The 55,330-nt window shown below is 65.5% G+C and carries 53 protein-coding genes (1 of these 53 cut by a window edge); 26 read left to right on the top strand and 27 right to left on the bottom strand.

Annotated elements, in window-relative coordinates; translation table 11 throughout:
• The 9 genes from purS to ABZ720_RS14430 form a co-directional block, all read left to right on the top strand.
• Window positions 1-106, top strand: the 3' end of a protein-coding gene (gene purS / locus ABZ720_RS14470; protein ID WP_275822580.1) for a phosphoribosylformylglycinamidine synthase subunit PurS. 137 nt of this gene lie to the left of the window's left edge; only the last 106 of its 243 coding nucleotides appear in the window; its start codon lies off the left edge, out of view; the stop codon is at window positions 104-106.
• Window positions 106-795 (top strand): phosphoribosylformylglycinamidine synthase subunit PurQ, encoded by a 690-nt coding sequence (purQ, locus tag ABZ720_RS14465; protein ID WP_366556239.1) that lies wholly within the window; start codon window positions 106-108, stop codon window positions 793-795. Before purS ends, purQ begins: the two co-directional genes overlap by 1 nt.
• A 31-nt stretch (window positions 796-826) precedes the next feature.
• On the top strand, window positions 827-3,007 hold the full coding sequence (purL, locus tag ABZ720_RS14460) for a phosphoribosylformylglycinamidine synthase subunit PurL (RefSeq protein WP_366556327.1): 2,181 nt from the start codon (window positions 827-829) through the stop codon (window positions 3,005-3,007).
• Between the two features lie 60 nt (window positions 3,008-3,067).
• Window positions 3,068-3,304, top strand: a complete 237-nt coding sequence (locus ABZ720_RS14455) for a BolA family protein (RefSeq protein ID WP_366556238.1) — start codon at window positions 3,068-3,070, stop codon at window positions 3,302-3,304.
• A 28-nt stretch (window positions 3,305-3,332) separates the two neighbouring features.
• On the top strand, window positions 3,333-3,674 hold the full coding sequence (gene grxD, locus ABZ720_RS14450; RefSeq protein ID WP_366556237.1) for a Grx4 family monothiol glutaredoxin: 342 nt from the start codon (window positions 3,333-3,335) through the stop codon (window positions 3,672-3,674).
• A gap of 178 nt (window positions 3,675-3,852) precedes the next feature.
• A complete protein-coding gene (locus ABZ720_RS14445) occupies window positions 3,853-5,211 on the top strand; it encodes a lytic murein transglycosylase (RefSeq protein WP_366556236.1) in 1,359 nt (452 codons plus the stop codon).
• Between the two features lie 36 nt (window positions 5,212-5,247).
• Complete coding sequence (locus tag ABZ720_RS14440; RefSeq protein WP_366556235.1) at window positions 5,248-6,162, top strand: septal ring lytic transglycosylase RlpA family protein; 915 nt, start codon at window positions 5,248-5,250, stop codon at window positions 6,160-6,162.
• Between the two features lie 108 nt (window positions 6,163-6,270).
• Window positions 6,271-7,404 carry a D-alanyl-D-alanine carboxypeptidase family protein gene (locus ABZ720_RS14435; protein WP_366556234.1) on the top strand — a complete coding sequence of 378 codons (1,134 nt, stop codon included), beginning with the start codon at window positions 6,271-6,273 and terminating at the stop codon, window positions 7,402-7,404.
• 272 nt (window positions 7,405-7,676) lie between these two features.
• Window positions 7,677-8,645: an L-threonylcarbamoyladenylate synthase gene (locus tag ABZ720_RS14430; RefSeq protein WP_366556233.1), complete on the top strand. Its 969-nt coding sequence runs from the start codon at window positions 7,677-7,679 to the stop codon at window positions 8,643-8,645.
• A gap of 30 nt (window positions 8,646-8,675) precedes the next feature.
• On the opposite strand, the gene ABZ720_RS14425 is transcribed toward ABZ720_RS14430, so the two are convergent.
• The 9 genes from ABZ720_RS14425 to fabD form a co-directional block, all read right to left on the bottom strand.
• The gene (locus ABZ720_RS14425; RefSeq protein ID WP_366556232.1) at window positions 8,676-12,350 is read right to left on the bottom strand and encodes a vitamin B12-dependent ribonucleotide reductase; all 3,675 of its coding nucleotides are present in this window, start codon (window positions 12,348-12,350) and stop codon (window positions 8,676-8,678) included.
• 194 nt (window positions 12,351-12,544) lie between these two features.
• Complete coding sequence (locus ABZ720_RS14420; RefSeq protein ID WP_366556231.1) at window positions 12,545-13,411, bottom strand: DMT family transporter; 867 nt, start codon at window positions 13,409-13,411, stop codon at window positions 12,545-12,547.
• Between the two features lie 116 nt (window positions 13,412-13,527).
• Window positions 13,528-14,520, bottom strand: a complete 993-nt coding sequence (locus ABZ720_RS14415; RefSeq protein WP_366556230.1) for a TAXI family TRAP transporter solute-binding subunit — start codon at window positions 14,518-14,520, stop codon at window positions 13,528-13,530.
• A 151-nt stretch (window positions 14,521-14,671) separates the two neighbouring features.
• Entirely contained in the window at window positions 14,672-15,475 is an 804-nt protein-coding gene (locus ABZ720_RS14410; protein WP_366556229.1) for an N-acetylmuramoyl-L-alanine amidase family protein, read from the bottom strand.
• A 96-nt stretch (window positions 15,476-15,571) separates the two neighbouring features.
• Window positions 15,572-16,555, bottom strand: a complete 984-nt coding sequence (gene mltG, locus ABZ720_RS14405) for an endolytic transglycosylase MltG (protein ID WP_366556228.1) — start codon at window positions 16,553-16,555, stop codon at window positions 15,572-15,574.
• A gap of 18 nt (window positions 16,556-16,573) precedes the next feature.
• A complete protein-coding gene (fabF, locus tag ABZ720_RS14400; protein ID WP_366556227.1) occupies window positions 16,574-17,839 on the bottom strand; it encodes a beta-ketoacyl-ACP synthase II in 1,266 nt (421 codons plus the stop codon).
• A gap of 76 nt (window positions 17,840-17,915) precedes the next feature.
• Window positions 17,916-18,149 carry an acyl carrier protein gene (locus ABZ720_RS14395; protein ID WP_275822781.1) on the bottom strand — a complete coding sequence of 78 codons (234 nt, stop codon included), beginning with the start codon at window positions 18,147-18,149 and terminating at the stop codon, window positions 17,916-17,918.
• 181 nt (window positions 18,150-18,330) lie between these two features.
• Window positions 18,331-19,068, bottom strand: coding sequence for a 3-oxoacyl-[acyl-carrier-protein] reductase (gene fabG / locus ABZ720_RS14390; RefSeq protein ID WP_366556226.1), 738 nt, complete (start codon window positions 19,066-19,068; stop codon window positions 18,331-18,333).
• Between the two features lie 36 nt (window positions 19,069-19,104).
• Window positions 19,105-20,061 (bottom strand): ACP S-malonyltransferase, encoded by a 957-nt coding sequence (fabD, locus tag ABZ720_RS14385; RefSeq protein WP_366556225.1) that lies wholly within the window; start codon window positions 20,059-20,061, stop codon window positions 19,105-19,107.
• 232 nt (window positions 20,062-20,293) lie between these two features.
• On the opposite strand from fabD, the gene ABZ720_RS14380 reads away from it, so the two are divergent.
• From ABZ720_RS14380 to ABZ720_RS14360, 5 genes are all read left to right on the top strand, one after another.
• Window positions 20,294-21,481 (top strand): TauD/TfdA family dioxygenase, encoded by a 1,188-nt coding sequence (locus ABZ720_RS14380; protein ID WP_366556224.1) that lies wholly within the window; start codon window positions 20,294-20,296, stop codon window positions 21,479-21,481.
• Between the two features lie 223 nt (window positions 21,482-21,704).
• On the top strand, window positions 21,705-22,106 hold the full coding sequence (gene rpsF / locus ABZ720_RS14375) for a 30S ribosomal protein S6 (RefSeq protein ID WP_366556223.1): 402 nt from the start codon (window positions 21,705-21,707) through the stop codon (window positions 22,104-22,106).
• 3 nt (window positions 22,107-22,109) lie between these two features.
• Window positions 22,110-22,367, top strand: coding sequence for a 30S ribosomal protein S18 (gene rpsR / locus ABZ720_RS14370; RefSeq protein ID WP_275822619.1), 258 nt, complete (start codon window positions 22,110-22,112; stop codon window positions 22,365-22,367).
• A gap of 20 nt (window positions 22,368-22,387) precedes the next feature.
• Window positions 22,388-22,996, top strand: coding sequence for a 50S ribosomal protein L9 (gene rplI, locus ABZ720_RS14365; protein ID WP_366556222.1), 609 nt, complete (start codon window positions 22,388-22,390; stop codon window positions 22,994-22,996).
• A gap of 373 nt (window positions 22,997-23,369) precedes the next feature.
• A complete protein-coding gene (locus ABZ720_RS14360) occupies window positions 23,370-24,605 on the top strand; it encodes a class I SAM-dependent methyltransferase (RefSeq protein ID WP_366556221.1) in 1,236 nt (411 codons plus the stop codon).
• 33 nt (window positions 24,606-24,638) lie between these two features.
• Here the strand turns inward: ABZ720_RS14360 and ABZ720_RS14355 are convergent, their stop codons facing one another.
• From ABZ720_RS14355 to ABZ720_RS14325, 7 genes are all read right to left on the bottom strand, one after another.
• Entirely contained in the window at window positions 24,639-25,049 is a 411-nt protein-coding gene (locus tag ABZ720_RS14355) for a RidA family protein (RefSeq protein ID WP_366556220.1), read from the bottom strand.
• On the bottom strand, window positions 25,039-25,470 hold the full coding sequence (locus ABZ720_RS14350) for an acyl-CoA thioesterase (protein ID WP_366556219.1): 432 nt from the start codon (window positions 25,468-25,470) through the stop codon (window positions 25,039-25,041). The genes ABZ720_RS14355 and ABZ720_RS14350 overlap by 11 nt, the downstream gene beginning before the upstream one ends.
• Window positions 25,467-27,119 (bottom strand): AMP-binding protein, encoded by a 1,653-nt coding sequence (locus ABZ720_RS14345; protein WP_366556218.1) that lies wholly within the window; start codon window positions 27,117-27,119, stop codon window positions 25,467-25,469. Before ABZ720_RS14345 ends, ABZ720_RS14350 begins: the two co-directional genes overlap by 4 nt.
• A 70-nt stretch (window positions 27,120-27,189) precedes the next feature.
• A complete protein-coding gene (locus tag ABZ720_RS14340; RefSeq protein WP_366556217.1) occupies window positions 27,190-28,368 on the bottom strand; it encodes an acyl-CoA dehydrogenase family protein in 1,179 nt (392 codons plus the stop codon).
• 2 nt (window positions 28,369-28,370) lie between these two features.
• Window positions 28,371-29,180 carry an enoyl-CoA hydratase family protein gene (locus tag ABZ720_RS14335; RefSeq protein ID WP_366556216.1) on the bottom strand — a complete coding sequence of 270 codons (810 nt, stop codon included), beginning with the start codon at window positions 29,178-29,180 and terminating at the stop codon, window positions 28,371-28,373.
• Entirely contained in the window at window positions 29,177-29,698 is a 522-nt protein-coding gene (locus ABZ720_RS14330; RefSeq protein WP_366556215.1) for a MarR family winged helix-turn-helix transcriptional regulator, read from the bottom strand. Before ABZ720_RS14330 ends, ABZ720_RS14335 begins: the two co-directional genes overlap by 4 nt.
• Window positions 29,695-30,462, bottom strand: coding sequence for an SDR family NAD(P)-dependent oxidoreductase (locus ABZ720_RS14325; protein ID WP_366556214.1), 768 nt, complete (start codon window positions 30,460-30,462; stop codon window positions 29,695-29,697). The genes ABZ720_RS14330 and ABZ720_RS14325 overlap by 4 nt, the downstream gene beginning before the upstream one ends.
• A gap of 165 nt (window positions 30,463-30,627) precedes the next feature.
• Here ABZ720_RS14325 and ABZ720_RS14320 point away from each other — a divergent pair, with 165 nt between their 5' ends.
• The 6 genes from ABZ720_RS14320 to ABZ720_RS14295 all read left to right on the top strand — a co-directional run bounded on the left by ABZ720_RS14320 (window position 30,628) and on the right by ABZ720_RS14295 (window position 35,044).
• Window positions 30,628-30,963 carry a hypothetical protein gene (locus tag ABZ720_RS14320; protein ID WP_366556213.1) on the top strand — a complete coding sequence of 112 codons (336 nt, stop codon included), beginning with the start codon at window positions 30,628-30,630 and terminating at the stop codon, window positions 30,961-30,963.
• A gap of 104 nt (window positions 30,964-31,067) precedes the next feature.
• On the top strand, window positions 31,068-31,592 hold the full coding sequence (locus tag ABZ720_RS14315; RefSeq protein WP_366556212.1) for a peptidoglycan-binding domain-containing protein: 525 nt from the start codon (window positions 31,068-31,070) through the stop codon (window positions 31,590-31,592).
• A 155-nt stretch (window positions 31,593-31,747) separates the two neighbouring features.
• A complete protein-coding gene (locus ABZ720_RS14310; RefSeq protein WP_366556326.1) occupies window positions 31,748-32,521 on the top strand; it encodes an ABC transporter ATP-binding protein in 774 nt (257 codons plus the stop codon).
• Window positions 32,518-33,222 (top strand): ABC transporter ATP-binding protein, encoded by a 705-nt coding sequence (locus ABZ720_RS14305; protein ID WP_366556211.1) that lies wholly within the window; start codon window positions 32,518-32,520, stop codon window positions 33,220-33,222. Before ABZ720_RS14310 ends, ABZ720_RS14305 begins: the two co-directional genes overlap by 4 nt.
• Before the next feature lie 14 nt (window positions 33,223-33,236).
• Window positions 33,237-34,100: a branched-chain amino acid ABC transporter permease gene (locus ABZ720_RS14300; protein ID WP_366556210.1), complete on the top strand. Its 864-nt coding sequence runs from the start codon at window positions 33,237-33,239 to the stop codon at window positions 34,098-34,100.
• Window positions 34,100-35,044, top strand: a complete 945-nt coding sequence (locus tag ABZ720_RS14295; protein ID WP_366556209.1) for a branched-chain amino acid ABC transporter permease — start codon at window positions 34,100-34,102, stop codon at window positions 35,042-35,044. Before ABZ720_RS14300 ends, ABZ720_RS14295 begins: the two co-directional genes overlap by 1 nt.
• A 30-nt stretch (window positions 35,045-35,074) precedes the next feature.
• Here the strand turns inward: ABZ720_RS14295 and hemN are convergent, their stop codons facing one another.
• The gene (gene hemN / locus ABZ720_RS14290; RefSeq protein WP_366556208.1) at window positions 35,075-36,412 is read right to left on the bottom strand and encodes an oxygen-independent coproporphyrinogen III oxidase; all 1,338 of its coding nucleotides are present in this window, start codon (window positions 36,410-36,412) and stop codon (window positions 35,075-35,077) included.
• A gap of 126 nt (window positions 36,413-36,538) precedes the next feature.
• Between hemN and ABZ720_RS14285 the strand changes: the two genes are divergently transcribed.
• Window positions 36,539-38,050, top strand: a complete 1,512-nt coding sequence (locus ABZ720_RS14285) for a bifunctional metallophosphatase/5'-nucleotidase (RefSeq protein WP_366556207.1) — start codon at window positions 36,539-36,541, stop codon at window positions 38,048-38,050.
• A 57-nt stretch (window positions 38,051-38,107) separates the two neighbouring features.
• On the opposite strand, the gene rpoD is transcribed toward ABZ720_RS14285, so the two are convergent.
• The 3 genes from rpoD to ABZ720_RS14270 all read right to left on the bottom strand — a co-directional run bounded on the left by rpoD (window position 38,108) and on the right by ABZ720_RS14270 (window position 42,549).
• Window positions 38,108-40,153: an RNA polymerase sigma factor RpoD gene (gene rpoD, locus ABZ720_RS14280; RefSeq protein ID WP_366556206.1), complete on the bottom strand. Its 2,046-nt coding sequence runs from the start codon at window positions 40,151-40,153 to the stop codon at window positions 38,108-38,110.
• A 178-nt stretch (window positions 40,154-40,331) separates the two neighbouring features.
• Window positions 40,332-42,071, bottom strand: a complete 1,740-nt coding sequence (dnaG, locus tag ABZ720_RS14275; protein WP_366556205.1) for a DNA primase — start codon at window positions 42,069-42,071, stop codon at window positions 40,332-40,334.
• Window positions 42,072-42,093: 22 nt separating this feature from the next.
• Complete coding sequence (locus ABZ720_RS14270; protein ID WP_366556204.1) at window positions 42,094-42,549, bottom strand: GatB/YqeY domain-containing protein; 456 nt, start codon at window positions 42,547-42,549, stop codon at window positions 42,094-42,096.
• A gap of 264 nt (window positions 42,550-42,813) precedes the next feature.
• Between ABZ720_RS14270 and carA the strand changes: the two genes are divergently transcribed.
• A complete protein-coding gene (carA, locus tag ABZ720_RS14265; protein WP_366556203.1) occupies window positions 42,814-44,022 on the top strand; it encodes a glutamine-hydrolyzing carbamoyl-phosphate synthase small subunit in 1,209 nt (402 codons plus the stop codon).
• 5 nt (window positions 44,023-44,027) lie between these two features.
• On the opposite strand, the gene ABZ720_RS14260 is transcribed toward carA, so the two are convergent.
• The 3 genes from ABZ720_RS14260 to fsa are packed head-to-tail and all read right to left on the bottom strand — an operon-like array spanning window position 44,028 to window position 46,383.
• Window positions 44,028-44,981, bottom strand: coding sequence for a tyrosine recombinase XerC (locus tag ABZ720_RS14260; protein WP_366556202.1), 954 nt, complete (start codon window positions 44,979-44,981; stop codon window positions 44,028-44,030).
• On the bottom strand, window positions 44,960-45,721 hold the full coding sequence (locus ABZ720_RS14255; protein WP_366556201.1) for a DUF484 family protein: 762 nt from the start codon (window positions 45,719-45,721) through the stop codon (window positions 44,960-44,962). The genes ABZ720_RS14260 and ABZ720_RS14255 overlap by 22 nt, the downstream gene beginning before the upstream one ends.
• Window positions 45,722-45,726: 5 nt before the next feature.
• Window positions 45,727-46,383 (bottom strand): fructose-6-phosphate aldolase, encoded by a 657-nt coding sequence (gene fsa, locus ABZ720_RS14250; RefSeq protein ID WP_366556200.1) that lies wholly within the window; start codon window positions 46,381-46,383, stop codon window positions 45,727-45,729.
• A 153-nt stretch (window positions 46,384-46,536) separates the two neighbouring features.
• Between fsa and ABZ720_RS14245 the strand changes: the two genes are divergently transcribed.
• Complete coding sequence (locus ABZ720_RS14245) at window positions 46,537-48,783, top strand: primosomal protein N' (protein ID WP_366556199.1); 2,247 nt, start codon at window positions 46,537-46,539, stop codon at window positions 48,781-48,783.
• 4 nt (window positions 48,784-48,787) lie between these two features.
• On the opposite strand, the gene ABZ720_RS14240 is transcribed toward ABZ720_RS14245, so the two are convergent.
• Together ABZ720_RS14240 and ABZ720_RS14235 are read right to left on the bottom strand one after the other, a co-directional pair.
• Window positions 48,788-49,687 carry a DMT family transporter gene (locus ABZ720_RS14240; protein ID WP_366556198.1) on the bottom strand — a complete coding sequence of 300 codons (900 nt, stop codon included), beginning with the start codon at window positions 49,685-49,687 and terminating at the stop codon, window positions 48,788-48,790.
• Window positions 49,688-49,755: 68 nt separating this feature from the next.
• Window positions 49,756-50,196, bottom strand: a complete 441-nt coding sequence (locus ABZ720_RS14235) for a low molecular weight protein-tyrosine-phosphatase (protein ID WP_366556197.1) — start codon at window positions 50,194-50,196, stop codon at window positions 49,756-49,758.
• A gap of 58 nt (window positions 50,197-50,254) precedes the next feature.
• Between ABZ720_RS14235 and ABZ720_RS14230 the strand changes: the two genes are divergently transcribed.
• Entirely contained in the window at window positions 50,255-50,998 is a 744-nt protein-coding gene (locus ABZ720_RS14230; protein WP_366556196.1) for an NAD-dependent deacylase, read from the top strand.
• Complete coding sequence (locus ABZ720_RS14225; protein WP_366556195.1) at window positions 50,995-51,573, top strand: uracil-DNA glycosylase family protein; 579 nt, start codon at window positions 50,995-50,997, stop codon at window positions 51,571-51,573. The genes ABZ720_RS14230 and ABZ720_RS14225 overlap by 4 nt, the downstream gene beginning before the upstream one ends.
• Window positions 51,574-51,586: 13 nt before the next feature.
• Here ABZ720_RS14225 and ABZ720_RS14220 read toward each other — a convergent pair whose 3' ends face one another.
• Entirely contained in the window at window positions 51,587-52,804 is a 1,218-nt protein-coding gene (locus ABZ720_RS14220) for a BaiN/RdsA family NAD(P)/FAD-dependent oxidoreductase (protein ID WP_366556194.1), read from the bottom strand.
• Between the two features lie 69 nt (window positions 52,805-52,873).
• Window positions 52,874-53,422, bottom strand: a complete 549-nt coding sequence (locus ABZ720_RS14215) for a CC0125/CC1285 family lipoprotein (RefSeq protein WP_275822674.1) — start codon at window positions 53,420-53,422, stop codon at window positions 52,874-52,876.
• Between the two features lie 90 nt (window positions 53,423-53,512).
• On the opposite strand from ABZ720_RS14215, the gene ABZ720_RS14210 reads away from it, so the two are divergent.
• On the top strand, window positions 53,513-55,108 hold the full coding sequence (locus ABZ720_RS14210) for an MBL fold metallo-hydrolase RNA specificity domain-containing protein (RefSeq protein WP_366556193.1): 1,596 nt from the start codon (window positions 53,513-53,515) through the stop codon (window positions 55,106-55,108).
• The last annotated feature ends 222 nt before the right edge of the window (window positions 55,109-55,330 follow it).

The following is a 55,330-nucleotide window of genomic DNA, read 5'->3' as shown; positions in this document are numbered from 1 at the left end:
TGCGGAAAGCGACCCCGACAAGGCGCGGGCGGCCGTGGAAGAGATGTGCCGCAAGCTGCTCGCGAATACGGTGATCGAGAACTATTCGGTCGAGGTCGAAGATTGATGCGCACGGCTGTCATCCGCTTTCCCGGTACGAACCGGGAGAAGGATGCGGTTGTTGCCCTTGAACGGGCCTGCGGCCGCAAACCGGAAATCATTTGGCACAAGGAAAGCGAGTTGCCGGCGGTCGACCTGATCCTGCTGCCGGGCGGCTTCGCTTTCGGCGATTACCTGCGCGCCGGCGCCATGGCGGCGCAGTCACCGATCATGCGGGCGGTGCGCCAGGCGGCCGAGCGGGGTGTTCCCGTGATCGGGATTTGCAACGGCTTCCAGGTGCTGACCGAGGCTGGCCTGCTGCCCGGTGCCTTGATGCGCAATGCGGGCCTGCGTTTCGTCTGCCGGGATGTGCATCTGCGGGTGGAGAGCAATCAATCGCCCTTCACCAAAGGCTACCGTCTCGGCCAAGTCCTGCGGGTGCCGGTCGCCCATCACGACGGCAACTACTTTGCCGACGAGGCAACGCTGGACCGACTGGAAGGCGAAGGGCGTGTTGCCTTCCGCTACGTGGCCGGTCCGGGTGAACCCGAGAGCCGCGCCAATCCCAACGGGTCGCGCCGCGACATCGCCGGCATTCTCAGTGAAAACCGCCGCATTCTTGGCATGATGCCGCATCCCGAGGACGCCACGGACCCGCTGCAGGGCGGCACCGACGGCTGCGGCCTTTTCGACAGTATGGCCCGGGCGCTGGCCTGAGCGCCCCGAGGGAGTAAGCAACGTGAGTGAGATGACCCCGGAGCTGGTCGCCGAACACGGCCTCACGCCCCAAGAGTACGAAAAGGTCCTGGAGATCCTGGGTCGCGAGCCGAACCTGGTGGAGCTGGGCATCTTCTCGGTGATGTGGTCGGAGCACTGCTCCTACAAATCCTCCAAGAAGTGGCTCAAGACCCTGCCCACGGAGGGTCCGCAGGTGATCCAGGGCCCGGGCGAGAACGCCGGCGTGATCGATCTCGGCGAGGGCCTAGCCGCGATCTTCAAGATCGAAAGCCACAACCACCCTAGCTTCATCGAGCCCTACCAGGGCGCGGCCACGGGCGTCGGCGGCATTCTGCGCGATGTCTTCACCATGGGCGCGCGGCCGGTGATGAACCTCAACGCCCTGCGCTTTGGCAGCCCCGACCACCCCAAGACGCGCCATCTGGTCTCCGGTGTGGTGGCCGGCATCGGCGGCTATGGCAATTGCGTCGGCATACCCACCGTTGGTGGCGAGGTGAACTTCCACCCGGCCTACAACGGCAATATTCTGGTCAATGCCATGACCGTGGGCCTGGCGCCGGCCGACCGCATCTTTTATTCGGCGGCTGCCGGCCCCGGGAACTCCGTGGTTTACGTCGGCTCCAAGACCGGGCGCGACGGCATTCACGGTGCGACCATGGCCTCGGCTGAGTTCGGCGCCGACAGCGAGGAAAAGCGCCCGACCGTTCAGGTCGGCGACCCCTTCACCGAGAAGCTGCTGATCGAGGCCTGCCTGGAGTTGATGGAGACCGACGCCATCGTCGCCATCCAGGACATGGGCGCGGCCGGCCTCACCTCCTCCTCCTTCGAGATGGCATCCAAGGGCGGCGTCGGCGTCGAACTGGACCTGGACCAGGTGCCGATGCGCGAAGAGGGCATGACGCCCTATGAGCTGATGCTCTCGGAAAGCCAGGAGCGCATGCTCATGGTGTTGAAGCCCGGACGCGAGGACCTGGCCCGCCGCATCTTCGAGAAGTGGGACCTGGACTTCGCCGTGATTGGGCGCCTGACCGAGAGCGGTCGGATGGTGCTACGCTGGCATGGCGACACGGTGGGCGAACTGCCGATCGACCCCCTTGCCCTCGCGTCCCCCGAGTATGACCGCCCCTGGGAGCCCACGCCGGCCGCAGAGGCTGTCGAGCCGACATCCCAGGGTGACCCGCTGGAGGCACTGCGGACGCTGATCGGCAGTCCCGACCTGGCCTCCCGTCGCTGGATCTGGGAGCAGTACGATCATCTGATCGGCGGCGACACCATCCGCCGGCCCGGCGCCGATGCCGCGGTGGTGCGTCTGGCGGACGGACGCCGCGCCCTGGCGGCGACCACCGACTGCACGCCGCGCTACTGCTACGCCGATCCGGTGGAAGGCGGTCGCCAGGCCGTGGCCGAATCCTGGCGCAACCTGACGGCTGTCGGCGCGACGCCGCTGGCGGTGACCAACAACCTCAACTTCGGCAATCCCGAGCGTCCGCGGGTGATGGGGCAGCTGGTGGGCTGCGTCCAGGGCATGGGCGAGGCTTGCCGCGCGTTCAGCTATCCGGTCGTCTCCGGCAATGTCTCGCTCTACAACGAGACGGAAGGCCAGGCCATTCTTCCAACCCCGGTGATCGGTGGTGTGGGCCTGATCGACGATATCACCCACCTTCCGGCCCCAGGCCTGGAACGGGAGGGGCTGGCACTCGTCCTCATTGGAGAGACCCAGGGCCACCTCGGTCAGTCGCTCTACCTCAGGGACATCGAAGGTCGCGAAGAGGGTCCCCCGCCGCCGGTCGATCTGGACGCAGAGAAGCGCAACGGCGATTTCCTGCGGGAGCAGATCAAGCAGGACGCCCTGGCCGCCTGCCACGATCTTTCCGACGGAGGCCTGCTCGTGGCCCTGGCGGAGATGGCACTGGCTGGTGGTCTCGGCGCGACGCTGCGCCTGCCCGAATCTGCCCGAGACAAGATGACGCAATGGTTGTTCGGGGAAGATCAGGCACGCTATCTTGTCGCCACGCAGGATGCCGAGGCGTTGCTTGCCCGCGCCCGGGCAGCCGGCGTGCCGGCAGCGCAAATCGGTGAGAGCGGCAGCGACGCCTTGACGCTGGAGACCATCGGTCGCATCTCACTGGAGGACTTGCGGGCAACGCATGAGGGTTGGTTGCCGGATTATATGAGCGCGGGCGTGGCCTGAGCGAAGTGCGGCTGTGCCCCAGGACAGACAGATGAATTAGCGGACAGGAGAGGCCGGTAGATGGCAATGGACCCGCGGGAGATCGAAAGCTTGATCAAGGAGGGCGTGCCCGACGCGCAGGTGACGATCGAGGACCTGCGCGGCGACGGCGACCACTACGCCGCCTATGTCGTGTCTCCCGCTTTCAAGGGGAAGACCCGGGTGCAGCAGCACCAGATGGTGTATGCTGCGCTGCAAGGTCGAATGGGCAACGAACTGCACGCCCTGGCGCTGCAGACATCGGCGCCGGCCGATTGAGCTGGCACTGCGTTAAAGGAAAGAAGCTATGAGTGAAAATCCGGTTTTCGACCGCATTCGCCAGGACATCACCGAAAACGACGTGGTGGTCTTTATGAAGGGCACTCCGGTGTTCCCGCAGTGCGGATTCTCTGCGGTGGTGGTGCAGGTGATGAGTCACCTCGGCGTCAAGTTCAAGGGCATCAACGTGCTGGAGGACCCGGGCCTGCGCCAGGGGATCAAGGACTTCTCCAACTGGCCCACCATTCCGCAGCTCTACGTAAAGGGCGAGTTCGTCGGCGGCTGCGATATCATCCGCGAGATGTATCAGTCGGGCGAGCTGACGGATCTGCTGACCACGCGCGGGATCGAGGTTCGGCCAGCCGCATAGCCGCTGCGCTGTGCAGGCACCGACACGCACGGGGCGGGCTCACTCCCGCCCCGTTTCCGCTCTCTATGCCTCCCCTGCCCTTTCGATCCTGAAATCCGGTTTCTGACGGTCTTTTGCCCGCCTTCGGGCACAAGCACGCCGTTGTGTTGACTCCGAAGCTCGTGGCATGAAGAGCGCCATGAGGGCCATTTCTTCGGGACAGGCGCCACAGGCGTCACACGCACCGCACCTTCGCCTTACGGGTCGACTGGCGGCTGCTGCCATTGCCACCTTTGTTCTTGCCGGCTGCGCGACTGGGCACGCCGAGGGGCGTTCCGCAAACGCCACCGAGGCAGAGCAGAATACGGCCGGACAATCCGCACCCGGCGATAACCAGATTGCACAGGCGTCGCAGGCTGATTTCGATGCATGGCTTCGGGACCTGCGCAGCGATGCGATGGCGCAAGGCGTCTCCTCGGCCACGCTCGAACGGGCCTTTTCAGGGATTCGCCCCATCCCCCGGGTGATCGAGTTGGACCGCCGCCAGCCCGAGTTCACGCTCACCTTCTGGCGCTACTTCGGCAACGCCATCTCCGAGGAGCGCGTGCAGCGCGGGCGGGCCCTGCTGCGCGAGCACCGTGAGCTCCTGGCTGATGTGGAGGCGCGCTATGGTGTGCAGCCGCGCTATCTCGTGGCTTTCTGGGGTCTCGAAACCAATTTCGGCGACACCTTCGGCAACTTCCCGGTGGTCGGCGCCCTGGCGACTTTGGCGCACGACACCCGACGCAGCGCCTTTTTCCGCGAAGAGCTGATCACCGCGCTGAAGATCATCGAGTCCGGCGATATTGCACCGGAACGCATGGAAGGCTCCTGGGCTGGCGCCATGGGGCACCTGCAGTTCATGCCCTCGACCTTCGCGGCCTACGCCGTGGACGCCACCGGTGACGGGCGCCGGGATATCTGGGGCAGCCTGCCGGACGTTTTCGCCTCGGCCGCTAACTTCCTCTCCCAGGTCGGTTGGCGCGGCGACGAGGATTGGGGTCGGGAGGTGAGTCTGCCAGCGGGCTTCGATCATAGCCTCGCCTCGATCGACACGCGGCCGGAGAACTGGCGACCGCTGCGCGAATGGGCCGCGCTCGGCGTGCGTGCAGCCAGCGGCTATGAGTTGCCGAACAGCGAACAGTCGGCCGCTCTCATTCTCCCGGCTGGCCACAACGGCCCCGCCTTCCTGATCCATCACAACTACGAGCGCATCTTGCGGTGGAACCGCTCCATCTTCTATGCGATTGCCGTCGGGCATCTGGCGGATCGGCTGACCGGGGGAGCGCCACTTTCGGCTCAGCCCCCACAAGGCGATCAGCGCCTGACCAACGAACAGGTCCGCGAGGTGCAGCGCCTGTTGATGAATCTGGGTTATGATGCCGGTGGCGTTGACGGCCGGCTCGGTCCGCGCACACGGACCGCCATTCGAAGTTTCCAACGCGGCCAGGGGTTGCCGCAGGATGCTTTTGCCGACCCAAACCTTCTCGCCCTGCTGCGAAGCGCTGCAGGGCAGTAAGGTGAGCCTGTTGGGAAGCGTAGGGGGAGAGTGATCATGGCAGGGGAGTGTTGGTGGAGGGGCACCGCATTGGCCGCTTTGGCAACCGTGGCCCTGGCGCTGGGTGGCTGCGGCTCGACACAGACCGCATCAACCTCACCGGGCGCCTCGAAAGGGGGAAGCCAGGCGCAGGTCGGCAGCTATAAGGTGGGCCGCCCCTACCGCATCAACGGCGTCTGGTATCATCCGGCCGAGGATCCAGCCTACGACCAGACCGGCGTTGCCTCATGGTACGGGCCGGGCTTTCACGGCCGGCGCACCGCCAATGGCGAGCGCTACAATCAAAATGAACTGACCGCCGCGCATCCGACCCTGCCGATGCCGAGCATGGTCCAGGTGACCAACCTCGACAACGGCCGCTCCATCAAGCTCCGGGTCAACGACCGCGGCCCCTTCTCCAACAGCCGCATCATCGATGTTTCCCACCGGGCCGCGCAGCTGCTGGGCTTCGAGAGACAGGGCACGGCCAAGGTCCGGGTGAGGGTGGTTCCGGAGGAAAGCCAGCAGTTGGCCGCATTGGCCCGCGGCGAAGCGGTGCCGCCGCTGCAGGAAAGCAAGCCGCCGCCGGCGGCCCCAGCCGAACCGGAACCAGTGCAGGTTGCCGAGCAGTCGCAGCCGGCTCCCTCGCCCTCCCCGAACGTGGAGATGCCCGACGGGCTGATCCATTTCGAGGAGACGGAGCCAAGCAACCTTTTCATTCAGGCCGGTGCATTTACCGACTACTCGAACGCCACCCAACTTGCGGCACGACTTGAGCCGCTTGGCTATGTTCAGATCGAGCCGACCGCCGTATCCGGCCAGAGCTTCTATCGCGTGCGCATCGGACCCGTGGAGAGTGTCGACGAAGCCGATGGTTTGCTGGCGCGGCTGATCTCTGACGGCTATACCGAGTCCCGTGTCATTGTGCAGTGACGCAGCCACAGCTTCGTCCCATTTGCACGATAAGTGGCTCGCACCGGCGGCAGCCTGACCGCTTTGAGCAGGCATCGACCCAGCGATGAATCGGGAGTTGTTCCGACCATGAATGTGATCCTCCGTCGGCTCGGCATGGCTTTGCTGATCCTGTTTTTTGCCGGCCCGGCCTACGCCCAGATCGACACAGCAGCCCGAGAGGCCTACCTCGTCGACGCGACAACGGGGACGGTCCTGCTGGACAAGGACGGCGACCGGGCCATGCCCCCGGCTTCGATGAGCAAGATCATGACGGTCTATGCCGTCCTTGACCGGATCCGCGAGGGCCGTCTGTCGCTGGAGGACACCCTGCCGGTCAGCGAGCGGGCCTGGCGCATGGGCGGCTCCAAGATGTTCGTTGAAATCGGTGACGATATCCCCGTCGAAGACTTGCTGCGCGGCGTCATCGTCCAATCGGGCAATGATGCCTGTGTGGTGCTGGCGGAGGGCTTGTCGGGCAGCGAAGAGGCTTTCGCAAACGAACTCAACGGCCTGGCCGACGACATCGGCCTGCGGGACAGCGCCTTCCGCAATGCGACCGGTTGGCCGGCGGAGGGCCATGTGATGTCGGCACGAGACCTGGCGCATCTCGCCCAGCGCCTGATCTCCGACTTTCCCGAGCACTATCACTACTATTCCGAACTCGAGTTCACCTGGAACGACATTCGCCAGTCCAACCGCAATCCCCTGCTCTATCGCAACATCGGTGCGGATGGCCTCAAGACCGGACACACACAGGAAGCCGGGTACGGCCTGACGGCCTCGGCAGTTCAGAACGATCGCCGGCTGATCCTGGTGGTGACCGGACTGGAGAGCCAGCGCCAGCGCGCCGAGGAAGCCGAGCGGCTGATGCGCTGGGGCTTTCGCGAGTTCGAGAACTTCCAGCTCTTCGAAGCGGGCGCGGTGATCGAGCAAGCCGATGTCTGGCTCGGCGCCTCCTCGACTGTGCCGCTGGTGGCGCAGAACGACGTGCAGGTCACCCTGCGCCACGCGGCTCGCGAGGAGATGACGGCCAAGGTCGTCTACGATGGCCCGATTGCGGCGCCGCTGCAGGCCGGGCAACAGATCGCCACCCTGCGCATCGAGGGGCCGGGCATCGCCGGACACGAGGTGCCGCTCGTCGCCGGCGTAGACGTGCCGCCCGCCGGCTATTTCCAGCGGATCTATCAGAAGGCTCGCTACCTGCTGTTGGAGCGTCAGTAGGGGACCGCGACCGGCTTGTTCGATCCGAATTGACCGGGGCGTTATGGCGAGTCATGATGCGCCTCACGTGGCCGGTCCTCCGGTGACGCTTTCGCCGCCGCAATGCCCGTGCGGCGACGCGCCCCGAGCTCTCATTCCCGGGATGGGATCAAGCGGGAGCATCGAGACGGCAATCGACGAAGCCCTCCTTTAAGCGGGAGGGCTTCGTTGCTATGTCTGCCCAACTCCCCTGCCCGCCCGCCTACCGCCGGATGCAAGCCACGCACTGATCCATGGCCAAAGAGATCGCAACTGAGTTCCTGCCTGCCGGTCAGGCAGCCATCGCGCGCGCCGCCGAACTGCTGCGCCAGGGCGGCCTCGTCGCCTTTCCCACCGAGACGGTCTACGGGCTGGGGGCCGATGCGACGGATGACAAGGCAGTGGCGCGCATCTTCGAGGCCAAGGGCCGGCCTCGCTTCAACCCCCTGATCTGCCACTACCCCGACGCCGAAAGCGCGAAGGAGCATGTGTATTTTGATGCGCGGGCGGAGCTGTTGGCCGCGCGCTTCTGGCCGGGCGCGCTCACCTTGGTCCTGCCGCGGCGCGACAGCTGTCCGGTATCGCTGCTCTGCTCCGCCGGCCTGGACAGCCTCGCTGTGCGGGTTCCGGCACCGCCGCTGGCGCGCGCAATCCTGGAAGCGGTGGGACGGCCGGTAGCCGCCCCGAGCGCCAATCGCTCCGGCCGCGTCAGCCCCACCTCTGCCGAGCACGTGGCGGAGGAACTGAACGGACGCATCGAGTTGATCGTCGACGGCGGCCCCTGCCCCGTCGGGGTGGAGTCTACCGTCGTGTCCCTGCTCGGAGACGCCCCCCTGCTGCTCCGCCCCGGTGGCATTGCTGCCGAGGCCATTGCCGAAACCCTGGGCGAGCCACTGCAGTTGCCGGAGGCTGAAGCCCCGCTGGCCTCCCCCGGCATGCTGGCAAGCCACTATGCGCCGGAGCGGCCCCTGCGCCTGTCGGCGCAGAGCGTCGAGGCGGACGAGGCCTTGCTGTCCTTTGGCCCCGAAACGCTCCCCGGCGCAGCCCTGGAGACCAACCTTAGCGAAAGCGGCGACCTCCAGGAGGCGGCAGCCCGCCTCTTCGCCAGCCTGCGCGCGCTCGACAGGGAAGGCGTGCGCGCTATCGCGGTCATGCCGATCCCCGACCACGGATTGGGCCAGGCGATCAATGACCGCCTGCGCCGCGCCGCCGCTCCCCGCTGAGCCTCAAAGGAGAGGGATTGCCCCCTCTCCTCAGCTGCAGCCGCTGGTGCCGCCGCAGGTATCGCACTTCATGCAGGTGCCATTGCGTACGAGCGTGAAGTTGCCGCACTCGCCGCAAGGGTCACCCTCGTAGCCCTTCATGCGGGCAAGGCGCGATTGCTGGACGCGGGTCTCGATGTCCCGGGTCACGCTCTGCGCCACGACGGTTTGGCTTTCGCCGCCGGCAAAGGCCGTCACTCGGCTCTCCGCCTGAGGCTCCTCGACCGCGGCCGTGGCTGCGCCGCCGGCGAGAACGGTCAGACGATTGCGCACGAAGCCGCGCGAGGTCACCCGCTCCACCGTCTTGCGCACCGCATCGGCGGCCTGACCGGCCATGGCAGTCTGGTCGACCTGGGACTGGCCCTCCCCCTTGCCCGTGGTGTCCGGTGCTAGATCGTCCGGCGACACATGGGCGAGATCGGTCCGGCCGAGGTAGGAAATCGCCAGTTCGCGGAACATGTAGTCGATGACCGAGGTGGCCATCTTGATGGTGTCGTTGCCTTCCACCATGCCCGATGGCTCGAAGCGGGTGAAGGTGAAGGCTTCGACATACTCTTCCAGCGGCACGCCGTACTGCAGGCCGATGGAAATGGCGATGGCAAAGTTGTTCATCAGGCTGCGGAAGGCGGCACCTTCCTTGTGCATATCGACGAAGATCTCGCCTATCCGGCCGTCCTCGTATTCGCCGGTGCGCAGGTAGACCTTGTGCCCGCCGACAACCGCCTTCTGGGTGTAGCCCTTGCGGCGCTGCGGGAGACGTTCGCGCTGGACCACCCGCTCGACGACACGTTCGACCACTCGTTCCGCCACCATGGCCGCCCGCGCGTTCTGGGGCGCCTCAGTAATCTGCTCGACCAGGCTCTCCGCCTCGTCGGACTCGACCTCATCCTCCAGCAGCGAGGCAGACAAGGGCTGCGAGAGCTTGGAGCCGTCGCGGTAGAGAGCGTTGGCCTTCAGTCCCAGTTTCCAGGACAGCAGGTAGGCATCCTTGCAGTCATCCACCGACGCGCTGTTCGGCATGTTGATGGTCTTGGAGATCGCCCCCGAGATGAAGGGCTGCGCGGCCGCCATCATGCGGATGTGGCTCTCCACCGACAGGAAGCGCTTGCCGATGCGTCCGCAGGGATTGGCGCAGTCGAAGACCGGCAGGTGCTCGTCCTTGAGATGCGGGGCGCCTTCCAGAGTCATTGCGCCGCAGACATAGGTGTTGGCCGCCTCGATCTCCGCCTTGTCGAAGCCCAGGGCCACGAGCATGTCGAAGCTGAGATCGTTCAACTGCGCATCGGTGAAGCCCAGGGTGTCGCGGCAGAAGGCGTCGCCCAGCGTCCACTTGTTGAAGACGAACTTGATATCGAAGGCGCTGCCCAGCGACTGTTCGAGAGTCTGCAGGACCTCGTCAGTGAAGCCCAGGGCGCGCAGTCGCTCGGCGTTGATGGCCGGGGCCCCGGCCAGGGTGCCGTGACCGACCGCATAGTGCACGATGTCCTGGACTTCGGCGTCGCTGTACCCCAGTTCCGACAGCGCGGCCGGCACGGTGTGGTTGATGATCTTGAAGTAGCCGCCGCCGGCCAGCTTCTTGAACTTCACCAGCGCGAAATCCGGCTCGATGCCCGTGGTATCGCAATCCATCACCAGGCCGATGGTCCCGGTCGGCGCGATCACCGAGACCTGCGCGTTGCGGAAACCATTGGCTTCACCGAGGTTCAGTGCCTCGTCCCAGCTTGCCTTGGCTGCTTCGGCCACATCAGCGTCCGGGCAGCGGGCCGGATCCAGCGCCACCGGCTGAACCGAGAGTCCTTCATAGCCGCGGTTCTCGCCCTGAGCGGCACGGCGATGGTTGCGGATGACCCGCAGCATGGCATCGCGGTTGACGTCGTAGCTCGGGAAAGGACCGAGTGCCGCGGCCATTTCGGCCGAGGTCGCGTAGGCCGTGCCGGTCATGAGAGCCGTCAATGCGCCACTGAGCGCGCGGGCCTCGACGCTGTCGTACGGCAGCCCCATGGACATGAGCAGGCCGCCGAGGTTGGCGTAGCCCAGGCCGAGGGTGCGGAAATCATAAGAGAGCTGCGCGATCTTCGGCGAGGGGTACTGCGCCATCATCACGGAAATCTCGAGGACGATGGTCCAGAGCCGCACGGCATGGCGGAAGGCCTCGACATCGAAGGTGCCGCCCTCCGGCCGGAAGGTCATCAGGTTGAGAGAGGCCAGATTGCAGGCGGTGTCGTCGAGGAACATATACTCGGAGCAGGGATTCGAGGCGTTGATGCGCCCCGAGGCCGGGCAGGTGTGCCACTCGTTGATCGTGGTGTCGTACTGCACGCCGGGGTCGGCCGATGACCAGGCAGCGTGGCCGATCTTCTCCCAGAGGTCCCGCGCCTTGAGGGTCCGCACCACCGTGCCGTCCGTGCGGGCGGTCAGATGCCAGTCGCCGTCGCGCAGCACCGCATCGATGAAGTCCCGGGAGATGCGCACCGAGTTGTTCGAGTTCTGCCCGCTGACAGTCAGGTAGGCCTCGGAATCCCAGTCGGTGTCGTAGATCTTGAACTCGATCCCCTTGTAGCCCTGTCCGGCGAGTTGGATCACCCGCTGCACGTAGTTCTCCGGGACCATCGCCTTGCGCGCCGCCTTGATGGTGGCCTTGAGCGCAGGGTTCTGCTTGGGATCCAGGCGCTCTTCCCCCTCGGCCGCATGACAGGCTTCCATGACGGCATTGAGGTGCAGGTTGCAGAGCTTCGAGCCGGAGACCAGCGCGGCCACCTTCTGCTCTTCGCGCACCTTCCAGTCGATGTAGTCCTCGATGTCGGGATGATCGAGGTCGACCGTCACCATCTTGGCGGCGCGGCGAGTCGTGCCCCCCGACTTGATGGCACCCGCCGCGCGGTCCCCGATCTTAAGGAAGGACATGAGGCCGGAGGACTTGCCGCCACCCGACAGCGGCTCCTTCTCGCCGCGAATGCGCGAGAAGTTGGTGCCAGTGCCCGAGCCGTACTTGAAGAGGCGCGCCTCACGGACCCAGAGGTCCATGATGCCGTTGTCGTTCACCAGGTCGTCATCGACGGACTGAATGAAGCAGGCGTGCGGCTGCGGGTGCTCGTAGGCCGACTCGGAGCGCTTCAGCTCACCCGTCTCGTGATCGACGTAATGGTGGCCCTGGCTGGGGCCATCGATGCCATAAGCCCAGTGCAGACCGGTGTTGAACCACTGTGGCGAGTTGGGGGCCGCCATCTGAGTTGCGAGCATGAATCGCACTTCGTCGAAGAAGACGCGCGCGTCCTGCTCGGAGTCGAAGTAGCCGCCCTTCCAGCCCCAATAGGCCCAGGTGCCGGCGAGGCGATCGAAAACCTGCTTGGCACTGGTCTCGCCCACATTGCGCCGCTCGGCGGGCAGGCTCGCCAGCGCCGTCTCATCCGGGCTGGAGCGCCACAGGAATGAGGGAACGCTGGACTCCTCGACGCGCTTGACCGCACCAGGAAGGCCCCGCTTGCGGAAGTACTTCTGCGCAAGGATGTCGCAGGCCACCTGGCTCCAGCCCGCCGGAACCTCGATGTGATCCGCCGCAAACACCGTCGAGCCGTCCGGGTTGCGGATCTCGCTGCTTGTGGTGCGGAAGGGAATGTCCTCGTAGACATCCCGTCCCTCTTCGGTCAACAGCCGCGAAATCCTCATAACCAAGCCCCCTGAAAGCAAGAAATCAGTCGCCACTCACGGGGCTCGGCAACAGCACCAGTGCGCGCTCCCGAGCATGTCCGCCTACATATTGTGACGAGGCTTTAGTGAACCACACAATGCGGTGGTGGTCACCCGAATATCCAGGCCACTGCCGAAATAAACGGTCTTGACGGCGGACAGGGCTAAGAGTCTCAGAGGGCGCGCTTCCTGCGGCCGGCGAGATAGATCGCCAGAACGACCAGGAAGACGCCGGTGGTCTGCAAGGCAGTCAGGCGCTCGCCCAGAAGAAGAATGGCCAGCAGGATGGCCATGACCGGTTCCAGGTTGAGGAACATCGCCGTTTCCGCCGGCCCGCCTGCCTTCACCGCGAGAAAGCTCAAGCCGATTCCGGCAAGATAGAGCAGCGCCGCCACGGTCAACATGCTGAGGCCGAAGGTCGTGTCGCTGACCACCGGTCCCTCGGTTGCCAGCAGCAGACTCATGAACAGGAGCCCCATGAGGTTGCCGTTGAACAGCACCGTCAGTGGATCGTGCCTGCGGGTCAGGTGCCGCACCAGGAAGAGCAGTGTCGCCATGGAGCAGGACGCCATCAGGGCCAGTGCCACGCCCCGCGGGTCCAGTGCGCCCAGGTCCGGCCCGAGCGCCCCGGCCAGGCCGATAAAGGCCAGCAGGAAGGCGAGCCACTGGGCCCCGGTGAGGCGCACCCCGTCGATGAACGGCGTCGCTGCCGCCACGAGCAGGGGAAAGGTGTAGAGAAGCAGGGCCGCAAGTCCGACAGGTATGTAGGCGATCGACAGCAGGTAGCCGACCGTGAGGCCGCTCAGGGCCAACCCGGCCGCAATGAAGCCCGGTACGTCGCTGCGGGTGGGCCAGAGGGGTCGCCCGAGCAGCCGCAGCGCCACACCGAAAACCAGGATGGCGACGATGAAGCGCACTGCCAGCAGCGTCTTGGGCGTGGTGCCGGCGTCATAGGCGAGTCGGGCGAATGGGGTGGTGCCGCCGAGCGCTGCGGCGGCCGCCAGGGCCAGCACACGACCCTTCATTGCTGTATCGCGCATGACACCCCCTCCCCAAAACAGCAGCATCCCGGCGCAAGCGCCGGGATGCCTATGGGCTCAATCTGCCCGACAGGGGTTCACGGCTTGCGCCGCCAGCGCCCCACCGGACCGATCACTCATTTCATCGAATCGGGAACGGCGATGCCTTCCTCTTCGTAATAGCGCAGGGCCCCCGGATGCAGCTGGACGGCCATCTGGTCGAGCAACTCCGGTCCGACGCCGGCCCACCAGGGATTTTCTTCCGCCAAGGCTTCCCGCTGCTCCCAGAAGGCCTTGACGATGGTGTAGGCCGTCTCTTCGTCCATCTCCGTGGTGCCATAAGCACCGACCGGAAGCCCGACAGTGTGAACGTCGTCTTCCTGTCCGGAGTATGTGCCGGCAGCGATCACCACCGGGCCCGTCGCCGGATCTTCCTCGGCGAGGGTGGCGCGCTGCTCATCGGTGAAGCTGAGGACGCGCACGGGAACCGTGGTTGCCAGTTCCACCAGGCCCGGCACGGGATGCGACGAACAGGTGGCATAACCGGCGACCCGCTTGTTGCGCATGGCATTGGGCGCGTTGTTCAGTTCCACGTCGACGATTTCGACCTCGTCGAGAATGCCCAGTGCCTCGAAGATCGCGCGTGTGCGCCCTTCGCAGAAGGTCCCCGTCCCACCAGCGATGAAGGATTCGCCCGCAAGATCCGTTGCATCCTGGATGTCGCTTTCCGCATCGACCACGAGATGCACCGTGACGAAGGGCATCACGAAGAGGGTGCGAATCGGGTCATACATGGCGCCGTCATCGCCTTCGAAGGGGCCTGCGGAATCACGAGCCGACGCGATCAGGCTGGGCGGCGTGGTGAAGAGGAAGGCGCCCGGCCGCCGGCCGGCTTCCTTGACGTTCTGCACCGAGCCCTGGCTTTCCTCGACCGTCGGCTGGATGGCGCCGTCGCTGACCTCGCGCAGCAATTCCGCCAGCTGCACCATCATCACGTAGTAGGAAGAGGTGGAGGCTGCGGACTTGAGCGTCAGCCTGGTCTGCGCCTCGGCTGTGTTGGCTGCACCCACCAGTGATGCCGCACCAACCCCAAGCGCCACCGCGACGCTGGCCAAAAGTGTCTTCTTCATGGGCTATCCCCTTCTTTGCCGGCCCGGGCGTTCGAGCCGTCGTTGCATTGCGGGACACTATAGCCCACCGCTGCCCGATGGAACCACTGGGGAGAGCGCCTGGGATGGAAAAGACCCTTGCAGGGGCCGTGCGCGGCCCAAGGGGCGCAGTTCAGCTCGGACCGCTGCGCTCGCGCCAGAAGGTGCGGGAGACGAACTCGATCTCCCGGGCCAGGGCCGCTGCGACTCGCCGCCTGGCGCTGGGGTCGGCCAGCAGCCGCTCGTCATCCGGGTTGGTCAGGAAACCCGTTTCCACCAGGACCGAGGGCACTTCGCCCGATCGCAGCACAGCAAAGTTCGCGGAGCGCCGGGGGTTGTCCAGCAGATGCCAGTCCCCTGCCACGCCTTCCACGATCTTTCTTTGCGCTCGGTGACTGTCTTCGCGTGCGATGCGCAGCGCCAGATCGAGCAGGATGGCCGCGGTACTTGCATCCGTGTCGCTGAAGTCCATGCCGTAGAGGTCGTCCACAGCATTCTCCTGCTCCGCCACCGCCTTGGCCAGGGAATCGGAGGCCTCTTCGGATAGGGTGTAGGCTGAGAGACCGCGGGCTCGCGTGTTGGGTGCAGCGTCGGCGTGAATGGAGACGAAGAGGTCGGCGTGATGGCGTTGGGCAATCTCGACACGCTCGGCCAGCGACATGGAGGTGTCACGCTCCCGGGTCAAGATCACGGCGTGGGGTGTCCCCGCCAGGTGGTCGCGGATGGCATGGCACACAGCCAGAGTGACATCCTTCTCGCGGGTGCCGCTGCGGCCGATCGCGCCGGGATCACGCCCACCATGGCCCGCATCGAGCACGATGATGCCCCCACCGGGCTTGCGCGGCACCAGGGGTGGCACAGCGGCTTGTGCCGGGCCCGGCAGGCTGCCGAGCAGCAGCCCCGAGACCATTCCTCCCAACAGGTCTCTACGGCGCACGAACGGCTCCTTACGACTCGATGTGATACAGGCCCATAAGCGATAACAAATCGCGACTCGGCGTCAAGCAGGCGACGCGTTACTCACCGGCGACCGTCAGTCGCCTTCCCCGTCACGGATGCGCCGCCAGTTGGCCACGTTGCGGTTATGTTCGTCGAGGGTGCGGGCAAAGGCATGGCCACCGCTACCGTCCGCAACGAAGTAGAAATAGTCGCTGTCCAGCGGATCGAGCACAGCGGCGATCGCCGCGCGGCCCGGGTTCGCGATGGGACCGGGCGGCAGGCCGTCGATCTGATAGGTGTTGTAGGGGTCCTCCACTTGCCAGTCGGCGCGGGTCAAGGCACGCCCCAGGGGCTCCTCACCCTTGGTCAGCGCATAGATGACCGTAGGGTCCGACTGCAGGCGCATGCCGCGGTTCAAGCGATTGACGAAGACGCTCGCAACGAGCGGGCGCTCGTCGGCAATGCCCGTCTCCTTCTCCACAATCGACGCCAGAGTGACGGCTTCTTCCGGGCGCGCCACCGGCAGCCCCTCCGCCCGCTCTTCCCAGAGCCGTTCCAGGGTTTCGCTCATTGCGCTCTGCATCCGGCGCAACAGCTGCGCCCGATCGTCGCCCCAGGAGTAGTGATAGGTTTCAGGCAGGTGCGCGCCTTCGGGAGGCACCTCCTCGATCTCCCCCGCCAAGCCTTCCGTCGCGTCCAGCAGTGCCACGATCTCGGTAGAGGTCAGGCCTTCCGGCACAGTGAAGCGGCGAATGACCGTCTTGCCGCTTTCCAGCAACTCGAGCACGCCCCGCAGGGAGATGCCCGGATCAAAGGCGTATTCGCCCGCACGTAGCCGCCGGTTCTTGCCGGTGGCCACGGCAGCAGCATGAAAGATGCGTGGATCGGAGATGACGCCAGCATCGGCCAGCCGCTCGGCAACAGCGCCGGTGCTGCTGCCGCGCGGAATGACGACCTGGCGCGGCTCATCCAGGGGACCGGCGCCCTCATAGAAGCTCTGAGCCACCAGCAAGGCGATGCCGGCGGCCAAGGCAAGGCCGACAAGGAGACTCAGGCCGACGCGAAGCACGCGTCTCATGGCGCCTCCGGTCCTGCCTCAGTCCATAGCCGAGAGGATGAGGCTGGCATTGGTCCCGCCGAAACCGAAGGAGTTGGAGAGGGCACAACGCACCTTCCGTTCCTTTGCCTCGTGCGGCACCAGGTCAACGCCCTCGGCGACCGGGTCCGGTTCGTTCAGGTTCAAGGTCGGCGGCACGACACCGTCGCGGATGGCCAACACGCAGAAGATGGCTTCCACGGCACCGGCCGCACCCAGCAGGTGCCCGATGGCCGATTTGGTCGAGGACATGGCAAGGTCCTTCACCTCGTCCCCGAACAGGCGTTTCACCGCGCCCAGTTCAATGGCATCGCCCAGCGGCGTCGATGTGCCATGGGCATTGATGTAGTCGATGTCCCCGGGCTGGAGTCCGGCGCGCTTCAAGGCCGCCTGCATGGCCCGATAGCCACCGTTGCCGTCTTCCGGCGGCGCGGTCACATGGTGGGCATCCCCCGACATGCCGTAGCCCGTGACCTCGGCGTAGATCGGAGCGCCGCGCTGCAGCGCGTGCTCATACTCCTCGAGCACCACGACCCCTGCGCCCTCCCCCATGACGAAGCCATCGCGGCCCTTGTCCCAGGGGCGGGAGGCGGATTGGGGATCGTCGTTGTAGCTGGTGCTGAGCGCCCGGCTGGCGCAGAAGCCCGCGAGACCGATCCGCGATACCGCAGCCTCGGCACCGCCGGCAATCATCACGTCGGCGTCGTCGAGCATGATCATGCGCGCTGCATCGCCGATGGCATGGGCGCCCGTGGAGCAGGCTGTCACCACCGCATGATTCGGCCCCTTGAAGCCATAGCGGATCGATACCTGTCCCGAGACGAGATTGATCAAGACGGCCGGAATGAAGAAGGGTGACAGCTTCCGCGGACCACGCGTGGCCACCGTGATCGCACCGTCGTAGATCGTCTCGAGCCCACCGATACCCGAACCGATCATCACGCCGGTGCGCTCGAGCGACTCCGGTTCGTCGGGCTGCCAGCCGGCATCCTCGATCGCCTGCTGGGCAGCGGCCATGCCGTACAGGATGAAGCGGTCATTTTTTCGCTGATCCTTGGCTTCCATCCAGTCGATGGGGTCGAAGCCCCCTTCGGCCAGATTTCCAAGCGGTGGCTGGCCGCCAATCTTGGAGGGAAGGTCTGATATGTCGAAGTTCTGGATAGGGCCGATACCGGACCGCCCGGCCAGCAACTGCTGCCATACATGGTCCACGCCGGTACCCAGCGGCGTGACCAACCCCAGACCGGTGACGACTACGCGTCTCATCTTCACTCTTCGGGAAACGGTGCCCTGATGCCGGCGGCCGCGACTTCGCTGTGCGACGTCGCCACCGCCTAGCGGATCAGGCGTTCTCTTGGATGAAGGCGATCGCGTCCTTGACGGTCACGATCTTCTCAGCCGCATCGTCGGGAATCTCGCAGCCAAACTCTTCCTCGAAAGCCATGACGAGCTCGACTGTGTCGAGGCTGTCGGCACCGAGATCGTCAATGAAGCTTGCGTCTTCCGTGACTTTCGCTTCCTCGACGCCGAGGTGCTCCACCACGATCTTCTTCACGCGCTCCGCCACATCGCTCATCGTCATTCATTCCTCAAGCTGAATACTTATTATCTGTCGTTCTCGGGAAACCGCTGCCCCTCATTTGGGTCGGAGCCCGTCCGAACGGACCATGACCTTCTCGGTCACTCACAGGCGCGGGCTGCTTATCACAGTGGAAAAGCCTTTTCCAATGTAAAGGCACCCGCAAGAAACCAGTCGGTCAGATCATCGCCATCCCGCCGTTAACATGCAAGGTCTGCCCGGTCACGTAGGCTGCTTCCTCACTGGCAAGATAGACACAGGCATTGCCGATGTCGTCCGGCCGGCCGAGACGCTGTGCCGGAATGGAGGTCAGCAGCTTGTCGCGCTGCGCCTTGGGCAGCGCATCGGTCATGGCTGTTTCGATGAAGCCGGGGGCGATGCAGTTCACGGTGATCCCGCGCGCGGCCACCTCGCCGGCAAGCGATTTCGAGTAGCCGATCATGCCCGCCTTCGAAGCAGCATAGTTCGTCTGGCCGGGATTGCCGGTCACACCCACAATCGAGGTGATGCCGATGATCCGGCCCCAGCGGCGCTTCATCATGCCGCGCAGGACGGCGCGAGACAGGCGGAACGAAGCAGTCAGGTTGATGTCCAACACCTGCTGCCAGTCCTCGTCCTTCATCCGCATCGCCAACTGGTCGCGAGTCAGGCCCGCATTGTTGACCAGGATGTCGAGGCCGCCCATGGCTGCTTCCGCCTGCCCCGGCAGGGCGGCGGTGGCTTCTGCGTCGGCCAGACTGCAGGGGACGACGAAGGCTCGTTCCCCCAACTCGCCAGCCAGTGCCTCCAGGGGCTCCACGCGCGTGCCGGAGAGCGCCACCTGAGCCCCGGCGGCGTGCAGGGCACGCGCGATGGCGCCACCGATGCCGCCGGACGCGCCGGTTACCAAGGCCGATTTAGCGGAAAGATCGAACATTGCTCTTCTCCCTGGGCGCCCCGCGGCCTTTCGGCTTCACAGCGACTGCAAGAAACTCTCGATATCGGCGGGTTCGTTGAGGGCCGTGCCCTTGAGCTCCCGATCGATGCGCCGGGTCAAGCCGGAGAGGACCTTGCCCGCTCCCAGTTCGACCAGCTGCTCGACACCTTGCGCCTTCATGGCCTCCACGCTTTCACGCCAGCGCACCATCGCGGTTACCTGCTCCACCAGCAGGCGACGGATGCGTTCCGGCTCCTGCACCGCTGCCGCGGTGACGTTGGCGATCAGGGGAACCGAGGGCGGCGCCAGAGTGGTCTCGGCCAGGGCTTCGGCCATCGCATCGGCCGCCGGCGCCATGAGCAAGCAATGGAAAGGGGCAGAAACAGGAAGCAGCACGGCCCGCTTCGCCCCGCGCTCCCCGGCGAGCGTAACCGCACGCTCAACCGCCGTACGGTGCCCGCTGACGACGACCTGGCCCGGCGCATTGTCGTTGGCCGCAGCACAGACCTCGCTTTCCCCTTCCGGCCCCAGGCTTGCCGCCTGCGCAACCTCCCTGGCTGCGTCGAGTTCGAGGCCCAAGAGCGCGGCCATGGCGCCCTCGCCCACCGGCACGGCGGTCTGCATTGCCTGACCGCGGCGCTTGAGCAGCCGCGCGGCGTCCGCCAGGGCAAGACTGCCGGCCGCTGCCAATGCAGAGTATTCTCCAAGCGAGTGGCCGGCCACGCACTGCGCCTTTTCGGCGAGCGTGAAATTGCCTTCGCTTTCCAGGGTGCGCACGACCGCGAGACTGGTGGCCATAAGGGCCGGCTGCGCGTTCTCCGTGAGCGTCAGTTCACTTTCGGGACCTTCGAACATGAGCTTGGACAAGTGCTGCCCCAGCGCATCATCCACTGCCTCGAAGACCAGACGAGCGGCCGGAAAGGCTTCTGCCAAGCCTCGGCCCATACCAACCGCCTGACTGCCTTGTCCCGGGAAGACGAATGCGCGCTGCATCGACGAAAGGTCTCCTGCTCAGCTGTCCTGTAGATGATGTCGAAAGCGCTGTCTCGACGTGGGCGGCACAGTTACCGCAGCACTTCCGGGTGTCAAGCAAAGCAAGGCGCCGCCGGAAGCCGCCAGCACGCACTCTCACTCGCCGCACCCCCAGGGCCGCCTTGCGTTCCAGCTTGGGACAGGAAACTCTGCGCAAAGGTTCCTTTCGGTGTTGAATGGAGGAGGAAAGGCGATGAAGGCCAGACCGTTGGTGGATATGGGAGAACTCGCGCCTTACGCCGGTCCGGAACGGATCGCCGCCCTGCACCCTGAGGAACGTGCCCTCAGCGTCATCTGGGACGATGGTCGTGAGAGTCGGTTTCATTGGACCTGGCTGCGCGACCACTGTGCCTGCCCCGAGTGCCGGCATCCTCAAACCCGCGAGCGGCTGTTCGAACTGCGTGACCTGCCACTGCCGATTGGCCAGGCAAGCGCGGAACTGGAGGAGAACGGCGTCCTTATCCTGACCTGGCCGGCGGGGGACTCCGCGCCGGCCCATCAGTCGCGCTTCGATCCGGGCTGGCTGCGGCGTCGCGCCTACGATTCGGCAAGTCGCAGCAAACGCGCCCGGCCGAGACAGTCCTGGTCGGCTCGAACCATGGGACAAGTGCCCGAATACAGTTATGACCGCTTCAAAGAGTCCGCAGAGGAACAACGCGCCTGGATCGAAGCCCTGCTGCAGTACGGTGCGGTTTTGCTGCGCGGGGCGCCGGCGCAGGCCGGAGAACTGGAGCGTTTCGCAAGCGGCGTGGCGCCAATTCATGAGACCCATTTCGGGCGCATCTTCGATGTCCAGTCGAAGCCCGACCCCAACAATGCAGCCTACACCTCACTGGCTCTCGAGCCGCACGTGGACCTGCCGAACCATCCCCACCCACCGGATATTCAACTGCTTTTCTGCATCGCCAATGAAGCTGACGGCGGAGACTCCACGCTGGTGGACGGCCTCCAGGTGGCCGAAGGCCTGCGCAGGGATCAGCCCGAGACCTTCCATGTCCTGACCACTCAGGCCATCGACTTCCGCTTTCAGGACGCGGAAGTCGACATCTGTCATCGCGTGCCGCTCATCGAGGTGGACAGCCAGGGGGCTGTGACGGGCCTGCGTTTCAACAACTGGATCCGCGACAGTCTCGATCTGCCCGAAGACGAGGTGGAGCGCTTCTATTCGGCCTACCAGCAGCTTTGGCGCGCCTTGGGCCACCCTGACAATCAGTTGGGCCTGCGGTTGGGTGCCGGCGACATCCTTGCCTTCGATAACCGGCGTGTCCTGCACGGGCGGACCGCATTCACCGCAAACGGCCGACGACACCTGCAGGGCTGTTACCTGCCCAGATCGATGGTCGAAAGCCGCCTGCGCCTGCTGGAACGTGAAAGCACTTGATAGGCCCAGCGGGAGCAAACATCTGACCCTGCAGAAGACCTTGCGCCATCGACAGCCAGCGCTATAGTCCGCGCTTCACTGCCCCGGGCTTCCGCTTGTGGCAGCGAAACTCCTTGCCGGCTCCCGCTCACGCCGTGTTTGCGGATGATGGGGTCGGCTGGGGCCGATCGGCCGCCGGCGTCAGCTGGGGCTCCGGCCCATTACGAGCCATAAGGAGCAAAAGATGGCCTATTACGAGAGCGTGTTCATCGCACGCCAGGACATTTCTGCGTCCCAGGTCGAGCAGCTCGGCGACGAACTCGCCCAGGTCCTCCAGGATCAGGGCGGCGCCATCGCCAAGCGCGAGTACTGGGGCCTGAAGAACCTATCCTATCGCATCAAGAAGAACCGCAAGGGGCACTACGTCCTCTTCAGCGTCGAAGCGCCGGCACCGGCGATCGCCGAGTTCGAGCGCGTGATGCGCTACAACGAAGATGTACTGCGCTATCTGACGGTCCGGGTCCCGGAACTGGATCCCGAGCCGTCCGCCATGATGCAGAGCAAGCACGGCCGCGATGATCGCGGTGGCCGTGGCGGCCGCGGTGACGGTCCGCGCCGCGATCGTGGTCCGCGCAGGGAGGGTTAAAGCATGAGTGTCGAAATCGTCAGCAAGGGTGGCACGCCGCGTCGGCCGTTCTTCCGTCGCCGCAAGTCCTGCCCCTTCTCCGGCCCGAACGCGCCGAAGATCGACTACAAGGACGTGAAGCTGCTTGGCCGCTTCGTTTCCGAGCGCGGCAAGATCGTGCCGAGTCGGATTACGGCGGTATCCGCCAAGAAGCAGCGTGAGTTGGCCCGCGCCATCAAGCGCGCGCGCTACCTCGGTCTCTTGCCCTACGTCATCAAGTAATCCACGGGAAGGATCGAACCATGGAAGTGATCCTGCTCGAGCGGATCGAAAACCTCGGCCAGATGGGCGACGTGGTACGGGTCAAGCCCGGCTTCGCGCGCAACTATCTGCTGCCGCAGCACAAGGCCCTGCGCTCCAACAAGGAAAATCTTGCGATTTTCGAACAGCGCCGGGCACAGCTTGAGGCCGAGAACCTCAAGCGTCGTCAGGAAGCCGAAGCGGTTGCCAAGAAGATCGACGGCTTGAGCGTCGTCATCATCCGGCAGGCGGGCGACTCGGGCCAGCTCTACGGCTCCGTCGCCTCTCGCGACATCGCCGAGGCGGTGACCGCGGCCGGTACGAGCATAAACCGCAATCAGGTGGTGCTCGATCGTCCGATCAAGATGCTGGGTCTGCATGACCTCCGCTTGCGCCTGCATCCGGAAGTCTCCGTGCCCGTCAGCATCAACGTTGCGCGCTCGGAGACTGAAGCCGAGATGCAGGCCGAAAGCGGCCGTTACATCAGCGCCGATGAAATGATCGATGCCGAGGAAGCAGCTGAAGCGGAAGCCCTGGCTGCCGCCGAAGCGGCTGAGGCAGCCGAGGCGGAAGCCGCGGGTGAGACCGAATCCGACGAGGAAACGGCCTGACGGCTTCATATCGTGCTGAGCCAGGACTGGCGCGTGCAATTCGCTTGAAGTGAACGCGCTCAAGGCTGGTCGAATGAAGAAGGGCGGTACCGAAAGGTGCCGCCCTTTTTTGCTGCGCGAGTTGCCGGAACCGGAGCAGGCGCAACCGGTTGTGGTCGCGGGGCTTGAACTGTCTCGCAGGATGGGGAAAGATTCTTCCCGACATGCTGGGGAGCGTTCGTGGTCGGCTCAAATTGATCGGGGCAAGAAAACGCGACTCCAGCGCTGTATGGCGGTGCCTGCTTCGCCACTGGCGGGGACCGCTCTATGAAGCTGGACCTCTTTTGCGAAAGCGATCCTGAGCCAACCCCTCGAGCAGTATCGGAGCCATACGATGCTACTTTCAAGCCTCCTCAAGCGGATGATCAAGCAGGGCACCCTCACCCTGGTGCATGCAGATGGTCGCCGGGAAAGCTTTGGTGATGGCAACGAGCCCTCAGCCACCTTCAGGCTTCAGAAGAAGGGACTGGAGCGCTACCTCGCCTTCAATCCGGCGCTGCGCGTACCGGAAACCTATATGGACGGGACGGTCACCCTGGAGGAGGATTCCGACCTCCGCGCCCTGATGGACATCATCGCCCGCAACTGGGCGAGCCTGGAGTCTCAGCCCTTCTACCAGTGGGGCAATCGCCTGCTCCGCCAGGGTCGCCGCCTCAAGCAGTTCAATCCCGTTGGCAAGGCCCAGCAGAACGTCGCCCACCATTACGACCTTTCGGGCGTGCTCTACGACCACTTCCTCGACAGCGACCGCCAGTACTCCTGCGCCTACTTCACCCATCCGGACAACTCGCTGGAGCAGGCGCAGTACGACAAGAAGCAGCATCTTGCCGCAAAGCTCTATCTCACTCAGCCCGGTCTCAAGACGCTCGATATCGGCTCAGGCTGGGGCGGGCTGGGACTGTATCTCGCCAATGAGCTGGCCTGCGACGTCACCGGCGTCACGCTCTCGGTTGAACAGCACAAAATGAGCCAGGAACGCGCAGAAAAGCAGGGCCTGCAGGGCCGCTGCCGCTTCAAACTGGAAGACTACCGCAACGAAAACGGCCCCTACGACCGCATCGTGTCCGTCGGCATGTTCGAGCATGTGGGCAAACAGAACTATGATGAGTTCTTCTCAAAGCTGAAAGAGCTCCTGGCCGACGATGGTGTGTGCGTGCTGCACTCCATCGGCCGTTTGGACGAACCCTCGCCGATCAATCCCTTCATCCGCAAGTACATCTTCCCGGGCGCCGATATTCCCACGCTCTCCGAGGTGATGGCATCCGTTGAGCGCAGCGGGCTCTTCACCACCGACGTCGAAGTGCTGCGCCTGCACTACGCGGAGACACTGCGTCATTGGTACGAGCGCTTTCTGAAGACCCGCGCCCAAGTGGCGGAACTCTACGACGAACGCTTCTGCCGCATGTGGGAGATGTACCTGGCCGGCTGCGAAATGGGATTCCGCCACCAGGGCTTGGCGGTGTTCCAGATCCAGCTCACCAAGCGCCTGGAAACCCTGCCGCTCACACGCGACTACATTTTCGAATGGGAACGGGAGCGCAGCCGCGGTCAGGCCAAGGCGGCGGAATAGAGCGCCAATCGGCGTTGCACCTTCGACTCCGGTCTAGGGCACCACCGCGGTCGCTTCGACCTCGATCAAGGCGTCGGGCTCCGCCAGCCGGACCACCTGCACCAGTGTCATGGCCGGAAAGTGTCGGCCCAGGATCTCGCGATAGAGGCCTCCGAGATCGCGCTGGTTGGCTTCGTAGGCCGCGATGTCGGTCACGTACCAGGTGAGCCGCACCAGATGCTCCGGCGTCGCTTGCGCCTCGGCAAGAACCGCGACCACATTCTCCATAGCCAGACGGGACTGCCCCAGGAAATCCGGCGCCAGTTCCTGTCGGCTGTTCCACCCGATCTGTCCGCCCACGAACACCATGCGGCCTTGGGCTTCGATCCCGTTGGCATAGCCGCGCGGCTGCGGCCAGGTGGCGGGATGCAGAATGTTATGCGGGGTGGCGGCATCAGCCGTCATGGCAAAGACTCCGATAGTGATCGATGGCCTCGCGGATGTCCGCGGGCAGGGAAATCGCGCAGTGGCTTTCCAGGGAGGTGCAGACCAGCACAATCCGGGCCGCAAAGCGCGGATCCTTCTCCGCTCCCTGGGTCAAGATGAAGAGCGCAACCGAACTGCTACCGACCGCCTCCACCTGAAGCGTCATCTCAAGTGTCTCACCCAACATGCTGGGTTTGCGGAAATCACACTGCAGATGGACGGTCGGGAGGCCCAGGCCCTCGGTGAACCAATCCTCGACCAGGGAGTTGCAGAGGTCGAGATAGCGGGGATAGTAGACGATCCCCGCAGGATCGCAGTGGCTGAACCGCACGCGCCGATTACGCCTGAAGGCGGCGGCCGGCACCGGCGGGATGACAAGCCGCGCCGCTTGTGAACTCACGGTCCGATACCCCTGGCCTGAGCCCGCTCTCGTTCCAACTGGCGCAAGCGAAAGCGCTGCACCTTGCCAGTTTCCGTGCGCGGGAGATCCTCGATGAACTCGATGGCGCGGGGGTACTTGTAAGGCGCAATGCTTCGCTTGACGAACTCCTGCAGCTGTTTGACGAGCTCGCTCCCAGCATTCACGTCATCGTGCAAGACAATGAACGCCTTAACAATTGCCCCCCGATCCAGGTCGGGCGCGCCGACCACTGCGCATTCCTGCACTGCGGGGTGTGCCAACAGGGCTTCCTCCACCTCCGGCCCGGCGATGTTGTAGCCTGAGGAGATGATCATGTCGTCGTTGCGCGCCTGGAACCAGAAGTAGCCGTCTTCGTCAGCGCGGTAGCTGTCCCCGGTGACGTTCCATCCTCGCTGCACGTAGTCGCGCTGGCGCAGATCGGCGAGATAGCGACAGCCAGTGGGTCCGCGCACTGCCAGCCGCCCCACCTCTCCGGTCGGCACCTCCTGCCCCTCGTCGTCTATGACCTTGGCCTCGTAGCCCGGCACCGGCCGCCCGGTGGCGCCGGGCCGAATGGCATCGCCGGAGGCAGAAATGAAGATGTGCAGCATCTCGGTGGCGCCGATGCCATCGATCAGTCGCACGCCCGTGCGCTCCCCCACCGCTTCCCAGGTCGGTCGCGGCAAGGGCTCCCCGGCTGACACCCCGGCGCGCAGGCTGGTCACATCGTAGCCGTCCATGGCTTTGACCATGGCGCGCCAGGCCGTCGGTGCGGTGAAGCAGATGCTGGCCTTTCGCCCGGCAATCGCCTCGGCAAGCAGGGCTTCCGCCCCGGGCTTTTCCAGAAGCACCGTGGCAGCACCAACACGCAGGGGGAAGGTCAGCAACCCGCCCAGCCCAAAAGTGAAGGCCAGGGGCGGCGAGCCGCAGAAGATGTCGTCCGGCCGGGGCTGCAGGATGTGCCGGGAGAAGGTGTCGCAGATCGCCAGCACATCGCGATGGAAATGCATGGTTCCCTTGGGCTGGCCGGTGGTGCCCGAGGTGAAGGCGATCAGCGCCACATCCTCTGCGGCCGTATCGACAGCAGGAAAGTCTGCCGCCCGTCGCTGCATGCGCGAGTCCAAGGCCTCTTGTTCATCCGACTTCATCGCCAGGATGCGTCGCAGCACCGGCTGCATCGCCTGCGCCCGCTCCAGCTCCTCGAGCAAGCCGGCATCGCAGAGCGCAAAGCTCACCTGGGCCTTGTCGATCACCTTCGCGAGCTCTCCGGCACGCAGCAGCGGCATGGTGGTGACGGCAATGCCGCCGATGCGCATCACCGCCAGCCAGCAGGCGGCCAGCATGGGGGAATTGGGCGCGCGCAGCAGCACGCTGTTGCCGGGGACAAGGCCGAAATCCCCCACCAGGACCCGGGCGATGCGCTGCACCCGGTCGAGGGTTTCCGCATAGGTCCAGACGCCTGCACTGCCGATCAAACAGGGGCGCTCGGCAAACCCACTTTTGACCATGCGATCAAGGAGTTCTGCGCCACAGTTCAGGCGCTCGGGATAGGCCAGCTCAGGCAGCGTGAAGATGAGATCGGGCCAGGTGTCACGCGGCGGAAGGTTATCGCGGGCGAAGCTGTCGATATGAGCGGAGGCTGTCGGCATCGAATGAACTCCTCCCTTCACAAAGTCGCCCGACGCGTGAGAAAGCCATACGGGCGCAGCTGCCACAGCCTCAGCGCCCGCCTGCCTCAGACAGAAGCTGCCGGGCAATGATGATCTTCTGGACTTCGCTGGCCCCCTCGTAGATGCGCAGGGCACGAACCTCGCGATACAGCTCCTCGGCCTTGCTGCCGGCGATCAGCCCACGCCCGCCGAGCAGTTGCACCGCACCATCGACGACCTTCTGTGCTTCCTCAGTGGCAAAGAGTTTCGCCATGGCGGCCTCGCGGGTGACACGCTCCGCGCCGACGTCCTTGGCCCAGGCCGCGCGGTAGACCAGCAAGGCGGCAGCGTCGATCGCGGTTGCCATTTCCGCCAGCCGCCCCTGAGAGAGCTGCAGTTCCGCCAGAGGCTGGCCGAAAAGGCTGCGCCCACGCGCGTGCTCCAACGCCTCGTGGAAGGCCCTGCGGGCGAGCCCGAGAGCGGCCGCGCCCACCGTGGAGCGGAAGATATCCAGGGTCGCCATGGCGATGCGAAAGCCCTGCCCCGGCTGTCCCAGCAGGGCGTCGTCCCCCACGCGGCAGCCATCGAACTCGAGCCGCGCCAGGGGATGGGGCGCCGTCACCGCAATGCGCTCGGCAACCCTCAGCCCCGGCGCATCGGCCGGCACGATGAAGGCGGACAGGCCCTTTGCGCCCGGCGCCTCCTCGCTGCGGGCAAAAACCACGTAATGGCCGGCGATGCCGCCGTTCGAGATCCAGGTCTTGCAGCCGTCCAGCACCCAGCCGCCGCCCTCGCGGCGCGCCCGGGTGGCAGTTGCCGCGACATCGGAACCGGCGTCCGGCTCCGAAAGTGCGAAGGCCGCAAGGCTCCGGCCGGTCCGCACCGCGGGCAGCCAGCGTTGCTGCTGCTCGGCCGTGCCGAAGAGCAGGATCGGGCCGCTGCCCAGCCCCTGCATCGCGAAGGCGAAGTCGGCAAGACCGTGGTGCCGGGCCAGGGTCTCGCGCATGAGGCAAAGGCTGCGGACATCGAGCGTGCCCTGCCCGGCCCCTTGCGTCTCAGGCACGCACCATTTCAGCCAGCCAGCCTCACCCAGCGCCACCGCCAGACGCCGGCAGGTGCCGTCCAGGTCGCTCTCGGCATCCGCGAGCAAGGCCGGAAGTTGCGCCTCGGCCCAGTCATCGAGCCGCTCTGCCAACGCACGATGGCGGTCTTCGAAGAAGGGCCAGCCGAGAAAGCTGCGGTCGATCATGCTCAGTTGCCTTCGAACTTCGGCTTTTCCTTGCTAACGAAAGCCTCGTAGGCGCGCCGGAAGTCCTGGGTCTGCATGCAGATGGCCTGGGCCTGGGCTTCCGCCTCGATCGCCGCATCGATCCCCATATCCCACTCCTGATGCAGCATGCGCTTGGTCATGGCGTGGGCGAAGGTGGGTCCGTCGGCGAGGCGCCGGGCCTGCCCTAAGGCTTCACCCTCAAGCTCCTCCGGACTGCACAGGCGGTTGAAGAAGCCCCAACGCTCTGCCTCTTCGCCCGACATGGCGCGGCCGCTGTAGAGCAGCTCCGAAGCACGCCCCTGGCCGATGACCCGCGGCAGCATGGCACAGGCGCCCATGTCACAGCCGGCCAGCCCGACCCGCACGAACAGGAAAGCCACCTTGGCGTTTTCGGTGCCGTAGCGCAGGTCCGACGCCAGCGCGATGATTGCGCCCGCCCCGACACAAACGCCGTCAACAGCCGCCACGATGGGCTGCGGGCAGGCGCGCATGGCCTTCACCAGATCGCCGGTCATGCGGGTGAAACGCAGCAAGGCCGGCATGTCGCTTTCGACCAGCGGACCGATGATCTCATGAACGTCACCGCCGGAGCAGAAGTTGCCGCCGGCGCCGGAGACGACGACGCAGCGCACTTCGGGCGCATCGCCCAGGCGTCGGAAGAGATCGCGCAATTCGGCGTAGGATTCAAAGGTCAGCGGGTTCTTGCGATCCGGGCGGTTCAGGGTGATCTGCCCGACCCCGTCATCGAGCTCCCAGCGGAAATGCTCCGCGCGATAGTCGGCCAGGCTCATCCGCCATCCCTTTCCTCGACGCTGCTCTCGACCGTCTGCGCAACGGACTCGCGCAGGCGACCGAGAAGCCGGGTCAGATCGTTCATTTCTTCGGTGCTGAGCCCGCTGAAACACTCCGACACCCAGGCCTCATGCTCGGCCGCCATCTCGGCAAAGGCGTCCCGGCCCCTGGGCGTCAGGCGCACGATCTGCGAGCGGCGGTCGTGCTCGGCTGCCACACGGGTGACCCAGCCTTCAGTCAGCAGCCGCTCCGTGACCCCGGTGACATTGCCGTTGGACACCATCAGGCGCCGGCTGAGTTCGCCCATCGATAAACCATCCGGGGCGCGATCGAGCTGGGCCAGCAAGTCGAAGCGCGGCAGGGTGGCATCGAAGTGCGAGCGCAGGCGCGTGCGCAACTCGCCGCTGATCAGGTTGCTGCAGGCGAGCAGGCGCAGCCACAGCCGCAAGGCGGCCTTGCTGTCGCCGGGCGTGGACTCTGCCGCGGGCGCGCTATCCCTCTGCGACGCCAAGCTCATGTCACCTCTCCCCCCGCGACGACTATGGACTGTCCCGTGATGGCCTCACTGCCCGGACGGCAGAGCCACAGCACGGCGTTGGCGACCTCTTCCGGCTTGACCAATCGCCCTTGCGGGTTGGTCTTGGCGAAGTTTTCGCGCACGGACTCCCGGGAACGCCCGCTGGCCGCCTCGATGCGCGCAGCCGCCTCCTTGATGAGATCGGTGTCGGTGTAGCCGGGACAGACCGCGTTGATCGTGACACCGCTGCGCGCTGTCTCCAGCGCCAGCGCCCGTGTCAGACCGATGGCGCCGTGCTTGGCAGCCCCATAGGCGGCGACATAGGGATAGCCCTTCAGGCCCGCCGTGCTGGCTATGGTGACGATCCGTCCCCAGTCCCGCGCCAGCATGCCCGGCAAGACAGCCTGGCAGCAGCTGTAGACGGCGGTCAGGTTGACGGCGAGCATGGCGTCCCAGGTCGCGCGCTCCAGGCGTTCGAAGGGGCCGGAAGCCGCCGCTCCGGCATTGTTCACTAGGATGTCGATGGGGCCGAACTGCGCTTGCGCATCTGCAATCGCCGCGCCGATATCGCTGTCACTGGTCACATCAGCGGTCTGTACCGCGCAGGCTTCGCCCAACTCCGCGCGCAAGGCTTCGAGCGGCGCGCGCGCCCGCCCCACCAGGCTCACCCGCGCGCCGGCCGCCACCAGGCTGCGCGCTATGGCAGCGCCGATGCCGCGCCCGGCTCCGGTGACCAATGCGTGCTGCCCATCGAGCCCGCTCACCTCGCGCCTCCCTCGTAAAATGTGCCCTGTGAAAGCCGGCACACCGTCTTGTCTCAATTGTTTTAAGCTTAAAATAATCGTCGCAGGCCCACAAGCCTTCCTTGACGCCGCCCCCGCGCCTCAGTCTGCTGCGACGGTCATCGTCGCGAAGGAGCATCCAGGCCGGTGCAAATATTTGTTGCAGTGATCGAGTTCTTTCTCGCCCGGCCGGCCATTTCCCACGGCGTGATTGCCCTTCTGATCATGGCGGCCGTTCTGCTCGTGACCCGGCCATTGCGCGTCGCGAACGCACACTGGATCGGTGCTGCCCTCGCCGTCGGCTTCTATTGGGGCCGGGAGAAGCGCGATCATGAAAACCGGCTCGATGCCCCGATGGCCGAAGTCTGGTATCAGGGGTGGGCACCCTGGGAATGGAACGCAAAGGACCAGGAGGGCTTTCTCTGGGCCTTCCTCGCCTGCCTTCTGCTCGCGCTGGTGCTGCACTTCGGCCGGCGTCGTTGAGCCCGTAAAGCGGGAAGTGGTCGCCGCGCCATGATGCCGCCATGCTGGTGCAGCAGCTTGGCCTTTCGAATCACGAGAACCAATCATTAAGAGGACTGCCGCCGATGTTTCGCACAACGCTCGCAGGCGCCCTTCTCACCGCAAGCCTTCTGACTGCCGCCGTCGCCGCACCGCCCGTCCTGGCGCAGGAAACGATAGAACTGCGCGAAAGAGCCGACATCGTCGACGTGCAGGAGCGTCTGGCCAACCTGGGCTGGTACCACGGCGCCATCGACGGGATCGTGGGCTCCGGGACACTTTCAGCCGCCAACGCCTACCGACGCGCGGCCGGAATTGCCACGTCCCAGCGAATCGACAAGGAGCTGCAGCTCCAGCTGCACTTCATCAATTCCGACCTCCGCCGTGGCACCACCACAGCCGTTCAACGCGACCCCGAAGTGCGGCGTGCGCAGGAGATGCTCAAGCTCCTCGGCTACTATCGTGCAGGCGTCGATGGCATTTCCGGTCCGCAGACACGCGAGGCCGTCACATCCTTCCGCAGAGACCAGGGGATCGCGGGAGGAACCGGTGTTGACCGGCAGCTGCTCGACGCCCTGGACGAGGAGCTTGTGCGCCAGGGCCGCATCTGATTTCGCGACCTTGAATGGCCGCGCGACTCCGGCTTGAGCCACCGCTGGCCCTGTGCTAACGCCACGCCCAGCCGGCTTGCCCCATCGCGCGGCGGGGTAAGTGTTCGCGTGTCGAGTGCCGGGCCTTGTTCAGGGGGAGATGCGGCTTGATCCAGGTGGAGCACCTGTCGAAGTCCTTTGGTGGATTGCGGGCGGTCAGTGACTGTTCCTTCACCCTGGAGGAAGGCGCGATCACCGGACTGATCGGGCCCAACGGTGCGGGCAAGACCACGGTGTTCAACATGATTGCCGGCTTCATCAAGCCGAGCGGTGGCCGGATCCTGTTCAAGGGACAGGATGTGACCGGCTTCTCCCCCGAGCGGTTGTTCAGCCTCGGAATCGTCCGCACCTTCCAGATCCCCCACGAATTCTCTCGCATGACAGTGCTCGAGAACCTGATGCTGGTTCCGCCGCAGCAATCGGGAGAGAGTCTCTTTGCCTCCTGGCTACGCTGGGGCGCGGTCCGACGGGAGGAGCGCGATGTTCGCCGCAAGGGCGAAGAGGTGCTGGAGTTCCTGGAACTCACACACGTCCGTGACGAACTCGCCGGCAATCTCTCGGGCGGGCAGAAGAAGTTGCTCGAACTGGGGCGTACCATGATGACCGACGCCAAGCTCGTACTGCTCGACGAGCCGGCGGCCGGGGTGAACCGCACGCTCATGGGCAAGCTCGCCCGCATGATCCAGCAGCTCCACTGCGAGCGTGGCTACAGCTTCTGCATCATCGAGCACGACATGGACCTGATCGCCGAACTCTGTCACCCGGTGATCGTGCTTGCGGAGGGCCGGGTGCTCACACAAGGCTCCATGGACAGCATCCGCCGCGACGAGCGTGTGCTGGAAGCCTATCTCGGTCACAGCGGCGCCCACGAAACGGAGGGCGCGGCGTGAGCCTCCTGTCCATGGAAAAGATCACGGGCGGCTACGGCGAGGCCGACATTCTGCATGACGTCACCCTGCGGGTCGATGCGGGGGAGATCGTGGTCATCGTCGGGCCCAACGGTGCGGGCAAGTCCACCGCCATGAAGGCCATCTTCGGCCTGCTCAAACTTCGATCAGGACAGATCCTCTTCGACGGGCAGGACATCACCAACTGGAAGCCCGACCGCGTCGTGCGCCGGGGCATCTGCTTCGTGCCGCAGTCCGACAACGTTTTCCCCACCCTGACGGTGCAGGAAAACCTCGAGATGGGTGCCTTCGTCCGCGACGATGATATCCGCCCGGCCATGCAGCGGGTGTTCGAACTCTTCCCGCCCCTACGCGAAAAACGGCGCCAGGCGGCCGGCACCCTCTCCGGCGGTCAGCGCCAGATGGTGGCGATGGGCCGCGCGCTGATGCTCGATCCGAAGCTGCTGCTCCTGGACGAACCCACGGCCGGACTGTCGCCGATCTTCATCGACCAGATCTTCGAGATCGTGAAGCAGGTCAACGCAGCCGGCATCGGCATCCTGATGGTGGAACAGAACGCCAAGCAGGCACTCGCCATCGCCAACCGGGGCTATGTCATGGCCCAGGGCGCCAATCGCCACGAGGGCACGGGCCAGGAGCTGCTCGCCGACCGCGAGGTCGCCGAAATGTTCCTGGGCGGCTGAAGGAAGAGACGACAATGGATATCCTGCAGCTGCTGATTTACGGGATCGTGCTGGGCGGTGTGATCGCGCTCGGCGCCATCGGCGTGTCCCTTACCTTCGGCATTCTCGGTTTCGCCAACTTCTCCCACGGCGACCTGATGAGCACCGGCGCCTATATCGCGCTGATCTTCTTCACCACGCTCGCCTGGCCGCTGTGGATCGCCCTGCCCATTGCCATGATCGCCACGGCGGCGCTGGCACTGGCCATCGACCGATCGCTCTATCGCTGGTTCCGAACACGACAACCGGTGATCCTCCTGATCTCCTCCTTCGGCGTTGCGCTCATCCTGCGCTCGCTGGTGCAGATGATCTGGGGCCCGGACACCATCACCTACCAGGCCGGCATCCAGATGCCCTACCGCGTCGCCGGCCTGCGCATCCGCCCCGACCAGATCACCATCCTGCTCTGCACAGTCGTCCTAGTGCTCGCCGTGCACCTCTTCCTGCAGCGGACCAAGATGGGCAAGGCCATGCGCGCCATGGCCGACAACCCCAACCTCGCGCGCCTGTCGGGCATCGATACGGAGCGCGTGGTGCTCTGGACCTGGGTGCTCGGCGGCGGGCTCGCGGGTGCTGCCGGCGTCTTCCTGGGCCTCGACACCCGGCTACACCCGGAAATGGGCTGGACGCTGCTGCTGCCGATCTTTGCGGCCGCCATCCTGGGCGGCATCGGCAAGCCCTATGGCGCCATCGTGGGCGGTCTGGTGATCGGCATCGTCCAGGAGATGTCGACGCTGGTCATTGCCGCCGCCTACAAGCCTGCGATTGCCTTTGCCATTCTCGTGGTCATGCTGATCGTGCGGCCGACCGGCCTCTTCTCCGGCAGGAGCACCGTGTGATGGAACTGGCCGGACTGCTCACCTACGGAATCTTTTTCCTGACGCTGGTCGGGATCTACGGTCTGCTGGCACTCGGCCTCAACGTCCAGTGGGGCTATGCCGGCATGCTGAACATCGGTGTGGCCGCCTTCTTCACGGTTGGCGCCTACACCAGCGCGATCATCACAACGGCTGAGAGCAGCGGCCACCTCGGCGGTTTCGGCCTTCCCTTTCCTGTCGGCCTGGCGGCGGCCATGCTCTTGTCGGGCATTCTTGCCCTGGGTGTGGGACTGATCACCCTACGCCTGCGCTCGGACTACCTGGCCATTGCCTCGATCGGCATTGCGGAGATCGTGCGCCTAACCCTGAAGAACGAAGGCTGGCTGACGGGGGGTGTGCGGGGCATGGCCGGCATTCCTCGCCCGTTGGCGGGCCTCATTCCCGGCTACGACGCCACCCTCTACCTGCTGCTGGTGCTTGCCTTCGTCGCGGCCGTCTACTGGGCCAACGAGCGGGCCTGGCGCTCACCCTGGGGCCGCGTGCTGCGGGCAATCCGTGAGAACGAAGCTGCGGCGCGGGCCATGGGCAAGAACGCATTGCTCTTCCGGCTCCAGGCCTTCGTGCTGGGCGCCGTGGTCATGGGACTGGCCGGGGCGCTCTACGCCCACTTCGTGCGCTTCATCAGCCCGGAAGCCTTCAACCCCTTGTTCGCGACCTTCCTGATCTGGGTGATGTTGATCGCCGGCGGCAGCGGCAACAACCGAGGCGCCCTGCTCGGCGCCTTCGTGATCTGGATTGTTTGGTCGGCGACGGAGATCTTCGTCACCCGCCTGCCGGAGGATCTGGTGACCCGTGCCGGCGCGCTGCGGGTGCTGCTGATCGGCATCCTGCTGCAGGTCATCCTGCTGGCTCGCCCCCAAGGTATCCTGCCGGAGCGCCCGCCCCGTCCCGAAAGGCACGAGTGAACCGAAGGGCCGTTGCGGCGTAAACGGCTGCTATAGCGCGCGGGCGTGCCCCTTGGTCTCGGGCTGGAGATAGCGGTCGAAGGCCGCAGCCGCCACACGCACCAGCGGCCGGCCCGCCGGCAACACCCGCACCCGCGCGCCCTGCAACTCGACCAGTCCTTCCGCGATCAGGGGCGCGAGACGGGCCAGAGACGGCGCGAAAGCCTGCGCACCGCCGTGCTCACTCAGATCCACCTCGAAGTGGCACATCAGGCTTTCGATGACGGCACGCTCGCGCCGGTCGGCCTCGTCCACTTCCAGGCCGCGCGCCACCGGCAGGTGGCCCTGCTCGATCGACTGGCGGTAAGTCGGCATGTCGGTGGTGTTCTGGATGTAGCCCTGCGGCAATGTTCCGATCGCTGAAGCACCGAGCCCGAGCAATATGGGCGCCTCGTCAACGGTATAGCCCTGGAAGTTGCGATGGAGCTTGCCGCGGGAGTGGGACAGGGCCAGCGGATCGTCCGGTCGGGCAAAGTGATCCAGCCCGATGCGGCAATAGCCCGCCTCACCCAGGCGTGCCGCCACGGCCTCTGACTGCGCCAGGCGGGCCGCCTCGTCCGGCCGCGCATCTTCCGGCAAGAGGCGCTGGTGGCGCTTCAGGTGCGGCACGTGGGCATAGCCGAAGAGTGCAAGCCGGTCGGGCTGCAGGGTTAGGATGGTCTCGGCCGTCTGCAGGACGCTCGCCACGCTCTGATGCGGCAGGCCGTACATCAGATCCAGGTTGATGCCACCCACACCCGCCGCACGCAGCCGATCGACGGCGCTCTGCACCACCGCAAAAGGCTGGATGCGGTTGATGGCGCGTTGGACCTGCGGATTGAGATCCTGCACGCCGACGCTGGCCCGGGTCACGCCAAGCCGCAAAAAGGCTGCGATCACCGCATCGTCCAGGCCGCGCGGGTCGATCTCCACGGCGATCTCGGCATCCGAGGTCGGCTGAAAGGAACCCTGTATTGCGGCCGCGATGCGATCAATCTCCGCAGGTGGCAGCAGGCTTGGCGACCCGCCGCCGAAGTGGAGATGTGCCAGCGGCCGCTTGTCCCCGCCCAAGGCTTCCGTCAGCAGATCGAACTCGCGCAGCAGCAGGTCCACATAGGCCGTGACCGGTCGCAAGGTCTGGATCACCCGGGTGTGACAGCCACAGAACCAACAGAGCGTGTCGCAAAAGGGGATGTGCAGGTAGAGCGATAGCGGAGCGTCCGCCGGCAGAGCCTGCAGCCAGGTGCGGTAATGATCGGCGGTGACGCCGGGATGAAAGTGCGGCGCGGTGGGGTAGCTGGTGTAGCGGGGCACCGGCCGGCTGTGCTTGAGTAGGCGTGCGCTTTGCATGGGGGTATTAAAGCGCGGGCCGGCGCGCGGGACTTTGATCTGCGACAAAGACCTGCGAGATCACAGCGTTGGCCGAGGCCACCATGTCCTTGATCGGGGCCTGTTCACAAGGGGGATAAACTGACCATGCTGCGCCTGCTTCTCCTAGTTTCCGTGCTGCTGATCGGGCTCTCGCCACAGACACAGCTGCGTGCCGGCGACATGGGCGAGCGCGAGCCCTTGCGCCTGGTGATTGTGCACGTCAGCGACCTTGACCGCATCGAAGCCCGAGGCGGCCGCGGCGGCCTGGCCAAGCTCGCCAGTCTGGTCGGCACCATTCGCTCGGAACATGCGCATGTGCTGCTAACCCATGGAGGCGACGCGATTTCCCCCTCGGTTCTGAGCAACTTCGATCAGGGCGCTCACATGATCGACCTGCTGAACCGACTGGACCTCGATCTCTTCGTTCTGGGCAATCACGAGTTCGATTTCGGCCAAGCGGTGACACTGGAACGGGTGGCGGAAGCGGACTTTCCAGTGCTCGGCAGCAATCTGCGCCGAAGCGACGGCACGAGGCTCCCAGGCGTCGAGGAAGAGGTCATGCTCGAGATCGCCGGCTGGCGGATCGGTGTGCTGGGCCTGCTCACACCGCAGACCCTCACCAGTTCCAGCCCCGGTGACATGGCGTTCACCCCGGAGGTCGATGCCGCCGCGGAACGAGCCGCCGCACTGCGCGCAGAAGGCGCGGATCTGGTCGTAGCGCTGGTGCACAGCGGCTACGAAGTCGACACGGCCTTGGTGCGGCAAGGCGCAGTGGATCTGGTGTTGGGGGGCCATGATCACCTGCAGCACCTGCTCTGGCCCACCAACGGCACCGCGTTTGTCGAGGCCGGCGCACAGGCGAACCACGTCGCCGTCATCGAGCTCCTGCTTCAGCAAGGTGAGGACGGCGTCACCGACTGGTCAGCGCAGTTTCGCTTTCTCGACACCCTGGAGGTCAGGCCCGACCCGGACATGCAGGCCGCAGTCCAGGGCTATCTGGCCGACGTCGAAGAGGCGTTGAGCCACCCACTCGCGACCACGGAGGTGGCCCTGGACACCCGCGGCAGCAGTTTGCGCAGCGAGGAGAATGCTTTCGGCAACCTGATCGCGGACGCCTTCAGGGGCGCCACGGGCGCAGATGCGGCCATTCAGAACGCCGGTGGCATCCGCGGGCATCGTCACTACGCCAAGGGCAGCGTGCTGACCAAAGGCGACGTGATCGCGGAATTGCCCTTCCAGAATCGTGTCGTGCTGCTTGAAGCGGACGGCGAAACCCTTTGGCAAACCATTGAGCACGGCCTCGCCGCCGTGGAGCAGCGATCCGGCCGCTTCCCGCAAGTCTCCGGCCTGTCGATTGTCTACGATCCGCAGCGACCGCCAGGCGAGCGTCTTCTGGAACTGCACGTCCAGGATCAACCGCTCGATCCGGATGCCCTCTATCACCTTGCGGTGAATGGCTTCAATGCAGACGGGGGTGATGGCTACGAGATGCTGACGGACTTGCCGCGGCTTTCACACTCGGCAGAAGGCCTCTCCGACACCGCGGTGCTCATGCGCCACCTGGAGCAAGCCGGGCGCATCGCACCCCAGGTAGAAGGCCGCATAACGGTTCAATAAACGAATCGGGCCGCCCTTTATTGAGCGGCCCGATCGAAACTAACTCAGGTATCCGGGTCAGGTATCGAGGAAGGAGCGAAGCTTCCGGCTGCGGCTCGGGTGCTTGAGCTTGCGCAGCGCCTTGGCCTCGATCTGACGGATGCGCTCGCGCGTCACCGAGAACTGCTGGCCGACCTCTTCGAGGGTGTGGTCGGTGTTCATGCCGATGCCGAAGCGCATGCGCAGCACGCGCTCCTCGCGCGCGGTGAGGCTGGCCAGAACCCGCGTGGTGGTTTCGCGCAGGTTGGACTGGATCGCGGAATCGATCGGAATGACCGCGTTCTTGTCCTCGATGAAATCGCCGAGGTGACTGTCCTCCTCGTCGCCGATCGGGGTCTCGAGCGAGATCGGCTCCTTGGCGATCTTGAGCACCTTGCGCACCTTGTCGAGCGGCATGACCAGACGCTCGGCCAGTTCTTCCGGCGTGGGCTCGCGGCCGATCTCGTGCATCATCTGGCGGCTCGTGCGCACCAGCTTGTTGATCGTCTCGATCATGTGCACCGGGATGCGGATGGTGCGCGCCTGATCGGCGATGGAGCGGGTTATGGCCTGCCGGATCCACCAGGTGGCATAGGTCGAGAACTTGTAGCCGCGCCGGTACTCGAACTTGTCGACGGCCTTCATCAAGCCGATGTTGCCTTCCTGGATCAGATCCAGGAACTGCAGACCGCGGTTCGTGTACTTCTTGGCGATGGAGATCACGAGGCGCAGGTTCGCCTCGACCATTTCGGTCTTGGCCTTGGTCGCTTCGCGCTCACCCGACTTGACCGTGGTGACGATGCGCCGGAACTCAGTGATCGGCAGGCCGGTCAATTCCGCGATGCGCGCAATCTCGGCACGCAGGCGGGCGATCTCTTCCCCATCCTTCTTGACGAAGTTGCCCCAGGCCTTGCTCAGGTCGGCGACATTGGTCATCCAATTGGGGTCAAGTTCCTGGCCGTAATAGTTCTGCAGGAAGCTCTGACGCTGCACCCGGTGCCGCTCGGCCAGCCGCAGCAGGCGGCCTTCATAGCCCATGAGCTGTTTGTTGTGGGCGTAGAGCTGCTCCACCAGCTCCTCGATGCGCGCGTTGTTGAGATGGACGTCCTCCATCTCGCGCACCAGAGCCTTGCGCAGGGAATTGTACTGCTTCTCCAGGCGAGGGGGCAGTTCCTCACCCTTCTGGAGCGCAGTCAGGCGCTTTTCCTGTGCCTTGGCCAGCTTCTTGAAAGTCTGGTCGATCCGCTCGAAGGTTTCGAGCACCTGCGGCAGGAGCTGCTGCTCCATGGCCGAGAGGGAGAGGCTGCTTTCCTCCTCTTCCTCCTCGTCATCGCCGCCTTCGCTCTCACCCTCAGCGGTTTCGGCTTTGCCGTCGACCGGCGCCTTCGCAGCGGCAGGATCGGCAGCAGGATCGGCGGCGCCATTCGTGGGAGCCGCAGCCTCGCCCTCGGGCGCAGCGCTGGTATCTGCCGCCGGTGTCGCCGGTGTCGCCGCAGCAGCGCCGTCCGGGCCGGCGCCATAGGTGGCGTCGAGATCGATGATCTCGCGCAGCAGCATCTCGCTGTTCTGCAGCGCGTCGTGCCACATGAGCAGCGCCCGGATGGTCATCGGGCTCTCGCAGAGGCCGCCGATCATCTTTTCGCGGCCGGCCTCGATCCGCTTGGCGATGGCGATTTCGCCTTCACGGCTCAGCAGCTCGACCGATCCCATTTCCCGCAGATACATGCGCACGGGATCATCGGTGCGGCCGACGTCGTCGTCGTTCAGGTTGCCACTTGCAGCAACGCCTTCTTCGTCCTCTTCCGCCTCGGCTTCGGCTGGAGCGGCAGCTTCCTCGGCTTCCTCGCTCTCGATGACGCTGATGCCCATCTCCGAGAGTGTGGCCATGACGTCTTCGATCTGCTCGGAAGAGACCTGGTCCGTGGGCAGAACCTGATTCAGCTCATCATAAGTGACATAGCCGCGCTCCTTGGCGCGGGCCATCATTCGCTTGACGGCCGCCTGGGTCTTGTCGCCCAGCGCGCCTTCCGGCGCGTCCTCGCGGCCCTCGGTCTCTTCGGTGCTCTCGCTCGCCTTGCTCGCCATTCCGTCCTCGCACATAGATCGGGCACCGTGCCATGCCCGCCGCATGACCAGCCCGATTGCCCCTCAAGATTTGCGTCGCTGTTGTCGAAGCGCGCCTGCTTTGGCAGGTGCTGCCTGGGCGACATCCAACTGCCGATACCTGTGTCGATCGCGCAGTATTCGAAGACGTCCTAGCCTGTTACAGCGTCGCTCCTCGACCCTCTGTTTCATCCGCGCCTGTCACGACCCGCTCAAGCCAGTAGGCAAACCGCGCTTCCGCTTCGAGTGGAACAGCGTCCAGGCGGAGTGTGGGTTCGTGAATCGTCAATGCAGTGCCAAACAGGCGATCCAGCAACTCAGAAAAGCCCTGGCCGCGTAGGTGGCATTCAAGTGTATCACTGTCAAGGTCCGGCGCTTCTGCCAGCGCGTCTACCAAAGCCCGCCGCAGTGCCTCCAGTTCCCGGTCATCGAGCGCCGGGCGGGCCAGTTCCTCAAGATTGCTTATCGCCAGATGGGGATGGCGGACGGCCAGGGCCAGGAGAATCTGCACCGGCCGCCGCTTCAGGCCCGCCACGAGCGGCTTGGTTCCGACCGTGCTGCGCTGTGCCGGGCGCTGACCTCTGCCGGGGCGCCCGCGCTGACCGCTCCGTCCACTACCTGCCCCGCGGCGGGCACGCATCAGGCCGAAGTAGCGATCGAGCAGCGCCGTGCGATAGGCGGCCTGCACGCTGCGGTCCCCGATCTGTTGCACCTGCTCCATCACCGCCTGGCGCAAGGCCGCCTGGCGCTCCGGCGTGTCCAGGGAGCGTCCGGCCAGCAGCCCCTCCCATAGGATGGTTTCCAGCGGGCGCGCAGCCTGCAAAAGCGCCTGCAAGGCAGCCGGTCCGGCATTGGTCACCAGGGAGTCGGGATCCTCGCCCTGCGGCAGGGTGATGAACTGCAGGCTGCAACCGGGCCGCAGCAATGGCAGGGCGCGCTCTGTCACCCGCTGCGCCGCCCGCTGACCGGCTGCATCACCGTCAAGGCAGATCACGGGTTCTGGCGCCATGCGCCAGAGCTCCTGAAGCTGATCCTCCGTCACGGCCGTGCCGAGCGGCGCGACGCAGCCCGGAAAACCGGCCTGGGCCAGGGCAATCACGTCCATGTAGCCCTCGACCACGAGCAGAGGCGCTCCGTCGGCGGCGGCACGGCGGGCGTGATGCAGGTTGTAGAGCACCCGCCCCTTGTCGAAGAGCGGTGTATCAGGTGAGTTGAGGTACTTCGCTCTGGCATCGCTTGAAAGCGCTCGGCCGCCGAAAGCAATCACCCGGCCCTGGCGGTCCGTGATGGGAAAAATCACCCGGCCGAAGAAGTAGTCACGCAGCTCACCACCTTCTTCCGGTTGCTTCAGCAGACCGGCTTCCACGAGCTGGGAATCCTTGATGCCTTGGGCTTTCAGCGCAGCCCGGAGAACCCCGCGCTGACCAGGAGCGTATCCCAGGCGAAAGCGCCCGATGGTCTCCGGCGACAGTGCGCGCCCTTCGAGATAGCGGCGCGCCTCGCTGCCGCTGGAAACCGCCAGCTGCTGCTCGAACCAGAGACAGGCCTTTTCCAGCACCTCATAAAGCGTGGCGCGGCGCGCAGCGGCCTGGCGGGCCTGGGGCGTGCGCTCGGGCATGGGAATGCCGGCCTGCTCAGCCAGGCGCTCGAGCGCTTCGGGATAGCTGAGGTTCTCCCAGCGCATGACCCAGCCGATGACATCGCCATGCGCACCGCAGCCGAAGCAGTGGAAGAACTGCTTGTCGTCATTCACCGTGAAGGAGGGCGACTTTTCGTTGTGGAAGGGACAAAGGCCGGTGAACTCTCGGCCCCGACGCTGCAAGCGCACCTGCCGTCCCACCAATTCGGAGACGGCAATGGCATCGCGCAGTTGCTCGGGGAACCCGTCGCCGGTGGACATCGGCCTTTTGTCGCTCCTCACCTCATGCCAGGCGCTGCTTGACCATCTGGCTTGCCTTGGCGAATTCCATGCGCCCGGCATAGCGTTCCTTCAGCAAGGCCATGACGCGGCCCATATCCTTGATCGACTGCGCTTCCACCTCCGCGATGGCCTGCTCGACAGCCGCCTCGGTTTCCGCGCCGCTCAATCCCTGGGGCAGGAAACGCTCGACGACGGCAATCTCCGCCTCTTCCCTGGCAACGAGATCCTCACGACCGGCTTTCTCGTATAGAACAATGGCTTCCCGGCGCTGCTTAACCATCTTTTGCAGTATTTCGAGGATCTCCTGGTCGTCGATCCCGTCCGCGTTCCCGCTGCTGCGCGCCTGGATATCCCGGTCCTTCAGGGCAGCCAGGATGAGGCGCACTGTGGCCAGCGCCTGCTGGTCCTTCGCTTTCATCGCCCCCTTCAGAGCGTCGTTCAGCTCACTGCGCAACATCGGCGCCTTCTCCTTATTGTCAAAGCATAGGTCAGCGCTGAAGCCCACTGCCAGGCTCCCATGAACTTGCGGCCGATCTCTTCGGGAACCGCCACGATCCGTTATTGCCGGGTCCGGGCATTCGCTTGACCACCCTGCCTGCATACCATACATCACGCTCAAGGCTGGCCGACCACCCGTAACGGGACCGCCCTATATAGGAAGCGGGCCCGCCAGCGCAACCTCCGGCCGGCTGCCTGCGCTTTCCCCTCGAGAAGGTGTGACATGAACGAGCTCGCCAAGTCCGCGTCCCCGAGCACCGAGCCCGGGGCTCCCCTTTCCGCGCCTGAAGGTGCCACGGCTGCCCTGGTGCTGGCCGACGGCAGTCTTTTCTGGGGTCAGGGATTGGGTGCAGCGCGACGCAGTGTCGGCGAGGTCTGCTTCAACACCTCCATGACCGGCTACCAGGAGATCGTAACCGACCCCTCCTATGCCGGCCAGATCATCACCTTTACCTTTCCGCATATCGGAATCGTCGGCACCAACCCCGAAGACATAGAGACCATTACCCCGGCGGCACGCGGTGTCGTCCTGCGCGCCGCTGTAACCGACCCGGCCAACTGGCGCGCGGCGCAGCATCTCGATGCCTGGCTGGCCGGACATGGCCTGCCAGGAATTTCGGGCGTGGACACCCGGGCCCTGACCCGGCGCATCCGCACACTCGGCGCCCCTCATGCAACACTGGTTCATGCACCCGACGGGCGCTTCGATATCCCGGCGCTGCGCGCGGAAGCGGCAGCCTGGCCGGGTCTGGAAGGCATGGATCTGGCCAAGGAGGTGAGCTGCGGTCAGAGCTACCGCTGGGACGAAACTGCCTGGCAGCTGGGACAGGGCTACGGCCGGCTGGAGAACCCGAAGTATCGCGTCGTTGCCGTCGACTTCGGCGCCAAGCGCAACATCCTGCGCTGCCTGGCCAATCTGGGTTGCGCGGTGACCGTGGTTCCCGCCGAAACCAGTGCCGAAGAGATCCTTCAGCATGAGCCCGATGGCGTTTTTCTCGCCAACGGACCGGGCGACCCGGCCGCCACGGGGCGCTACGCCATTCCTACCATTCAGAAGCTCCTTGAGAACAAGGCGCTGCCGATCTTCGGCATCTGCCTCGGGCATCAACTCCTCGCCCGCGCCTTGGGCGCCGAGACGGAAAAGATGCACCTGGGCCATCGCGGCGCCAACCATCCCGTGAAGGACCTGGAAACCGGCAAGGTGGAGATCACGAGCCAGAACCACGGTTTCGTGGTCAAGAGCGACTCGCTGCCGGCCGACGTGGAAGTCACCCATGTCAGCCTGTTCGATGGCTCCAACGAGGGCATCCGACTCAAGAACCGGCCGGTGTTTTCGGTCCAGTACCACCCGGAGGCCTCCCCCGGCCCTCAGGACAGCCACTACCTCTTCGAACGCTTCGTCGACAACATCGCCCGCGCCAAGGCAGGCTGAGCCCCCTACTTGGCACGCGGGTGCGCCTGGACGTAAACAGCCGACAAGCGCGACATGTCCACTGCGGTATAGCGCTGGGTGGTGGATAGCGAAGCGTGACCAAGCAGATCCTGCACTGCGCGCAGGTCTCCCCCACCCGACAAGAGGTGCGTGGCGAAGGAATGACGCAGGGCGTGCGGCGTGGCGCCCTCAGGCAGTCCCAGCAGGCCGCGCAAATGCTGGACCCGTGACTGAATGGCGCGCGCCCGCAAGGGACCGCCCCGTACGGCACGGAACAGGGCTTCCTGCCCGCGCAGTTCGAAGGGACAGGCCGCTCGGTAGTCGTCAATCGCCTCGATAACCAGGGGCAGCAGCGGCACCTGGCGCTGCCTGCGCCCCTTGCCGGTGACCACAAGAACCTCCTGCCCGGCCGCGGGCGCGTCGGCCACTGACAGCGACAGGGCCTCGCCAATGCGCAAGCCGCAGCCGTAGAGCAGCAGCAGCACCGCGCCGTCCCGCTTGGCAATCCACGGGCGGTGGTCGAGTTCACCCACGCTTTCCACGGCCATCCGGGCGTCCTCAGGACTGAGGGCGCGGGGAAGGGCTGCAGGCTTCTTGGGCGTGCGAACCAGGGCGATTGCGGCATTCTCGAAGTGGTGATGCCGCGCGGCCCAGGCGAAGAAAGTGCGGATTGCAGAGAGCGCACGCGCCGTCGAACTGGCGCTCAGACCCTTGGCAGCGCGTTTGGCCAGCCAGGCCCGGAAATCACCCAGCTTCAGATCGCGCAGCAGCTTTCCCGTGGGCAAATCACCCTGGTGTTCGGCGACAAAGGCCAGGAAACCGGAAAGGTCGCGGATGTAGGCGTCCAGGGTATGGGGCGACAGGCGTCTTTCGCTGTCGAGCCAAGCCAACCAGGCGGCGATGACGGCCTGCAGGTTCTCGTCGGCCTGGAAGCCGACTACTCTGGCAGTTCCAGCCATGCCCGGATCAGGTGTTCGAGGCAGCGCGCCAGGAACTGCAGCAGCTCGGTGCCCTGCCCTTCCGCAAAGTGCTCCGGGTCGCGCGCGCCCAGCGCCAGGATCGCCGGCGGCGTTGCCGCGCTGACCTCGATGCGCAACAGCGCATCCGAAGCGACCAGGCCTGCTGCCGACCCGAAGATCGCGGGGTCTCCCTCGATGTGGCTGCGCAAGCCGGCGGGGCTATTTGGACCCAGCAACTGGGCCACACTCCCCGGCTGCAGGCTGCGCACTCCGTGCAGGCGCACCGGCGGCGACCCGTCGTCGCTACGTTCGACGCAGAGATAAACGGCATCCACATCGAGCAGCAGCGGCAGGTCGGTGCCGATGGTCTCCATGAGGTGCTCGAAGGAGCGCGCTGCCAGCAGCACCTGCACCGCATCGTGGATCCGGCCCTGGATGACGGCGTTGATGCGGCCGTTGGCGATCAATTCGTCGCAAAGGCTGCGCAGGCGCTCCGCCTCCTGCCGCCAGCGCACCACCATGGCCTGCTGCAGATCCACCACCCCGCGGCCCGCATCGACGAGATCGCCACGGGCCGGCGGGGCCAGCACATCGAGCAACTCCGGATGCTCCGCCAGGAACTCCGGATGGCGACGCAGGTAGCCGGCCACCAGATCGGCATTCAGCGCGGTCGGCCGAGCGGCATCGGCGACCGCGTCTTCGATCTTGGCGTCTGGGGCTGCGTCGCGCTGTTTGCTCATGCCAGCTACAGTATGCTCTGTCCGGTCTTGGCCCAATCGGCCAGGAAAGCCTCGAGGCCGCGATCGGTCAGCGGGTGCTTGAAGAGCGCGCGCAGCACGGCCGGCGGCAAAGTGGCCACGTCGGCGCCAATCTTCGCGGCCTGGACCACATGGTTCGGCCCGCGCACGGAGGCAACCAGCACCTCGGTCGAGTACTCGGGATAGTTGGCGTAGATCTGTACGATATCGGCGATCAGATCCATGCCGTCCGTGCCGATGTCGTCGAGCCGGCCCACGAAGGGGGAGATGAAGGTCGCACCCGCCTTGGCGGCCAGCAGTGCCTGCGCGGCAGAGAAGCACAGGGTCACATTCACCTGAACGCCCTCGTCGGCCAGCGCCTTGCAGGTCTTCAGTCCATCGGGGGTCAGCGGCACCTTGACGCAGACATTGTCCGCCAGCGCGGCCAGCTTCCGGCCCTCAGCCAGCATGGTCGCATGATCGGTCGCGGTGACCTCTGCCGAAACCGGACCCGCGACAATACCGCAAATCTCTTCGACCACTTCCAGGAAGGAACGGCCGGTCTTGGCGATGAGCGAGGGGTTGGTGGTGATGCCGTCCACCAGGCCGGTTGCCGCCAAATCCTTGATCTCGGCAACGTCGGCGGTATCGACAAAAAACTTCATGGCTGATCATGCTCCCGGGTCGGCCGTGGCTCAGTGAAGGAATTGCGCGCGGTTTAGAGCCTCCCCTCCCTCGCGTCCAGAGCATAACAGATTCGCCGCCCCTTGGCTGCGGCGGCGAACCGGCCTATCCCCTGGGCACGGGAAAGCCGGAAAGTGTCAAAGGCAGCAATGTGCAGTCATGCCCAGAGTACGGTCGGCACCAGTGAGGCCGAAATCGAGCGTGTGAGGGTACTGCTGCCCCTGCCGCTGGAGGCCATATACGACTATGCCGTTCCGGGGGGCATGGCGCTGGAGCCGGGTGAGCTCGTCGAAGTGCCGCTGGGCAACCGACTCCTGATCGGTGTCGTCTGGGATGACGCCGAGGACGCCGGCGAGCATGTGCCCACTTCGCGTTTGAAGCCGGTCCACGCCCGACTCCCTGCCGCACCCCTGCCCCAGGCCCTGCGACGCCTTATCGAGTGGGTGGCGCGCTATACCCTGGCGCCGATCGGCAATGTGCTGCGCATGGCCATTCCCGTCTCGGCCGCGCTGCGCCCTGAGCGGCCGCAGCGGGCGCTGCGCCGGGCCAGTGCCCTGCCTGAAGCCCTGCGCGAAACGCCGACGCGCAATCGGGTGCTCGCCGTGGCGGCCGATGGCCTGGCGCGCACGGCCAGCGATCTGGCACGCGAGGCGGGCGTGGGAGCGAGCGTGGTCAAGGGCCTGGCCGATGCGGGCGCGCTGGAGTGGGTGGAACTGCCGGTGCATCTGGCGTTGGCGGCACCTGACCCAGAGCAGGAGGGCTATGCCCTGGGTCCGGTACAGCAGGTGGCAGCGGATCAGTTGCGCGGCCGAATCGGCCAAGGCTTCACCGCCACCCTGCTCGACGGCGTCACCGGGTCCGGCAAGACGGAGGTTTACTTCGAAGCGGTTGCCGAGGCGCTCAGGGCCGGGCAGCAGGTCCTCGTGCTGCAGCCGGAGATCGCGCTCTCCTCCCAGTGGCTGGCGCGCTTCGAGGCCCGCTTCGGCACACGCCCGGCTGAATGGCACAGCGAACTGACTCCGGCCCAGCGGCGCCTCACCTGGCGCGCGGTGGCCGACGGCAGCGCCCGGGTCGTGGTCGGTGCCCGCTCGGCGCTCTTCCTGCCCTTCACCGAACTCGGCCTGATCGTGGTCGATGAGGAGCACGATCCCGCCTATAAGCAGGAGGAAGGCGTGATCTACCAGGCACGCGACATGGCCGTCCTGCGCGCCTCTCTGGAACACATTCCCATCGTTCTGGCCTCGGCCACCCCGTCTCTCGAAAGCGTGATGAACGTCAAGGTGGGCAAGTATGAGGCGGTACACCTGCCGTTGCGCCATGGAAGCGCCGAGTTGCCCAAGGTCGGGACGGTGGATCTGCGCCGCGACGCACCGCCGCGCCTGCCCAATGGTGCCAGGGGATGGCTGTCCCAGACCTTGCGCGACCGCGTCCAGGCAACGCTTGAGGCCGGCGAGCAGGCGCTGCTTTTCCTGAACCGGCGCGGCTATGCCCCCCTTACGCTGTGCCGCGCCTGCGGCCATCGCCTGCAGTGCCCGAACTGCACCACCTGGCTGGTCGAGCATCGCCTGACCGGTCGTCTGCAGTGCCACCACTGCGGCCACGCCAGCCGCCTGCCCAGCCACTGCCCCGCCTGCGAAGCGGAGGACAGCCTGGCGGCCTGCGGTCCCGGGGTGGAGCGGCTCGATGAAGAGGTGGCGTTGCTCTTTCCCGAAGCGCGGCGGCTGTTGCTCTCCAGCGACGTGCTCACCGGTCCGGCAGCCACCGACGAGGTGATGCGGCGCATTCGCGAGCGCGAAGTAGACCTCGTGGTCGGAACCCAGATCGTCGCCAAGGGACACCACTTTCCCTGGCTGACCCTGGTCGGCGTGGTCGATGCCGACCTCGGCCTTGCCGGCGGCGACCTGCGCGCTGGCGAGCGCAGTTTTCAGTTGCTGCATCAGGTCTCGGGCCGGGCCGGCCGGGCCGAGCGTCCGGGTCAGGTGCTGCTCCAGACCTACGAGCCGGAACATCCGGTGATCCATGCGCTGGTGGCCGGCGACCGCGATGCCTTCCTGGAACGCGAGGCAGCCGCGCGCCGTCAAGGCAGCCTGCCGCCCTTCACCCGGCTGGCCGCTCTGATCCTTTCTGCGCCTGATCCCAACATCGTCGATACCGCGGCCAGTACACTGGCCCGCAGCGCGCCGCGCGCAGAGGGCCTGCAGGTGCTGGGACCCGCCCCGGCCCCGCTTGCCGTACTGCGCGGCCGTCACCGCCGGCGCTTCCTGATCAAGGCACGCCGCGACCTGCCGCTTCAGACCCTGCTCAAGGAGTGGGTCGGGCCCGTGCCACTGCGCGGCGGGCTTCGCATACAGGTCGATATCGACCCCTATTCCTTCCTGTAGGCGTTCACTCCTCGGAAGCCCTTAACCGCTTTGCGCGGGCGATTTGCTGTTCCCGGTGCAGGATGTAGATGCCGGAGCCGACGATCACCGCAGCACCGGTCCAGACCCAGGCATCCGGCAGCTCGCTCCAGACCAGCCAACCGATGAGCAGGCCCCAGAGCAACGCCGTGTACTCGAAGGGCGCGATCACCGCCGCGGGCGCCGAGCGATAGGCCACGGTCATGCAGTACATGGAAACGCTGCCGACCATCCCCATCATCACCAACAGCGCGAAATCGAGCAGCGGCGGCGTGCGCCAGGCAAAGGGCAGGAAGGCGGCGGAGAAGATGCAGCCCACCAGGGTGCCCCAGAAGATGATCGAGGCGTTGGAATCCTCCCGCGAAAGGCGCCGGGTGAGGATCATCGCCAGGGCGTAGCCGAAGGCCGTGGCGGTGGGCAACAGGGCCTCCCAGCGAAAGACCTCGGCGCCTGGCCGCAGCATGACCAGCATGCCGACAAAGCCCACGCCCACCGCAGCCCAACGGCGTGGTCCGACCTTCTCCCCAAGCAGAGGAATGGACAGGAGGGAAACGAAGAGCGGCGCCAGAAAGGCCAGCGCAATGGCGTCGGCCAGAGGCAGGAAGCGAAGCCCCCAGAAGAAGGTGTAGATCGCAAGCAGTATGGCAAAGCCGCGCAGCAGGTGCAGTTTCCACTGCCGCGTCCTGAGACTGCTGAAACCGCCGGACGCCCAGGTCACCACCAGGATGGGCGGCAAGGCGAAGAGATTGCGGAAGAAGACGATCTGGCTGATCGGATAGCCTTCCCCCAACCACTTCGCAGTGGCATCCATCATGGTCATCAACAGCATGCCGAGCAGCATGGCCGCGATGCCAAGGAGCAGATTGTCCCTGTTGCCGGAAGGCATGGCCGACGATCCTAATGGCGAAGCGGCATCCTTGGCCCACCACCGCCCGTCTGGCAAGGCAGGGTTGGCTAGCGGGAACGCTGCTCTGCCAAGAGGCGCATGCAGCCGCTTTCGATCAGGTTCAGCACCGTCTCAAATCCGTCGCCGTCGCCATAGTAGGGATCGGGTACGTCGCGCTCGAGGAATCGCCGCAACTTGGCTCGATGGTGGGGCGGGCAGTGACGCTCCAGGATGCGCAAATGCCCTTGATCCATGGCCAGCAGCAGATCAAAGGCCTCGTAGTCACTTTCGAGCAGCTTCCGGGCGCGCAGTCCGGAGAGGTCGTAGCCGCGGTGTGCCGCCGCCTGCACGGCGCGCGGATCGGGCGGTTCGCCCTGGTGGTAACCATGCGTACCGGCCGAGTCGATCACTAAGCCGGTCAAGCCGGCCTGCTCCACCTGACGGCGCAAGACACCTTCCGCGGTGGGTGAGCGGCAGATGTTGCCGGTGCATACGAACAAAATGCGCATTCACCCTGGCTCCCGAGCTTCCTGCTTCCTAGCTTAACCGCATGGAGAGGGATGAAACATGAATGATGCGCGTCGCAACAAGTCTTCCGGCAGTCGGATCGTCGTGCTGACCGGCGCCGGCATCTCGCAGGAATCGGGCCTGTCCACCTTCCGGGACGCCGATGGGATCTGGAGCCAAGTGCGTCTGGAGGACGTGGCGACGCCCGAAGCCTTCGATCGCGACCCGGCGCGCGTGCATGCTTTCTACAATGCGCGGCGGGCAGGCCTGCTGTCCGGAGAGATCATCCCCAATGCTGCCCACACGGACCTGGCGCGTCTCGAGCAGGAATGGCCCGGCGAGGTCCTGCTGGTGACCCAGAACATCGACAATCTCCATGAACGCGCCGGCAGCCAGAATCTCTTGCACATGCACGGCGAACTGCTGAAAGCGCGCTGTCGTGACTGTGATGGGGTGCAGGACTGGCCGCAAGACATGGACCTGAGCAGCGCCTGTTCGCAGTGCCAGAGCGTCGGCAGTCTGCGGGTCGATGTGGTCTGGTTCGGCGAGATGCCCTATCACATGCCGGACATTCTGGCTGCGCTGGTGGAGTGCGACCTCTTCCTGTCCATCGGCACCTCGGGCGCGGTCTATCCGGCGGCCGGCTTTGTCGAGGAAGTCCGCCACCAGGGACGTGGCCACACGGTCGAGCTCAACCTGGAGCCCAGCGAAGGTTCCAGACTGTTCCATGAAGCGCATCAGGGTCGGGCCACAGAGCTTGTCCCGCGCTATGTGGAACGCCTCCTGGCAGACGGACTGCCGTGAGCCTCGACGCACTGATTTGCGAGGCGCGGGCCTGCCGGCGCTGTGCCGACTCCCTGCCCCTGGGCCCGCGGCCAGTGATCCGGGCCGCGCCCGGCGCACGCGTCTTGATCGTCGGGCAGGCACCGGGAACGCGCGTGCATGAGACCGGTGTGCCCTTCAACGACCCGTCCGGCGACCGCCTGCGTGCGTGGCTGGGGGTGGAGCGCGCCACCTTCTATGACGAGAACCGCATTGCCATCGTGCCCATGGGACTGTGCTATCCCGGTCGCGATCCGCGGGGCGGGGACCGACCGCCGGTGAAGAACTGCGCGCCGCTCTGGCACCCGCGCCTGCGCCCGCTCCTGCCCCGCCTGGAACTGACGCTTTTGGTCGGCAGCTACGCCCAGGCCTACTACCTCGGCAAGGACAAGCGCGGCAGCCTGACCGAAACGGTCCGTGCCTGGCGCGACTATCTGCCCGCCTTCCTGCCGCTGCCGCATCCAAGCTGGCGAAATACGGCCTGGCTCAAGCGCAACCCCTGGTTTGAGACCGATTTGCTCCCAGTGCTGCGCCGCCGGGTCGGGGCGCTGCTCTGATAGCAGCCGCGCCTCAGCGTTCCAGCCAGCTCGCGACCCCCTTGGCGGCTGCCAGGCCGGTGGCGAAGCAGGCCTGGAGCAGATAGCCGCCGGTGGACGCTTCCCAATCCAGCATCTCACCCGCCACGAAGGTGCCCGGCAGGCGTTTGAGCATGTAGTCCGGCCCGAGTTCGCTCCAGGCGATCCCGCCAGCACTGGAGATCGCGCGCTCCAGGCCCTGCGCTGCAGCAAGCGTGAGGGGGAGGCTTTTAATACGGGCCGCCAGCGCACCTGCCTCACGCGGCACATCGGTGCCCTCGCGCAGCAAGCCGGCTGCCACGCCCGTGAGCCCGGCGCCCTTGCGCAGACGGTTGGCGAGCGAAGCTGCTTCCCCCACCCGCAACAGCCGGTCGCGCAGCGCGGCCTCGGACAGATTGGGACGCAGGTCCAGGCGGAGGACCGCCTGCCCTTCACCCGCGATGGCATCGCGCAGAACAGCCGATAGGGCATAGATTGCTCCGCCCTCCAGGCCATAGCTGGTCACCACGAACTCGCCACGCAGCCTCCGTCCCTGGAAGCTGAGCGCCACATTCTTGACCGGAGTGCCGGCAAAGCGATTGCGGAAGTGATCGCTCCAATCCACGGTAAAGCCGCAGTTGGCCGGGCGAAAAGGCCGGACCTCGATGTTGCGGGTGCGCAGGAGCTCAACCCAGTCACCTCGCGCTCCCAAGCGCGGCCAACTGGCCCCGCCCAGGGCCAAGAGGACGGCATCCGTGGCAAACGTCGCCTCGCTCCCGTCTTCCTGTCGAAAGAGCAGTCGACCGTCAGAGTCCCAGCCCCGCCACTCCTGGCGCAGGCGCATTTCCACTCCCTCATCGCGCAGGCGCGCGAGCCAGGCGCGCAGCAGCGGCGATGCCTTCATGGCCTTAGGGAAGACGCGGCCGCTGGAGCCGACAAAGGTCTCCTGGCCAAGCGCCTCGGCCCAGTTCCTCGAAGCCTCTGGCGGAAAGGCCTCGATCGCCGGCTTGAGTGGCGTTTGCGCTTCGCCATAGCGTGACAGAAAAGCGGGGAGCGGTTCGCTATGGGTCAGGTTGAGGCCGCCGCGCCCGGCCATCAGCAATCGCCGGGCCGCCGAGGGCATGCGCTCGAAGACCGTGACGGCGAAGCCACGCGCTGACAGATACTCCGCGGCCATCAGACCGGCTGGACCGGCGCCGATGATCGAAACCTGGGATTTGCTCTCCTGCGTCATGCGCGGCTTGTCGGGCTTGTCAGCCGATGGCGCAAGCCCTTGCCGAGCAGCGCGGTCGATGTGGTCAAGCTATCGCTGTGGTGGCGGGTGCACCACGGGTTCCAGATCGGCCATGACCGTGCGGGCCTCGTAGATGGGCCCGAGATCAGCCGGCGGGGACCCATGATACATGCGCACGAGGGCAGAGGTGCTGTAGCGCGTTTCCTGCCCGCCACCCATGGACATGCCCATGCCGACACCCATGTGCGAGCGCCCGCCGTAATAGCCACCCCAATAGGGCTGCCAGGCCCAGCCCGGCCCCCACATGGGGCTCGGCCAGCTCTCGTAGTAGCGCAGGGTGTTGGAATCGGTTTGCCGCTCCAGCAGCAGGAAGTGATCGTAACCCTCGCCCAGCGTCAGTTCCGAGGCGCGGTAGAGCAGGTAGTCCTCCACTCGTTCGCGCGAGGTAAGTGCGTTGCCGGTCACCACGATGCGGAAACGATCCTCCGCGACCTGCTGCTCGCTGTAGCCCTGTGCACCAGGACGACTGGCAGGCTGGTAGGGTGTGGGGCCGGCGCCGGCACAAGCGGCAACGAGCAACGTCAGGCCGGCCAGGCAGATTAGGGTCAAGGCACGCATTGCATTCATCCCGGTCTTGATCCGGATCATATAGGAAGCCCAGGCTCCAATCTAAGGTTCCGGGCGTAACACAGTTGGGAGAGACAGGGCTTGCCGATCACTCTGGCCTTTCATGGAGCCGCCGGGGCCGTGACCGGCTCCTGCTTTCACATGGTGCACGACGGCGGCAACTTCCTGGTGGATTGCGGGCTGTTCCAGGGCACCAAGACGATCAAGGCGCTGAACTACGGCGACTTCCCCTTCGATCCGGCAAAGCTCGATTTCGTGCTGCTCACCCATGCGCACGCGGACCATTCCGGCCTCCTGCCCAAGCTGGTGGCCCGTGGATTCCGAGGACCGATCTACACGACGCCCGGCACCGCCGACCTCCTGACCTATACGCTCCCGGATTCGGCGCAGGTGCAGGAAAGCGAGGTGGAGCGGCTCAACCGGCGCAACCGGCAGCGCGACCAGGAGGAAGTGACGCCGATCTACACGGCGGAAGACGCGGCCGAAACGCTGAAACTGCTGAAACCCGTCACCTACGGTAAGTGGATCGAGCCGGCAGCCGGTGTGGAAGCGCGCTTCTGGAATGCCGGTCACATTCTGGGGTCCGCTTCCATTGAGCTCCAGCTGCTCAACGATGGCGAGCCACGGCTGTTGCGGCTGCTCTTCTCCGGCGACATCGGGCCGGAGCACAAGCTGTTTCACAGCGATCCGGAGGCGCCGAGCAATCTCGACTACCTGATCTGCGAGTCGACCTACGGCGACCGTCCGCGCCCGCGCTTGACGGCCGAGGAACGGCGCGAGCGGCTGCGCAAGGAGGTGACGACCGCGCTGGACCGAGGCGGCAACCTGCTGATCCCGGCCTTCGCGATCGAACGCACTCAGGAGCTACTGGCGGATCTCTGCACGCTCTTCGTGTCGGGTGCCCTGCCCAAGGTGCCGCTGTTTCTCGACTCGCCGCTTGCGATTCGCGCGACCGAGGTGTTTCGGCATCACGCCCGCGAGTTGGAGAACATGCCGAAGGGCATCGATCCCTTCCGACTGCCCAACTTCCGCTTCACCCTGCGCGTCGAGGAAAGCAAGGCAATCGACCGCTTTCGCGGTGGTGCGATCATCATGGCCGGCAGCGGCATGTGCGACGCCGGCCGCATCCGCTACCACCTGAAAGCGCATCTCTGGCGCCCGGACAGCACGGTGCTGATCACCGGCTATCAGGCAACCGGCACGATGGGCAGCCTGCTGCTCCAGGGCCGCGATTCCGTGCGCATTCATGGGGAAGAAGTGGCGGTACGGGCCAAGATCAGAAATCTCGAGGGCTACAGTGGCCATGCCGATGCCGAGGAACTGACGCAATGGATCACGCAGCGCCTGCCCTTGCGCGGCGGGGTCTTCCTCGTTCACGGTGAGGAAGAGGGTCGCGATGGCCTGAGAGAGCGACTGCTTGCCCAGGGCATCGACGAGGAGAGGATTCTCCTGCCCCAGCTCGATGACGACTATGACCTCTCGGATGGCGCGCGCCCCTTGCAGGCGCCGACACATCCGCGCTTGCCCCGGGAAAGCCTGGCCAGACTCAGCCGGGAAGACTGGCACAACGATTACGCGCAGCTGACGCTCGACATCAAACACGCCCTCGATCAGGCCGCCGATGCCAAGCGCCGAGGCGTGCTGCTGCGCCGCCTGCGCCGGGCCCTGGAGGAATAGCCGGACTAGACCGGATCGCATTTAATCTGAACCATCCCAGGTTCAGATTAAATGCGTGAATCCGGTCTACATCAAAGAGATAGAGCCGATTCACGTCACTGTTCGGGTCGCTTCGCGAATCCGATCAGAGACGATCGGCTTGTCTTATGAAGATGGCGGTTCATCGGTAGAAGATGAACCATCGCCGGTGCCTGACCCGCACCGGCGATGGCGGGGGACGGA

Origin of the sequence: Aquibaculum sediminis (genome assembly GCF_040712085.1) — a bacterium.
Classification (GTDB): domain Bacteria; phylum Pseudomonadota; class Alphaproteobacteria; order Kiloniellales; family DSM-21159; genus Aquibaculum; species Aquibaculum sediminis.
Note: the sequence above shows the minus strand (reverse complement) of the source record. Positions and strands in the feature narration are given on the sequence as shown.

Excerpts from the sequence above, each read along its gene's own strand:
- purQ (WP_366556239.1), top strand. The coding sequence starts at position 106 with ATGCGCACGGCTGTCATCCGCTTTCCCGGTACGAACCGGGAGAAGGAT.
- purL (WP_366556327.1), top strand. The coding sequence starts at position 827 with ATGACCCCGGAGCTGGTCGCCGAACACGGCCTCACGCCCCAAGAGTAC.
- ABZ720_RS14455 (WP_366556238.1), top strand. The coding sequence starts at position 3,068 with ATGGCAATGGACCCGCGGGAGATCGAAAGCTTGATCAAGGAGGGCGTG.
- grxD (WP_366556237.1), top strand. The coding sequence starts at position 3,333 with ATGAGTGAAAATCCGGTTTTCGACCGCATTCGCCAGGACATCACCGAA.
- ABZ720_RS14445 (WP_366556236.1), top strand. The coding sequence starts at position 3,853 with ATGAGGGCCATTTCTTCGGGACAGGCGCCACAGGCGTCACACGCACCG.
- ABZ720_RS14440 (WP_366556235.1), top strand. The coding sequence starts at position 5,248 with ATGGCAGGGGAGTGTTGGTGGAGGGGCACCGCATTGGCCGCTTTGGCA.
- ABZ720_RS14435 (WP_366556234.1), top strand. The coding sequence starts at position 6,271 with ATGAATGTGATCCTCCGTCGGCTCGGCATGGCTTTGCTGATCCTGTTT.
- ABZ720_RS14430 (WP_366556233.1), top strand. The coding sequence starts at position 7,677 with ATGGCCAAAGAGATCGCAACTGAGTTCCTGCCTGCCGGTCAGGCAGCC.
- ABZ720_RS14425 (WP_366556232.1), bottom strand. The coding sequence starts at position 12,350 with ATGAGGATTTCGCGGCTGTTGACCGAAGAGGGACGGGATGTCTACGAG.
- ABZ720_RS14420 (WP_366556231.1), bottom strand. The coding sequence starts at position 13,411 with ATGCGCGATACAGCAATGAAGGGTCGTGTGCTGGCCCTGGCGGCCGCC.
- ABZ720_RS14415 (WP_366556230.1), bottom strand. The coding sequence starts at position 14,520 with ATGAAGAAGACACTTTTGGCCAGCGTCGCGGTGGCGCTTGGGGTTGGT.
- mltG (WP_366556228.1), bottom strand. The coding sequence starts at position 16,555 with ATGAGACGCGTGCTTCGCGTCGGCCTGAGTCTCCTTGTCGGCCTTGCC.
- fabF (WP_366556227.1), bottom strand. The coding sequence starts at position 17,839 with ATGAGACGCGTAGTCGTCACCGGTCTGGGGTTGGTCACGCCGCTGGGT.
- ABZ720_RS14395 (WP_275822781.1), bottom strand. The coding sequence starts at position 18,149 with ATGAGCGATGTGGCGGAGCGCGTGAAGAAGATCGTGGTGGAGCACCTC.
- fabG (WP_366556226.1), bottom strand. The coding sequence starts at position 19,068 with ATGTTCGATCTTTCCGCTAAATCGGCCTTGGTAACCGGCGCGTCCGGC.
- fabD (WP_366556225.1), bottom strand. The coding sequence starts at position 20,061 with ATGCAGCGCGCATTCGTCTTCCCGGGACAAGGCAGTCAGGCGGTTGGT.
- ABZ720_RS14380 (WP_366556224.1), top strand. The coding sequence starts at position 20,294 with ATGAAGGCCAGACCGTTGGTGGATATGGGAGAACTCGCGCCTTACGCC.
- rpsF (WP_366556223.1), top strand. The coding sequence starts at position 21,705 with ATGGCCTATTACGAGAGCGTGTTCATCGCACGCCAGGACATTTCTGCG.
- rpsR (WP_275822619.1), top strand. The coding sequence starts at position 22,110 with ATGAGTGTCGAAATCGTCAGCAAGGGTGGCACGCCGCGTCGGCCGTTC.
- rplI (WP_366556222.1), top strand. The coding sequence starts at position 22,388 with ATGGAAGTGATCCTGCTCGAGCGGATCGAAAACCTCGGCCAGATGGGC.
- ABZ720_RS14360 (WP_366556221.1), top strand. The coding sequence starts at position 23,370 with ATGCTACTTTCAAGCCTCCTCAAGCGGATGATCAAGCAGGGCACCCTC.
- ABZ720_RS14355 (WP_366556220.1), bottom strand. The coding sequence starts at position 25,049 with ATGACGGCTGATGCCGCCACCCCGCATAACATTCTGCATCCCGCCACC.
- ABZ720_RS14345 (WP_366556218.1), bottom strand. The coding sequence starts at position 27,119 with ATGCCGACAGCCTCCGCTCATATCGACAGCTTCGCCCGCGATAACCTT.
- ABZ720_RS14340 (WP_366556217.1), bottom strand. The coding sequence starts at position 28,368 with ATGATCGACCGCAGCTTTCTCGGCTGGCCCTTCTTCGAAGACCGCCAT.
- ABZ720_RS14335 (WP_366556216.1), bottom strand. The coding sequence starts at position 29,180 with ATGAGCCTGGCCGACTATCGCGCGGAGCATTTCCGCTGGGAGCTCGAT.
- ABZ720_RS14330 (WP_366556215.1), bottom strand. The coding sequence starts at position 29,698 with ATGAGCTTGGCGTCGCAGAGGGATAGCGCGCCCGCGGCAGAGTCCACG.
- ABZ720_RS14315 (WP_366556212.1), top strand. The coding sequence starts at position 31,068 with ATGTTTCGCACAACGCTCGCAGGCGCCCTTCTCACCGCAAGCCTTCTG.
- ABZ720_RS14300 (WP_366556210.1), top strand. The coding sequence starts at position 33,237 with ATGGATATCCTGCAGCTGCTGATTTACGGGATCGTGCTGGGCGGTGTG.
- ABZ720_RS14295 (WP_366556209.1), top strand. The coding sequence starts at position 34,100 with ATGGAACTGGCCGGACTGCTCACCTACGGAATCTTTTTCCTGACGCTG.
- hemN (WP_366556208.1), bottom strand. The coding sequence starts at position 36,412 with ATGCAAAGCGCACGCCTACTCAAGCACAGCCGGCCGGTGCCCCGCTAC.
- ABZ720_RS14285 (WP_366556207.1), top strand. The coding sequence starts at position 36,539 with ATGCTGCGCCTGCTTCTCCTAGTTTCCGTGCTGCTGATCGGGCTCTCG.
- rpoD (WP_366556206.1), bottom strand. The coding sequence starts at position 40,153 with ATGGCGAGCAAGGCGAGCGAGAGCACCGAAGAGACCGAGGGCCGCGAG.
- dnaG (WP_366556205.1), bottom strand. The coding sequence starts at position 42,071 with ATGTCCACCGGCGACGGGTTCCCCGAGCAACTGCGCGATGCCATTGCC.
- ABZ720_RS14270 (WP_366556204.1), bottom strand. The coding sequence starts at position 42,549 with ATGTTGCGCAGTGAGCTGAACGACGCTCTGAAGGGGGCGATGAAAGCG.
- carA (WP_366556203.1), top strand. The coding sequence starts at position 42,814 with ATGAACGAGCTCGCCAAGTCCGCGTCCCCGAGCACCGAGCCCGGGGCT.
- ABZ720_RS14260 (WP_366556202.1), bottom strand. The coding sequence starts at position 44,981 with ATGGCTGGAACTGCCAGAGTAGTCGGCTTCCAGGCCGACGAGAACCTG.
- ABZ720_RS14255 (WP_366556201.1), bottom strand. The coding sequence starts at position 45,721 with ATGAGCAAACAGCGCGACGCAGCCCCAGACGCCAAGATCGAAGACGCG.
- fsa (WP_366556200.1), bottom strand. The coding sequence starts at position 46,383 with ATGAAGTTTTTTGTCGATACCGCCGACGTTGCCGAGATCAAGGATTTG.
- ABZ720_RS14240 (WP_366556198.1), bottom strand. The coding sequence starts at position 49,687 with ATGCCTTCCGGCAACAGGGACAATCTGCTCCTTGGCATCGCGGCCATG.
- ABZ720_RS14235 (WP_366556197.1), bottom strand. The coding sequence starts at position 50,196 with ATGCGCATTTTGTTCGTATGCACCGGCAACATCTGCCGCTCACCCACC.
- ABZ720_RS14230 (WP_366556196.1), top strand. The coding sequence starts at position 50,255 with ATGAATGATGCGCGTCGCAACAAGTCTTCCGGCAGTCGGATCGTCGTG.
- ABZ720_RS14220 (WP_366556194.1), bottom strand. The coding sequence starts at position 52,804 with ATGACGCAGGAGAGCAAATCCCAGGTTTCGATCATCGGCGCCGGTCCA.
- ABZ720_RS14215 (WP_275822674.1), bottom strand. The coding sequence starts at position 53,422 with ATGCGTGCCTTGACCCTAATCTGCCTGGCCGGCCTGACGTTGCTCGTT.